The sequence below is a fragment of the Ruminococcus sp. genome (assembly GCF_019423705.1).
In the GTDB taxonomy this organism is placed as follows: Bacteria; Bacillota; Clostridia; order Oscillospirales; family Ruminococcaceae; genus Hominimerdicola.
This window is the reverse complement of the sequence record NZ_JAHZAX010000013.1, coordinates 1-57,022: the sequence shown is the minus strand read 5'-3', so window position 1 is coordinate 57,022 and position 57,022 is coordinate 1. Positions and strand designations below refer to the sequence as shown.

Annotated in this window: 56 protein-coding genes and 1 tRNA gene (1 of these 57 cut by a window edge); 28 read left to right on the top strand and 29 right to left on the bottom strand. The window is 46.2% G+C overall.

The window, feature by feature from the left end; all coding sequences use genetic code 11:
• The 3 genes in view from QZ371_RS10615 to QZ371_RS10605 are tightly spaced (at most 4 nt apart) and all read right to left on the bottom strand, a layout consistent with a single transcriptional unit that may run on beyond the window.
• Positions 1–753: the 5' portion of an ATP-binding protein gene (locus tag QZ371_RS10615; RefSeq protein WP_295212600.1), read on the bottom strand. 108 nt of this gene lie to the left of the window's left edge; 753 of the gene's 861 nt are visible here — the first part of the coding sequence; it begins with the start codon at positions 751–753; its stop codon lies beyond the left edge, outside the window.
• On the bottom strand, positions 746–1,294 hold the full coding sequence (locus QZ371_RS10610; RefSeq protein WP_295212593.1) for a CHC2 zinc finger domain-containing protein: 549 nt from the start codon (positions 1,292–1,294) through the stop codon (positions 746–748). Before QZ371_RS10610 ends, QZ371_RS10615 begins: the two co-directional genes overlap by 8 nt.
• A 4-nt stretch (positions 1,295–1,298) precedes the next feature.
• Complete coding sequence (locus QZ371_RS10605; RefSeq protein ID WP_295212583.1) at positions 1,299–2,120, bottom strand: hypothetical protein; 822 nt, start codon at positions 2,118–2,120, stop codon at positions 1,299–1,301.
• A 460-nt stretch (positions 2,121–2,580) separates the two neighbouring features.
• On the opposite strand from QZ371_RS10605, the gene QZ371_RS10600 reads away from it, so the two are divergent.
• The 14 genes from QZ371_RS10600 (at position 2,581) to cysK (ending at position 18,337) form a co-directional block, all read left to right on the top strand.
• Positions 2,581–3,330: a DeoR/GlpR family DNA-binding transcription regulator gene (locus QZ371_RS10600; protein ID WP_295212572.1), complete on the top strand. Its 750-nt coding sequence runs from the start codon at positions 2,581–2,583 to the stop codon at positions 3,328–3,330.
• A gap of 1 nt (position 3,331) precedes the next feature.
• The gene (pfkB, locus tag QZ371_RS10595; RefSeq protein ID WP_295212566.1) at positions 3,332–4,231 is read left to right on the top strand and encodes a 1-phosphofructokinase; all 900 of its coding nucleotides are present in this window, start codon (positions 3,332–3,334) and stop codon (positions 4,229–4,231) included.
• 46 nt (positions 4,232–4,277) lie between these two features.
• Positions 4,278–6,191 (top strand): fructose-specific PTS transporter subunit EIIC, encoded by a 1,914-nt coding sequence (locus tag QZ371_RS10590; protein WP_295212555.1) that lies wholly within the window; start codon positions 4,278–4,280, stop codon positions 6,189–6,191.
• Between the two features lie 79 nt (positions 6,192–6,270).
• On the top strand, positions 6,271–6,537 hold the full coding sequence (locus QZ371_RS10585) for an HPr family phosphocarrier protein (protein WP_295212546.1): 267 nt from the start codon (positions 6,271–6,273) through the stop codon (positions 6,535–6,537).
• A 168-nt stretch (positions 6,538–6,705) separates the two neighbouring features.
• A complete protein-coding gene (locus tag QZ371_RS10580) occupies positions 6,706–8,649 on the top strand; it encodes a fructose-1,6-bisphosphatase (protein ID WP_295212538.1) in 1,944 nt (647 codons plus the stop codon).
• A gap of 27 nt (positions 8,650–8,676) precedes the next feature.
• Complete coding sequence (locus tag QZ371_RS10575) at positions 8,677–9,666, top strand: Gfo/Idh/MocA family oxidoreductase (protein ID WP_295212532.1); 990 nt, start codon at positions 8,677–8,679, stop codon at positions 9,664–9,666.
• A 127-nt stretch (positions 9,667–9,793) separates the two neighbouring features.
• Complete coding sequence (locus QZ371_RS10570) at positions 9,794–10,261, top strand: low molecular weight protein-tyrosine-phosphatase (protein WP_295212524.1); 468 nt, start codon at positions 9,794–9,796, stop codon at positions 10,259–10,261.
• Between the two features lie 278 nt (positions 10,262–10,539).
• Positions 10,540–11,376: a PRD domain-containing protein gene (locus QZ371_RS10565; RefSeq protein ID WP_295212514.1), complete on the top strand. Its 837-nt coding sequence runs from the start codon at positions 10,540–10,542 to the stop codon at positions 11,374–11,376.
• A gap of 141 nt (positions 11,377–11,517) precedes the next feature.
• On the top strand, positions 11,518–13,674 hold the full coding sequence (locus QZ371_RS10560; protein ID WP_295212505.1) for a PTS transporter subunit IIABC: 2,157 nt from the start codon (positions 11,518–11,520) through the stop codon (positions 13,672–13,674).
• A 41-nt stretch (positions 13,675–13,715) separates the two neighbouring features.
• Complete coding sequence (locus QZ371_RS10555) at positions 13,716–13,973, top strand: HPr family phosphocarrier protein (protein WP_295212500.1); 258 nt, start codon at positions 13,716–13,718, stop codon at positions 13,971–13,973.
• A 153-nt stretch (positions 13,974–14,126) separates the two neighbouring features.
• On the top strand, positions 14,127–14,660 hold the full coding sequence (locus QZ371_RS10550) for an inorganic diphosphatase (RefSeq protein ID WP_295212489.1): 534 nt from the start codon (positions 14,127–14,129) through the stop codon (positions 14,658–14,660).
• Positions 14,661–14,704: 44 nt separating this feature from the next.
• Positions 14,705–16,339 (top strand): phosphoenolpyruvate--protein phosphotransferase, encoded by a 1,635-nt coding sequence (gene ptsP / locus QZ371_RS10545; protein ID WP_295212477.1) that lies wholly within the window; start codon positions 14,705–14,707, stop codon positions 16,337–16,339.
• A 139-nt stretch (positions 16,340–16,478) separates the two neighbouring features.
• The gene (locus tag QZ371_RS10540; protein WP_295212472.1) at positions 16,479–17,186 is read left to right on the top strand and encodes an acyl-ACP thioesterase domain-containing protein; all 708 of its coding nucleotides are present in this window, start codon (positions 16,479–16,481) and stop codon (positions 17,184–17,186) included.
• 218 nt (positions 17,187–17,404) lie between these two features.
• Entirely contained in the window at positions 17,405–18,337 is a 933-nt protein-coding gene (gene cysK, locus QZ371_RS10535) for a cysteine synthase A (RefSeq protein ID WP_295212449.1), read from the top strand.
• A 246-nt stretch (positions 18,338–18,583) separates the two neighbouring features.
• Here cysK and QZ371_RS10530 read toward each other — a convergent pair whose 3' ends face one another.
• Both QZ371_RS10530 and QZ371_RS10525 read right to left on the bottom strand, forming a co-directional pair.
• Positions 18,584–19,816, bottom strand: a complete 1,233-nt coding sequence (locus tag QZ371_RS10530; protein WP_295212437.1) for a transglutaminase domain-containing protein — start codon at positions 19,814–19,816, stop codon at positions 18,584–18,586.
• Positions 19,817–19,842: 26 nt separating this feature from the next.
• Entirely contained in the window at positions 19,843–20,376 is a 534-nt protein-coding gene (locus QZ371_RS10525) for a DUF4358 domain-containing protein (protein ID WP_295212416.1), read from the bottom strand.
• 279 nt (positions 20,377–20,655) lie between these two features.
• Between QZ371_RS10525 and QZ371_RS10520 the strand changes: the two genes are divergently transcribed.
• Genes QZ371_RS10520 through QZ371_RS10510 form a run of 3 tightly spaced genes read left to right on the top strand, consistent with a single transcriptional unit; the run spans position 20,656 to position 25,327 of the window.
• Positions 20,656–21,129 (top strand): MarR family transcriptional regulator, encoded by a 474-nt coding sequence (locus QZ371_RS10520; RefSeq protein WP_295212411.1) that lies wholly within the window; start codon positions 20,656–20,658, stop codon positions 21,127–21,129.
• 33 nt (positions 21,130–21,162) lie between these two features.
• Positions 21,163–23,487 carry an ABC transporter ATP-binding protein gene (locus QZ371_RS10515; RefSeq protein WP_295212394.1) on the top strand — a complete coding sequence of 775 codons (2,325 nt, stop codon included), beginning with the start codon at positions 21,163–21,165 and terminating at the stop codon, positions 23,485–23,487.
• A 1-nt stretch (position 23,488) separates the two neighbouring features.
• On the top strand, positions 23,489–25,327 hold the full coding sequence (locus QZ371_RS10510; protein WP_295212389.1) for an ABC transporter ATP-binding protein: 1,839 nt from the start codon (positions 23,489–23,491) through the stop codon (positions 25,325–25,327).
• 114 nt (positions 25,328–25,441) lie between these two features.
• Here the strand turns inward: QZ371_RS10510 and metE are convergent, their stop codons facing one another.
• From metE to QZ371_RS10435, 15 genes are all read right to left on the bottom strand, one after another.
• Entirely contained in the window at positions 25,442–27,703 is a 2,262-nt protein-coding gene (metE, locus tag QZ371_RS10505) for a 5-methyltetrahydropteroyltriglutamate--homocysteine S-methyltransferase (protein ID WP_295212385.1), read from the bottom strand.
• A 229-nt stretch (positions 27,704–27,932) separates the two neighbouring features.
• A complete protein-coding gene (locus QZ371_RS10500) occupies positions 27,933–28,844 on the bottom strand; it encodes a dihydroorotate dehydrogenase (RefSeq protein ID WP_295212381.1) in 912 nt (303 codons plus the stop codon).
• Complete coding sequence (locus QZ371_RS10495) at positions 28,837–29,610, bottom strand: dihydroorotate dehydrogenase electron transfer subunit (RefSeq protein ID WP_295212377.1); 774 nt, start codon at positions 29,608–29,610, stop codon at positions 28,837–28,839. Before QZ371_RS10495 ends, QZ371_RS10500 begins: the two co-directional genes overlap by 8 nt.
• Before the next feature lie 78 nt (positions 29,611–29,688).
• Positions 29,689–30,624, bottom strand: coding sequence for an orotidine-5'-phosphate decarboxylase (pyrF, locus tag QZ371_RS10490; protein ID WP_295212373.1), 936 nt, complete (start codon positions 30,622–30,624; stop codon positions 29,689–29,691).
• A 51-nt stretch (positions 30,625–30,675) separates the two neighbouring features.
• Positions 30,676–31,944 (bottom strand): dihydroorotase, encoded by a 1,269-nt coding sequence (locus QZ371_RS10485; RefSeq protein WP_295212368.1) that lies wholly within the window; start codon positions 31,942–31,944, stop codon positions 30,676–30,678.
• Positions 31,945–31,957: 13 nt separating this feature from the next.
• Positions 31,958–32,446, bottom strand: coding sequence for a hypothetical protein (locus QZ371_RS10480; RefSeq protein ID WP_295212362.1), 489 nt, complete (start codon positions 32,444–32,446; stop codon positions 31,958–31,960).
• A gap of 124 nt (positions 32,447–32,570) precedes the next feature.
• Positions 32,571–34,244, bottom strand: a complete 1,674-nt coding sequence (ilvD, locus tag QZ371_RS10475; protein ID WP_295212358.1) for a dihydroxy-acid dehydratase — start codon at positions 34,242–34,244, stop codon at positions 32,571–32,573.
• Positions 34,245–34,316: 72 nt separating this feature from the next.
• The gene (locus tag QZ371_RS10470; protein WP_295212356.1) at positions 34,317–34,928 is read right to left on the bottom strand and encodes a hypothetical protein; all 612 of its coding nucleotides are present in this window, start codon (positions 34,926–34,928) and stop codon (positions 34,317–34,319) included.
• Between the two features lie 13 nt (positions 34,929–34,941).
• Positions 34,942–35,745, bottom strand: coding sequence for a hypothetical protein (locus QZ371_RS10465; protein WP_295212349.1), 804 nt, complete (start codon positions 35,743–35,745; stop codon positions 34,942–34,944).
• Between the two features lie 40 nt (positions 35,746–35,785).
• Complete coding sequence (locus QZ371_RS10460; protein WP_295212347.1) at positions 35,786–36,745, bottom strand: ROK family protein; 960 nt, start codon at positions 36,743–36,745, stop codon at positions 35,786–35,788.
• Between the two features lie 28 nt (positions 36,746–36,773).
• Positions 36,774–37,019: a hypothetical protein gene (locus QZ371_RS10455; protein WP_295212344.1), complete on the bottom strand. Its 246-nt coding sequence runs from the start codon at positions 37,017–37,019 to the stop codon at positions 36,774–36,776.
• A gap of 11 nt (positions 37,020–37,030) precedes the next feature.
• On the bottom strand, positions 37,031–37,987 hold the full coding sequence (locus tag QZ371_RS10450; protein WP_295212343.1) for a type I phosphomannose isomerase catalytic subunit: 957 nt from the start codon (positions 37,985–37,987) through the stop codon (positions 37,031–37,033).
• A gap of 154 nt (positions 37,988–38,141) precedes the next feature.
• The gene (locus QZ371_RS10445; RefSeq protein ID WP_295212339.1) at positions 38,142–38,414 is read right to left on the bottom strand and encodes a type II toxin-antitoxin system YafQ family toxin; all 273 of its coding nucleotides are present in this window, start codon (positions 38,412–38,414) and stop codon (positions 38,142–38,144) included.
• Entirely contained in the window at positions 38,407–38,610 is a 204-nt protein-coding gene (locus tag QZ371_RS10440) for a hypothetical protein (RefSeq protein WP_295212333.1), read from the bottom strand. The genes QZ371_RS10445 and QZ371_RS10440 overlap by 8 nt, the downstream gene beginning before the upstream one ends.
• Before the next feature lie 157 nt (positions 38,611–38,767).
• Positions 38,768–39,556, bottom strand: a complete 789-nt coding sequence (locus tag QZ371_RS10435; RefSeq protein ID WP_295212327.1) for a hypothetical protein — start codon at positions 39,554–39,556, stop codon at positions 38,768–38,770.
• A 236-nt stretch (positions 39,557–39,792) separates the two neighbouring features.
• Here QZ371_RS10435 and ruvX point away from each other — a divergent pair, with 236 nt between their 5' ends.
• A complete protein-coding gene (ruvX, locus tag QZ371_RS10430; RefSeq protein WP_295212322.1) occupies positions 39,793–40,224 on the top strand; it encodes a Holliday junction resolvase RuvX in 432 nt (143 codons plus the stop codon).
• Positions 40,187–41,047, top strand: coding sequence for a metallophosphoesterase (locus QZ371_RS10425; RefSeq protein WP_295212320.1), 861 nt, complete (start codon positions 40,187–40,189; stop codon positions 41,045–41,047). Before ruvX ends, QZ371_RS10425 begins: the two co-directional genes overlap by 38 nt.
• Here the strand turns inward: QZ371_RS10425 and QZ371_RS10420 are convergent.
• The 7 genes from QZ371_RS10420 to ylxM form a co-directional block, all read right to left on the bottom strand.
• Positions 41,006–41,182, bottom strand: a complete 177-nt coding sequence (locus tag QZ371_RS10420) for a hypothetical protein (protein WP_295212315.1) — start codon at positions 41,180–41,182, stop codon at positions 41,006–41,008. The genes QZ371_RS10425 and QZ371_RS10420 overlap by 42 nt on opposite strands.
• Positions 41,158–41,385 carry a hypothetical protein gene (locus QZ371_RS10415; protein WP_295212311.1) on the bottom strand — a complete coding sequence of 76 codons (228 nt, stop codon included), beginning with the start codon at positions 41,383–41,385 and terminating at the stop codon, positions 41,158–41,160. Before QZ371_RS10415 ends, QZ371_RS10420 begins: the two co-directional genes overlap by 25 nt.
• Positions 41,386–41,391: 6 nt before the next feature.
• Complete coding sequence (locus tag QZ371_RS10410) at positions 41,392–41,775, bottom strand: sulfite exporter TauE/SafE family protein (protein ID WP_295212301.1); 384 nt, start codon at positions 41,773–41,775, stop codon at positions 41,392–41,394.
• 72 nt (positions 41,776–41,847) lie between these two features.
• Positions 41,848–42,081: a KH domain-containing protein gene (locus tag QZ371_RS10405; RefSeq protein ID WP_295212296.1), complete on the bottom strand. Its 234-nt coding sequence runs from the start codon at positions 42,079–42,081 to the stop codon at positions 41,848–41,850.
• Positions 42,082–42,203: 122 nt separating this feature from the next.
• Positions 42,204–42,446 (bottom strand): 30S ribosomal protein S16, encoded by a 243-nt coding sequence (gene rpsP, locus QZ371_RS10400; RefSeq protein ID WP_022286623.1) that lies wholly within the window; start codon positions 42,444–42,446, stop codon positions 42,204–42,206.
• Between the two features lie 67 nt (positions 42,447–42,513).
• Positions 42,514–43,881 (bottom strand): signal recognition particle protein, encoded by a 1,368-nt coding sequence (ffh, locus tag QZ371_RS10395; protein ID WP_295212288.1) that lies wholly within the window; start codon positions 43,879–43,881, stop codon positions 42,514–42,516.
• Positions 43,882–43,912: 31 nt separating this feature from the next.
• Positions 43,913–44,308, bottom strand: coding sequence for a YlxM family DNA-binding protein (ylxM, locus tag QZ371_RS10390; protein ID WP_295212287.1), 396 nt, complete (start codon positions 44,306–44,308; stop codon positions 43,913–43,915).
• Positions 44,309–44,571: 263 nt separating this feature from the next.
• On the opposite strand from ylxM, the gene QZ371_RS10385 reads away from it, so the two are divergent.
• Both QZ371_RS10385 and QZ371_RS10380 read left to right on the top strand, forming a co-directional pair.
• Positions 44,572–45,540 (top strand): aldo/keto reductase, encoded by a 969-nt coding sequence (locus tag QZ371_RS10385; RefSeq protein ID WP_295212284.1) that lies wholly within the window; start codon positions 44,572–44,574, stop codon positions 45,538–45,540.
• A gap of 1,609 nt (positions 45,541–47,149) precedes the next feature.
• On the top strand, positions 47,150–47,500 hold the full coding sequence (locus QZ371_RS10380) for a DUF1292 domain-containing protein (protein ID WP_295212280.1): 351 nt from the start codon (positions 47,150–47,152) through the stop codon (positions 47,498–47,500).
• A 591-nt stretch (positions 47,501–48,091) separates the two neighbouring features.
• On the opposite strand, the gene QZ371_RS10375 is transcribed toward QZ371_RS10380, so the two are convergent.
• Positions 48,092–48,889 carry a sporulation initiation factor Spo0A C-terminal domain-containing protein gene (locus QZ371_RS10375; RefSeq protein WP_295212275.1) on the bottom strand — a complete coding sequence of 266 codons (798 nt, stop codon included), beginning with the start codon at positions 48,887–48,889 and terminating at the stop codon, positions 48,092–48,094.
• Positions 48,890–49,528: 639 nt separating this feature from the next.
• Here QZ371_RS10375 and QZ371_RS10370 point away from each other — a divergent pair.
• The 6 genes from QZ371_RS10370 (at position 49,529) to QZ371_RS10345 (ending at position 55,559) form a co-directional block, all read left to right on the top strand.
• A complete protein-coding gene (locus QZ371_RS10370) occupies positions 49,529–49,945 on the top strand; it encodes a PH domain-containing protein (protein ID WP_295212271.1) in 417 nt (138 codons plus the stop codon).
• A gap of 112 nt (positions 49,946–50,057) precedes the next feature.
• On the top strand, positions 50,058–51,137 hold the full coding sequence (locus QZ371_RS10365) for an FkbM family methyltransferase (RefSeq protein ID WP_295212269.1): 1,080 nt from the start codon (positions 50,058–50,060) through the stop codon (positions 51,135–51,137).
• Between the two features lie 31 nt (positions 51,138–51,168).
• The gene (locus QZ371_RS10360) at positions 51,169–53,631 is read left to right on the top strand and encodes a glycoside hydrolase family 2 protein (protein ID WP_295212268.1); all 2,463 of its coding nucleotides are present in this window, start codon (positions 51,169–51,171) and stop codon (positions 53,629–53,631) included.
• Between the two features lie 51 nt (positions 53,632–53,682).
• The gene (locus QZ371_RS10355) at positions 53,683–53,946 is read left to right on the top strand and encodes a PqqD family protein (RefSeq protein ID WP_295212267.1); all 264 of its coding nucleotides are present in this window, start codon (positions 53,683–53,685) and stop codon (positions 53,944–53,946) included.
• The gene (locus QZ371_RS10350; protein ID WP_295212265.1) at positions 53,939–54,421 is read left to right on the top strand and encodes a S24/S26 family peptidase; all 483 of its coding nucleotides are present in this window, start codon (positions 53,939–53,941) and stop codon (positions 54,419–54,421) included. Before QZ371_RS10355 ends, QZ371_RS10350 begins: the two co-directional genes overlap by 8 nt.
• A 1-nt stretch (position 54,422) precedes the next feature.
• Positions 54,423–55,559: a nucleotidyltransferase family protein gene (locus QZ371_RS10345; protein WP_295212261.1), complete on the top strand. Its 1,137-nt coding sequence runs from the start codon at positions 54,423–54,425 to the stop codon at positions 55,557–55,559.
• Between the two features lie 71 nt (positions 55,560–55,630).
• On the opposite strand, the gene QZ371_RS10340 is transcribed toward QZ371_RS10345, so the two are convergent.
• Positions 55,631–56,701, bottom strand: a complete 1,071-nt coding sequence (locus QZ371_RS10340; protein WP_295212258.1) for a GGDEF domain-containing protein — start codon at positions 56,699–56,701, stop codon at positions 55,631–55,633.
• Positions 56,702–56,944: 243 nt separating this feature from the next.
• Between QZ371_RS10340 and QZ371_RS10335 the strand changes: the two genes are divergently transcribed.
• Positions 56,945–57,021: transfer RNA gene (locus QZ371_RS10335), tRNA-Pro, on the top strand.
• The last annotated feature ends 1 nt before the right edge of the window (position 57,022 follow it).

Genomic DNA, 57,022 nt, shown 5'->3' with positions numbered 1-57,022 from the left:
GAGAATACGGTCAAATGTGCGTTTCTTTTTCAGATCAGCACAATTGCCCATATCCGTAATGTCGATATTGGTGGTTACGATCATCGGTTTGTTGGCTGAGATGCGAGTATCCACAAGACTGTGAACACGTTCCAGTGCAAAATCTGTGCCACGTTCCGCTCCCAGATCATCGAGAATCAGCAAGTCGGGAGCAGTAATGCTTCGGGTATACTCAGCATATTCTGATTCGCTGTAGAAACAGCTGCGTTCCACAATTTGCATGGTAGTCAGCCATTTTACGCTTACGCCCTGATTCAGCAGAGCATTTGCAATGCAGGCTGCCAGATAGGTTTTACCTGTTCCCACGTCACCATAGAGGAGAAGTCCGATCCTGCCCAGTTTCTCGAAGTTTTTGATATAGTTCATACCGATTCTTTGGGCTTCTGAAGATTCCACCGCTGCAATGTCAGCTGACAGATAATGTTCGGGAATATCTGCGTTTTCTTTATTCTCTCTGATGACAGATGCAAGCTGTTGCTTTGCATTCTCCCGTTTTTCCTTTGCAGACTGACAGGCACAGCAGCAGCCGACAATTTCAGGCATTCCCATTTTCATAAATCGCTCAGGCAGTCGGAACTGCTTTGCTGTACCGCATTTTCCGCAGTGCCACAAACCGTCCTCAGCGAGATAGTCCTCAGCGTTTTTGTTCTTGATGAAGTTTTCTTCTGCATTTTCAGAGAGCGTCTGAAAAATGCTTTTCAGTGTATCATGCATTGTGTTTCCTTTCTACTGTCAGATACTCCATAATATGCTCAGGAGCAGCGTTCCAAAATTCCTTTGATATGCCGTATTTCATCTGCATGATGTTTTCCAGCGGGGCGGTATCCGGCTCCACTTTGCTGTATTTCAGACCGAGAAGATATTCCCTTGTCAGCTCCGAAGAATATTCCTGCAATATGCTGTCTGCTGCAATGTGATAATGCTCGCACAGAATCAGAAATCTGTCCCAGAAGCGAAAGATATTCTTCCGTTTCAGTTCTTCCAGGGTATAAATTCCCGATGATTTCGTCATTTTACGAACTGTTTTCGCAAACGAAAGATTTTCAATTTTACTGACAAATCCAAATACATCACCGCTTTCACCACAGTGAAAACAGGTATAGATCTCATCGTGAAAGAGATTCAGGGAATTGGTCTTGCTGTGGCATAATGGGCATTTACAGCAAGCATCTGTTATCACTTCGTATTTCCCGATAACAGAAGAAAGGGGATTTTTCAAGCGGATAAGCTCCAGTAATTCCGTATTGACAAACATTTTCTCACCTCACAAACTGGTCAAATGGATTGACGTTGACATCGTAAGCCGAACTTTGTGCAGGTGGTTTGTCCAGCTGAGGATAATCCTTGGAAACTCTTTCGATGACCCAGTTTAGAATGGTGTGATAATCTGACTTGTATCGTTTTCCGCTGGAAAGCTTGTAGTTGTTGAGAATCTCAATGCACTTATCTACGAATGCCTTGGAATGCTGTTCCGACAGCTTCTGATATTCTTCTTCCGTCATGGTGACAGCTTCTGCATATTTCTTCTTATCCGTCTTTTTCTTCGGCGAAGCAGAAGCCGTTCCATTTAATTCTTTCATATTTGATTCTTTCATACTTGATATGTAAGTATTTAATTGTCCCTGGTTTTCTACATCCTGATTTTCAAGATACAGGTTTTCTGCATCTTGTTTTTCTGTATTTGGGACATCTGCGTTTTGATTTGTTTCAGACTGCTTTTTGAGAAACAGTTCCGGACATTCCAGACCATCAGGAATATTCTCATATGGAATTTCATAGATGTGATAGACATATTCAAACCGTCCGCTTTTGGAGTAGTTCGGCGGAAGCTTCTCCAGATACACATACCGCTCGTCGATCAGTTCATGGAGGGCAGCACGAACTGCCGTTTCACCCTCTTTGCAGATCTTCACCAGTCCGGCAATGGAATAGTTCCAGTCACAGGGCAGACCCAGTATTTTGGACATCAGCCCGATTGCTTTCAGACTGAGTTTCTGATTTCTCAAATGATGATTGCTCATGATTGTGAAGTCGGTGTTCTTATGCACTCTGACAACCGATGAATTTGATTCATTTGCCATAATAACCTCCGAATAAATAGAAAAAGCGTTCCTCACTGATATATGAAGAACGCTTTTCGTTATCTATTCAATTTTCTTTGCAAATTTAAGCCTGTCTAAAATTTTTGTCCTTTAAGAATGTAAAATTTCTGTGAATCCAAGTTCCCTTGGCATATTACGATTGCTGCTTTTTTGCACAATTTTGCAAATTCTGAATAGCTTTCGGCGATACTGCAAATGCTATAATGTCACCACTTTATGACCGCATAATAAGCTTTGTGACTGAATCTGACCGATTATTGTTAAAATACACAAATGTGGCGGCTTTGATTTATAACATCAGCCAAAGTTTAAGGATTTTGAATGATTTTGATTGAAAATGTTTGACTTGTTGTGAATGGTATGGTATACTGATATCAGAAACGATCAATATCGTTCAATTGACGTCAAAAACAATATTGAAATTTGAAAAGGTGATAAAATGCTGACTGAGGAAAGATACTCTATCATATTGGAAAGGGTGAAGCAGAACAAGAGTGTAAAGCTCCCCGAGTTGTGCGAGCTTTTGAACGCTTCTGAGTCCACCGTCCGCCGTGATCTTACGGTGCTGGACGAAAGAGGGCTTTTGAAAAAAGTCCACGGCGGTGCGATATCTGCGGAAGAACATTCCTTTAATCCTGTTGAGCAGGACGTTGAGTCAAAGTCAAAGCTTTTTACTGATGAAAAGCTCGCTATTGCGAGGTTTGCGGCTTCGCTCGTTGACGACGGCGACTTTATTTTCATCGATGCAGGAACTACCACGGGCTATATGATAGACTTTCTGCCCGACAAGAAAATGACTTTCGTGACGAACGCTTTCGTTCATGCAAAAAAGCTTGCGCAGCGTGGGTTCACGGTTTATATCCCTGCCGGTGAGATAAAGCTTACGACTGAGGCGATCGTCGGCGCTGAATGCGTCAGCAGCCTGCAAAGCTACAACTTCACAAAAAGCTTTCTCGGCGCAAACGGCATTTCGCTTTCGGGGGGCATTACCACTCCCGACCGCAATGAAGCAAGCGTGAAGTCAACAGCGGTGCAAAACAGTCAGACCGCTTATATCCTTGCAGATCATTCCAAATTCGATCAGATATCTGCGGTGACATTTGCTCAGCTTGGTCGGGTAAAGATAATCACCGACAAGCTCCAGGATAAAAAATATATCACAAAGGCAAATATCAAGGAGGTAATGTAAAATGGTATATACAGTAACTTTCAACCCTGCTATCGACTATGTTGTCCACACAGGCGAAATGAAGCTCGGTGCGACAAACCGCTCGGAAAGAGAAGAAATGTATTTCGGCGGCAAGGGCATAAACGTTTCGATCGTCCTTAGAGAGCTGGGCGTCCAGTCAAAAGCACTTGGCTTCACAGCAGGCTTTACAGGCGAGGCTATCGAGAACGGACTTGCTGAAATGGGTATCGACACAGATTTTGTCCGCCTTGAAAAGGGCAATTCCCGTATCAATGTGAAGATAAAGTCCGCAGAGGAAACTGAGCTCAACGGACAGGGTCCCGACATTGACGACAAGGCCGTGAACAAACTCTTTGAAAAGCTTGACAAGCTTGAGGACGGCGACACGCTTATCCTTGCAGGAAGTATCCCCTCGTCGCTGCCTTCCGATATCTACGAAAGGATTCTTGAAAGACTTTCTAATAAGAATATCAGAACAGTAGTTGACGCCACAAAGGACTTGCTCCTCAACGTGCTCAAATACAAGCCTTTCCTTATCAAGCCAAATAATCACGAGCTCGGCGAAATGTTCGGCGTGACCCTTGTGACTGACGAGGATATTGAGAAGTATGCACGAAAGCTCAAAGATATGGGTGCTGTAAACGTGCTTATCTCAATGGCTGGGGACGGAGCAATGCTCATTGACGAAAAGGGCGAAATGCACCGCTGCGGCGTATGCAAGGGCAAGGTGAAAAATTCCGTTGGCGCAGGCGATTCAATGGTGGCAGGCTTTACAGCAGGAATCCAGCAGGGCGATTATGAATACGCTCTCAAGCTTGGCACAGCCGCAGGCGGCGCAACAGCTTTTTCAGACGGACTTGCACAGAAAGAAAAGATATCAGAGCTGCTTGAAACGCTTTGATAAAACAGATAAAACAAAAAGAAAATCAAGACAGGGAGGAAATATTATGCGAATAGTTGACTTATTGAAAAAAGACAGCATACAGCTTAACGCCTCACCAAAATCGAAGAGCGAAGCCATTGATATGCTGATAGACCTTCAGGTCAAGGGCGGCAATATCGCCGACAGAGAGGAATACAAAAAGGGCATTCTTGCCCGTGAGGATAAGGGTTCAACAGCCGTTGGCGAAGGCATTGCCATACCTCACGCAAAGAGCGAGGCTGTCAAAGCGCCATCACTTGCGGCAATGACAGTTCCAAAAGGCGTTGATTACGAAGCCCTTGACGACGAGCCTTCAAATCTGCTTTTTATGATCGCAGCGCCAAATGACGGCGACGTTCATCTTGAAGTGCTTTCAAGGCTTATGACTATCCTTATGGACGAGGATTTCCGTGAAAAGCTTCTTAATGCAAGCGATAACGACGAATTCCTCAAAGTCATCGACGATATGGAAAATGAGAAATATCCTGATGAGCCGAGAGCGGAAGTCAAGCCAACGGATGGCTACAAGGTTCTTGCAGTAACAGCCTGTCCGACAGGTATCGCCCACACTTATATGGCGGCGGAAGCCCTTGAAAAGGCAGGCAAGAAGCTTGGCATCACAATCAAGGTGGAGACCAACGGCTCGGGCGGAGCAAAGAATATCCTCACCGATGAAGAGATCGCAAACTGCGACGGAATTATCGTTGCGGCGGACAAGACCGTTGCAATGGCACGTTTTGACGGCAAAAAAGTTATAAGCACAAAGGTGTCGGACGGAATAAAGATACCAGAGGAACTTATCAACCGCATTGAAGCAGGTGACGCACCTGTTTATCATCACGAGGGTGGCGCAGACAGCAGCGCTTCATCATCGAGCGGCGACGAAAGCTTCGGCAGAAAACTTTACAAGCACCTTATGAACGGCGTTTCAAATATGCTTCCATTCACAGTTGCAGGCGGTATTTTTATCGCACTTGCATTCCTTATCGACTCTATCGGCGGCGCACCGCAGGACAGCGACTTCGGTACGCACCTTGCGGCGGCTGCTTGGTTCAAGACTATCGGCAATTACGCATTCCAGTTTATGATACCGATACTTGCAGGCTATATCGGCAAGAGCATTGCTGACAGACCAGGTCTGCTAGTCGGTATGGCAGGCGGCGCAATGGCAGTTTCAGGCGCAACATTTGCAGCCCCCGGCGGAGATGTTCCTTCTGGATTCCTCGGCGCATTGCTTGCAGGTTTCCTTGGCGGATTTGTTATGCTCCTCATCGAAAAGGCCTGCGACAAGCTTCCAAAGGCTCTTAACGGAATAAAGCCTGTTCTTATCTATCCTCTCGGCGGCCTTGCGGTAGTCGCACTTATGATGTGCGCTGTAAACCCTATTATGGGAGTACTCAACGAAGCACTTGCAAACTTCCTTACAAATATGGGCGGCACGAACAAGGTGCTCCTCGGCTGTATCCTCGGCGCAATGATGTCGATAGATATGGGCGGTCCATTCAACAAGGCAGCTTACGTTTTCGGCGTTGCAGCGATCTCATCGGGCAACTTCGATATTATGGCAGCCGTTATGATCGGCGGTATGGTCCCACCTATCGCTATCGCACTTGCAACAACATTCTTCAAGAACAAGTTTACTGAGGACGAGCGCAAGAACGGTCCTGTAAACTACATTATGGGTCTTAGCTTCATCACAGAGGGCGCAATCCCATATGCTGCCGCTGACCCGATGAGAGTTATTCCGGCTTGTATGATCGGCGCTGCTGCCGCAGGCGGACTTTCAATGGCATTCGGCTGTACGCTTCGTGCTCCTCACGGCGGAATCTTTGTATTCCCTGTTGTTGGCAATCCTGTTATGTACGTTGTTGCACTTGTGGTCGGTTCGATCATCGGAATGCTTCTTTTGGGACTTTTCAAAAAGAAAGTTACCGAATAGGCTTTACAAATTGGCAGGAATATAATATAATAATATTAACAATCATAAATAAATTAAAAAACGCAAAGGAGAGATCACTATGGTATCAAAGGTTGTAAAGGTAGTAAACGCAGAAGGACTTCATATGCGTCCGGCAGGTATCGTTGCAAAGGCTGCTAAGGAGCACCCAGAGTGCGAGATCATAATGAAGGCAAACGGCAAGGATATCAAGGCTAAGGCTGTTATGCAGATCATGGCGGCAGGTATCAAGAAGGATACAGACGTTGAGATAATCGTAACAGGCGAAAACGAGCAGGCTGTTCTTGACGAATTCGTGAAGATGTTCGAGGACGGTTTCGGCGAATAAGTCGCACCAGAATTTAAACGCAAAAAATATTCAGACAAGGCCGCAGCGGATACTGCGGTCTTTCTGAGTAATATTACGTTGTTAAATTATTGCAATTATAAGATAGTCTCGGGGTATGGGGATATTTGAGACTGACAAAAATAAGAATGCCAAAAGAGAGAAATACATATGGACAAAAAATACCTTTCACTTCTTGCACAGAAATTTCCGACCATAGACAGCGCCGCAAGCGAGATAGTTAATCTATCTGCCATACGCAGTATGCCAAAGGGCACAGAATACTTTTTCAGCGATATCCACGGCGAATATGAAGCCTTTTTGCATATGCTCAAAAGCGCTTCGGGTATGATAAAAAATAAGATAGACCTGACATTGGGCAAAACAGTTTCCTCGGCGGAACGTGAAGCCCTTGCCTATCTTATCTATTATCCCGACAAGCAGATAAAGCGTTTGCAGGATAAAAACCAGCTTTCGGACGAGTGGCGCAGGCTGACCATATACAGGCTCATACTTGTCTGCGAGGCTGTTTCGGCGAAATACACACGCTCTAGAGTGCGAAAGAGCATTCCGAAAGATATGGTCTATATCCTTGACGAGCTGCTCAATGTCACCGACGACGTTGTGAAGGAATATTACTATGACGAGATCATAAGCACGATTCTTGACACAGGCATTGCAGACCGCTTTATCAAGTCCCTTTGTCAGCTTATACAGTCCCTTGCTATCGACAAGCTGCATATCATCGGCGATATTTATGACAGAGGTCCTAGAGCGGATATCATTATGGACGAGCTTATGAAAATGCACGATGTTGATATCCAATGGGGCAATCACGATATTTCTTGGATGGGTGCGGCTTCGGGCAACCTTGCGCTTATCGCAAATGTTATCAGGATATCAATGAGATATAATAATTTCGACGTTCTCGAGGACGGCTACGGGCTTAATCTCCGTGCGCTGGCGGTCTTTGCAGGGGAGACTTACAAGAATGACGAGTGCGCAATTTTTATGCCACAGACCCTTGACGACAATATCTATGACCCTGTTGACGCAAAGCTTGTGGCAAAAATGCACAAGGCTATCACAGTTATCCAGCTGAAACTTGAGGGACAGCTTATGGAGCGCCATCCAGAGTGGGAACTTTCTCATCGTGACCTTTTCCGTATGGTGGATTTTGCTAACGGCACTATAACCATCGACGGACAGGTTCATAAGCTTCTTGACGGCAATTTCCCCACAGTTGACCCTTGCGACCCACTTGCGCTGACTGAGGGCGAAAACGAGCTTATGATCGTTCTTGCAAATTCATTTATGCACAGCGACAGGCTCAACGCACATATGCGATTTTTGTATTCAAAAGGCTCAATGTACAAGACCATAAACGGCAATCTGCTTTTCCACGGCTGTATACCTCTTGATGAAAAGGGCAGGCTTGTGAGCCTTTCCATAGCAGGGGAGCAGTATTCAGGCAAGGATATGCTTGACAAGCTCGACGAGATAGCGAACAAGGCGTACTTTTTGCAGCCTTGCGAGGAGAAAAGCTATGCGGCAGACTGCCTTTGGTATTTGTGGAGCGGAGCACGCTCGCCCCTTTACGGCAAGGACAAAATGGCGTTCTTTGAGCGGTATTTTCTTGCGGATAAAAAGCTTCACGAGGAAAATTACAACGCCTATTATCATTTCTCCGAGAAACCCGAGATATGCGGCAGGATACTTGAAATGTTCGGCCTTGACCCACAGCGTGGGCATATCATAAACGGCCACGTTCCTGTTAAGATCAAAAACGGCGAAAGCCCTGTCAAAGCGGACGGCAGGCTGTTTGTTATCGACGGCGGTATCTCAAAGGCTTATCAGAAAGCCACGGGCATTGCAGGATACACGCTGATATACGATTCTCACAGCCTTAATCTTGCGGAGCACAAGCCTTTTATCGCAGGGGAGAGCGAGCACACACCTGAGATACACCTTGTTGAGCGGCTCGACCGCCGTGCCAATATCTCCGACACAGACAAGGGCGAGGAGCTGCTTTTACAGATAAACGATCTCCGTGATCTGCTGAAAGCTTATCGTTCGGGCGACATAAAGGAAGGGTACAGTGAGAAGGATTTTTAGGATATTATTCTGAAAGGACTGAATGATATGGAAGATCAGAAGAATTTCAACTGGGCTGTTATCGGCTGCGGCGTTATTGCAAATGAAATGGCGCAGGGACTTGAAAAAATGGGCAGAAAGCTTTACGCCGTTGCAAACAGAACTCACGAAAAGGCGGTTGCCTTTGCGGAGAAATACGGCATTGAAAAGGTCTATGACAAGATAGATAATGTTTTTGCCGACCCGAATGTTGACATTATTTACATCACCACCCCACACAACACCCACTATCAGTATATGAAAAAGGCACTTGAGAGCGGCAAGCACATTTTTGTGGAAAAGTCGATAACTCTTAACAGCCGTGAGCTTGATGAAATGGTGGCTCTTGCAAAGCAAAATGGGCTTATGATCGGCGAGGCAATGACCATTTGGCATATGCCCATATACAAAAAGCTTTGGGATATCGTTGAAAGAGGCGAGCTTGGCAGGGTGCAGATAATAACTGTCAATTTCGGCAGCTTCAAGGAATACGATATGAAAAACCGCTTTTTTAATATGGAACTTGCAGGCGGCGCAATGCTTGATATCGGCGTATATGCGCTGTCCATAGTGCGCAGCTTTATGAGCGAAGCGCCGCAGGATACCATCAGCCAATGGAAACCGTCGCCAACAGGTTCGGACGAAATGGCGACAATGCTTTTGAAAAACAGCGCAGGTCAGCTTGCAACTGTTGCGCTGAGTATGCACTCCAAGCAGCCCAAGCGTGCGATGATAAGCTGCGAAAATGGCTATATCGAGATAATGGAATATCCGAGGGCGGACAAGGCGAAGATAGTTGACGCCGAGACAGGAGCGGTCAAAGAGATAACCGCAGGCGAGTCCGCAAATGCCCTTTATTACGAACTTGAGGATATGGAACAAGCCGTTCGGACTGGCGACAGCGGACTGCTTAAATTGCAGCAGTCCTGCGATGTTATGGATATAATGACAAAGCTTAGAAAGGACTGGGGTATGAAATATCCCGGGGAAGTTTGGTAGGCTTTGTGCGGATAAAAACGTATGCCGGCAGATTTGTCGGCGTGCGTTTTTTTGCTGTACAATTTGGCTTGAATGTGGTATAATACTTGTGATAATATAATTGATATAAACCGAAAGGAAAAGCGCAATGCAAAATCTAAATAAGCACAAAATATTATTTGTCTGCCACGGCAACATCTGCCGTTCGCCAATGGCTGAATTTGTTATGAAAGACCTTGTGAGAAAGGCTCATCGTGAGAACGATTTTTATATCGACTCCGCCGCAACAAGTACCGAGGAGATCGGCAACGGCGTGCATTATGGCACAAGGGCGAAGCTTGAACAGGTGGGCGTGCCGATTGGGGAGCACCAAGCAAGGCAGGTCACAATGCAGGACTATAAGGACTTCGATCTTATCTTGCTTATGGATCAGTATAACCGCCGCAATGTAAAGCGTATCCTGCCAAATGACCCAGAGGGCAAGATACAAATGCTGCTTGATTATACCGACAGAGCGGATAAAAATATCGCCGACCCTTGGTATACAGGCAACTTTGACGAGACCTATAAGGACGTTCTCGAGGGCTGCGAGGGGCTGCTTGCGGCGCTGAAATAAGCTTTTGTTGTTGAGTTTTCACAAAAGAATTGACGGAAGTTTGTTGAAAAAACAGAAATGCAAAGGCTTTTTAATGTACTCTATTGACAAATAAATGTGCATATGTTAAACTAATTATAGTGAAATTGATACATGAGATTTGTATTGGAGTGTTACCATTCATTTAATAGTTTGGGCATAACCAACTTTGTGCGAGCGTTAGCGTTGTTTAGTTGCTGGTTCGTATTAAGGTTGGTTTTTTTTATTATATAGGGCTTTATGGGGGAAATAATATAAAAATGAAGATAATTAAAGTTATAAATAACAACACCGTCTGCGTCCTTGACGACAAGGGCAGGGAACAGATAATATCGGGCAAAGGCATTGGCTTTGGCAAAAAGTACGGCGATCAGCCCGACGATTCTAAAATCCAAAAAATGTATCTCGTTACAGACTCGGCGCTGAGAAAACGGCTTATCGAGTGCCTTACTGAGATACCTTACGAGCATATAAAACTTACAGCCGATCTGGTGGACTATATCGAGGCGAACGTGCCATCAAAGCTCAACGAGTCGCTTATAATCACGCTTTCAGATCATATTTCTTTCGCAATAAAGCGTAAAGAGCAGGGCATTGAGTTTGAAAATCCACTTATGGACGCAATAAGCGACTGCTTTCCAAGCGAGCTTGCTCTCGGCAGGCATTGTGTTGATGAGATAAACAACAGGCTGGGAATAGACCTCAGCCCAGATGAAGCAGGCTTCATCGCAATGCACATCATAAACGCGCGGCTGGGCACGAAAATGGGGAAGATAACCGATATCACCAAAATGGTCAACGGCTGCGCAGATATCGCAGACAAGACCTTTGCAGGAAAGATCGACAAGACCACCGTGGCTTACGAGCGTTTTATGGTGCATTTGAAATTTCTCGCAAAGCGGCTGTTCAGCTCTCAGGAGCTTCCGAACGTTCTCAGCCGTGATGAAGATATAATGGCGCTTATCAAGGCGAAATTCAAAAAGCCTTACAGGTGCGCAAAGGCAATGCAGGATTATATTCTGAAAAATTATGCGAAAACTATATCGGAGGACGAAATGCTGACCCTTGCGATACATTTGAGAAAGATCAGCGTTTAAAATCACGCTTTATATTTTATATATAATATAGTATCTTATGCCGTATAAATATTAGACCGGTACCTAATAATATTTATTATGGCTCAAGGAAATATAGCCGCAGGATAGGCGGCGCAATACGACATTGGAGGATATATTATTATGAAGGATAAAATTTTCGGCGTGCTCCAGCGTGTCGGCAGATCGTTTATGCTGCCGATAGCTCTGCTGCCAGTGGCGGGTCTGCTTCTTGGAATAGGCAGCTCGTTCACCAACGCCACAACAATCGAAACTTATCACCTTGGCAAAGTCATCTACGAGGGCGGCGTGCTTTACACCATTCTCGATATTATGAGCAAGACGGGAAGCGCAGTTTTTGATAACTTGGCTCTCCTCTTTGCAATGGGCGTTGCTATCGGTATGGCGAAAAAGGAAAAAGAAGTCGCAGCGCTTTCGGGTGCTATCGCCTATATCGTAATGAACACCACTATCAGCGCACTCATCTCCGCAAAGGGCGGCGTTGAAGCAATGGCTGAGAACTCGACAACTTCCGTCCTTGGTATAACCACCCTGCAAATGGGCGTTTTCGGCGGTATTATCGTTGGGCTTGGCGTTGCGGCGCTTCACAATAAGTTCTATAAAACAGAGCTTCCGCAGGTGCTTTCATTTTTCGGCGGCACAAGATTTGTTCCTATCGTTTCAACGATCACATACCTTATCGTCGGTATCATAATGTTCTACCTTTGGCCTGTTGTACAGCTTGGCATTTCTAAGCTTGGCGTGCTGGTGCTCAATTCGGGTTATGCAGGCACTTGGATATACGGTATCCTCGAGCGTGCTCTTATCCCGTTCGGACTTCACCACGTTTTCTATATGCCATTCTGGCAGACAGAGCTTGGCGGCTCAATGATGATCGACGGCAATATGGTGGCAGGCGCACAGAACATTTTCTTTGCTGAGCTTGCTTCAAAGTCAACAGATGTTTTCTCAGTATCCGCAACAAGATTTATGTCGGGCAAGTTCCCGTTTATGATCTTCGGTCTCCCTGCTGCCGCACTTGCTATGTATAAGGCAGCTCGTCCCGAAAAGAAAAAGGTCGTTGGAAGCCTTCTGCTTTCCGCAGCCCTCACCTCGATGATAACAGGTATCACAGAACCTCTCGAGTTCACCTTCCTGTTTGTTGCACCCCTTATGTACGCTGTTCATTGCGTGCTGGCTGGACTTTCATATATGCTTATGCACATTTTGAACGTCGGCGTGGGAATGACATTCTCGGGCGGACTTATAGATATGACCCTCTTCGGCGTTTTGCAGGGCAACGCAAAGACCCATTGGATATGGATAGTCATTGTGGGACTTGTTTACGCAGTTGTTTATTACTTCGTTTTCTACTTTATGATAACAAAGTTGAATCTTAAAACACCTGGCCGTGAGCCTGACGATGTTGAGCCAAAGCTTTACCGCAGAAGCGACGTCAATGCAGCCAAAGCCGCAAAGGCAGAGGGCAAGGCTTCGATCAAGGAAGAAGATATGGTCAGCGCACTTATCTTAAAGGGTCTTGGCGGAAAGGACAACCTTTCGGACGTTGACTGCTGCGCAACTCGTCTCAGAGTTACAGTCAATGACGCAGGCAAGGTCGATGACGCAATGCTTAAATCAAGCGGCGCTTCGGGCGTTATCCACAAGGGCAACGGCGTTCAGGTCATTTATGGACCAAAGGTCTCTGTTATCAAGTCAAACCTTGAGGGCTTTATCGACTCACCGCTTTCTGATGATATCGACAGCATTATCGGTACAGAGCCACAGGCTGAGGAAACTCAGATCAAGGACGATAAGCCGCAGGCAAAGGCTGATGACAGCGCAGAAGCGAAGATCACCCTTTATTCCCATATGAACGGCAGTATCGTAAAGCTTGAGGACGTCGAGGACGAGGTGTTCTCACAGAAAATTCTCGGCGAGGGCGTTGCAGTCGAGCCAACAGAGGGCAAGCTTTTCGCTCCTTGCGACGGCAAGATAGACAGCGTTTTTGATACCAAGCACGCAGTCAATATGGTATCGTCAGAGGGCGCAGAGATTTTGCTTCACATCGGTATCGACACCGTTAAGCTTGGCGGAAAGTTCTTTGAAGCCCACGTTTCAGACGGACAGGAAGTCAAAAAGGGCGATCTGCTCATAAGCTTTGATATGGAAAACATCAAGGCGGCAGGCTATAAGGTGACAACACCGCTCATCATCGGCAATACAGACGATTATGCGGCTGTTGAACCAGTCGCAGAGGGCGCAGTCAGCGCAGGCGACAGGGTGCTCACCATTAGATAGAAATTTAAAAATCAAAATATTCAATACAGGAGGACATCATTATGAAAACATTTGACTACACGATCAAGGACGAGATCGGTATCCACGCAAGACCGGCAGGACTTCTTGCAAAGAAGGCAAAGGAATTTTCAAGCGAGATATCTATCGAAAAGGGCGGCAAGAAGGTAAACCTCACAAAGCTTATGGCTGTAATGGGTCTTGGCGTTAAGCACGGCGAGACTGTTACTATCACAGTTGACGGCGCTGACGAGGACGCAGCCGCAGAGGCTATCAAGGCTTTCTTTGAGGAAAATCTCTAAATCAATAATTTATCCGCCGCTCTCGTATAGGGGGCGGCTGGATATATCCGTTATCTTGGCGGGTCTTGTGCCTTTGAGGACAGAGGCATAAGACGCACAAAGATAAAAAATAAAATTTTATGAAAATTATATTTTGGAATTGGGGGCTAAGTTATGAATATCTGGCACGATATAGACGAAAAAAGAATTTACCCAACAGATTTTGTGTCGGTGATCGAGATATCAAAGGGCAGCAATATGAAATACGAGCTCGACAAAGAGACCGGTATGCTTTCCCTTGACAGAGTGCTTTTCACCGCCACTCATTATCCGATGAATTACGGCTTTATACCAAGGACTTATGGCGACGACAACGACCCGCTCGACGTGCTGCTTCTTTGCAGCGAGCCTATTATGCCGATGACTTTGGTGCGAAGCTATCCTATCGGCGTGATGATAATGGAGGACGGCGGAATGGGCGATGAAAAGATAATCGCAATCCCATACAGCGACCCTACATACAAGTGCTATACTGATATAAAGGAGCTTCCTGCGCACATTTTTGATGAGCTGAAACACTTTTTCTCAGTATACAAGCAGCTTGAGGGCAAGGAGACCGAGATCAAAGAGATCGGCGGCCCTATCGAAGCGGTAGGCGTTATCGAGCGTGCAATGGAAAATTATAAGCAAAAATTCTGCAACAAATAGACGATAAAAATATAAAATCAAAAATTATAAGGAGCTGATCGACAATGAGAACTTACATCGGAAAAGGCGTTTACGGAGCAGTAGCGATCGGAAAGATATCCATTTTCAAGAAGCAGGATACAACTATCAAGCGTGTCCGCACGGAGGACAGCGAGCACGAAAAGCAGAGAGTGGCAAAGGCAAAGGAAGCCGCTTCAAATCAGCTTCAGGCTATATATGAAAAGGCGCTGAAAGAGGTTGGCGAGACAAACGCACAGATCTTTGAGATCCATATGATGATGCTTGACGACGATGATTACAACGAGTCTATCGAGAATATAATCGACAGTCAGAAGGTCAACGCTGAGTACGCCGTTGCCATAACGGCCGACAACTTTGCGGAAATGTTCGCTTCAATGGACGACCCTTATATGCAGGCTCGTGCCGCCGACGTCAAGGACATTTCAAACAGGATAATCGCAAATCTTACAGGCAATGTTGCCGATGGTGCAGAGTCAAACGACAAGATGATAGTTTGCGCTGACGATCTTGCGCCAAGCGAGACTATCTCACTTGACAAGGACAAGGTGCTTGCTTTCGTGACGGCTCACGGCTCGTCAAATTCTCACACGGCCATCCTTGCGAGAAATATGAATATCCCTGCTGTTATCGGCGTTGGCGAACAGTTCCTTGCTGAGATAAAGGACGGCGACACGGCTATCGTTGACGGCTTTACAGGCGAAATTTTTGTTGACCCAGACGAGGAGACCACAGCAAAGCTCCAGCGCAAGCGTGACGAGGACGAGGAAAAAAAGCGCCTGCTGCAAGACCTCAAGGGCAAGGAAAATGTCACAAAGGACGGCAGAAAAATAAACATTTACGCAAATATCGGCAGCGTTGACAATATCGGTGCGGTGCTGTTCAATGACGCTGGCGGAATCGGCCTGTTCAGAAGCGAGTTCCTTTATCTTGAAAACACAGACTTCCCAACGGAGGAGCAGCAGTTCCACGCATACAAGCGTGTCCTCGAGAGTATGGCAGGCAAAAAAGTCATAATCCGTACCCTCGATATCGGCGCAGACAAGCAGGTGGATTATTTCGGACTGAAAAAGGAAGATAACCCAGCCCTCGGTTACAGGGCGATAAGAATTTGCCTTACACGCCCCGAGATATTCAAGACCCAGCTTAGAGCGCTGTTCAGGGCTTCCGTTTACGGCAATCTCGGCATTATGTTCCCGATGATTACAAGCGTTTCAGAGGTGCAGAAAGCCCTCGATATGTGCAACGAGGTAAAGGCGGAACTTGACGAGCAGGGCATTGAATACAGCAAGGACACGGAGCTTGGCATTATGATCGAGACCCCTGCCGCTGCCATAATAAGCGACAAGCTTGCGCCGATGGTGGACTTTTTCAGCGTTGGTACAAACGACCTAACACAGTACACCCTCGCTTGCGACAGACAGAACCCCGATATCGAGCAGTTCTGCGACACTCACCACGAGGCCATTCTTCGCCTTATCGAGATGTCCGCCGAGAACGCTCACAAGCACGGCGCTTGGATAGGCATTTGCGGCGAGCTTGCGGCCGACACTTCGCTGACCGAGACTTTCCTCAGAATGGGCATTGACGAGCTTTCAGTTTCGCCGACTTTCGTTCTCAAGGTAAGAGACGCCGTTAGAAATGTTGATCTCAGCAAATAAATATTGGATTTTTCAGTCCTGCGTATGCAAAATTGCGTGCGCAGGGCTTTTTTACTTTGGGCTGCTTGCAATTGATTTCGGCGTGGTGTATAATTGTATTATGATATAATCAAATGACATAGAGATCGGAGGCATAAAAATGTACCAAATGAAACGAACCGTCAATTGCAGCAATATCGGCAGAGACGGTGTTATAAAAAACAGCGCAATTGTGGACTTTTTGCAGGACTGCTCCATAATACACCTTGACACCCACCCCGTTATGGCGCCATTTTTCGAGGAGGAAAACTGCGTGATGTTCCTTGTGTCACGGCAGATAGACTTTTACCGCCGCCCCGAATATATGGAACAGCTCACCGTCAAGACTTGGACTTATGAGCTAAAGCGTATGTACGGCTTTCGTAACACCATAATTTTCGGCGGTGACGGCAAGCCTTGCATTGCGTCCATCGCTTCGGGAGCGTTTATGGATAACGCTACCCAGCGCCCAATAAAAGTACCGCAGGAGCTTGTTGACAGGGTGAAGCTTTACCCGAAATTTGATATGGAATATCTGCCGAGAAAAATCTCTCTGCCTGACAGCATTGAAACAGAGATACCAGATGTGCAGATATCAAAGTGCCATATAGATATGAACAAGCACGTCAACAATGCACGCTATCTTGATATCACAGACGAATTTGTTGATAATGAGACCGCAGTCAAGCGCATACGCATTGAATACAAGAAGCCCGTCAAGCGTGGCGAGCAGGTCAAGACGCTCATAAGCTCACAGGGCAACGCTTATTTTGTTCAGCTTTGTGATGAAAATGGCAAGGCTTATTGTATCACAGAGTATGATTTTTAGTGCAAATTGTATATTATAAGAGTGGAAAAATAAATTCTGTTGTGCAAAAGATAGAAAGCATATTATTCCCATTGACATAGTAGGAATAAAGTGATATATTATAATCATAGAAAATAACACAGCGTACAAAAAGTTGACGGCGCAAATTTTTATATCGGTATTTTGGTGTCGTGGCGAAAGCGCTGAAAATAAGTTTTTATATTTGGAGGTTGATCACAATGTCAAAGATCTACAAGGGCGTTTCGGAGCTTATCGGCAAAACTCCAATAATCGAAGCTGTTAATTTTGAAAAGGCTGTTGAGGCTGAGGCGACTATCCTAGCAAAGCTTGAATACTTCAACCCAGCAGGAAGCGTAAAGGACAGAGTTGCGCTTGCAATGATCGAAGAGGCTGAAAAGAAGGGCGTGCTCAAGAAGGGCGCAACTATCATCGAGCCAACTTCCGGCAATACAGGTATCGGTCTTGCGGCTGTCGGCGTATCAAAAGGTTACAAGGTTATCCTTACAATGCCAGAGACCATGAGTATCGAGAGAAGAAATCTTCTCAATGCATACGGTGCAGAGATCGTTCTTACAGAGGGCGCAAAGGGTATGACAGGCGCAATCAAGAAGGCTGACGAGCTCAAGGGCGAGATTGAGAACGCAGTTATCCTCGGTCAGTTCGTAAACCCAGCTAACCCGGCTGCTCACTTTGCAACAACAGGTCCTGAGATTTGGGACGACACAGACGGAAAGGTAGATATCTTCATCGCAGGCGTTGGCACAGGCGGAACTGTAACAGGCGTTGGTCAGTATCTCAAGTCCAAGAACCCTAACGTTAAGATCGTTGCTGTTGAGCCTGCAACTTCACCTGTACTTTCACAGGGCAAGGCTGGTCCGCACAAGATTCAGGGTATCGGCGCTGGCTTCGTTCCAGATGTTCTCGACACAAAGGTTTATGACGAGATCCTTCCTATCGAGAATGAGGACGCATTCAAGACAGGCAACAAGTTCGCAAAGACAGAGGGTATCCTCGTTGGTATCTCTTCCGGCGCTGCGCTCAAGGCTGCTGAAATTCTTTCCAAGAGACCAGAGAACAAGGGCAAGACTATCGTAGCTCTTCTCCCAGACACAGGTGAGAGATATCTCTCAACAGCACTCTTTGAGAGCTAATTATCACGCAACATAAAGAATTCAAGATATGATCGGAAAGGGGCAGCAAGTCAGTTTTCTGAATGGTGACTCCGAACGCAACAAACTTTACAAAGCTTTCTTCGATCAAATCCGATATAAAAAGTCATGGGACGAACAGTTTTATACTGCTCGTCCTTTGGCTTTATTAGACACAAAAAAGCGGCTGATAATTCAACCGCTTTTTCTTTATGTAATATGCAATTTTATTTCAGCCCAAGTTTACCATCAAAAATTGACCATACCATTTAACCCGCCAGCATTACCCACATAATTTGAGCCAAGCTGATCTTTCAGTTCGTCGGCAAGCTTACTGTAATCAATGCCGAGAACATTTTCATCATCATCGCTTATGTCGTAATCTGAATAGTCGGTGTAGGTCACGCCAAAGCAAGCCTTTTTGCCGTCCTCTGTGATGATAACTGACGACGTGCTGATGTTTGCAACGTTTGAGATAAGATTTTCCATAACGTCGGTGAGCTGCTCCGAAACGCTGCTTGTGTCAACGCCCTCGGGCACTTCGATGTAGTAATATGCCGAACCTTCGCCCTCAGAGATAAGCTTTTTCAGCTCGCCGGGCAATGCGTAAATGTCGGAAAGCTTCTTTGCATTTTCGCAGATAAGGCACTTGTCCGTTGAGGTGCAGGCAGGGAAATCGCTCTTGTTCCAAGGATAAGAACCGTCGTCCTTGACCGAGTCGGGCACGTTGAAATATGCGTAGTCGGGGGTCTCGTCGCCGCCATCAAAGGTCACGTCAACGTGATACCATTTGCCGTCTATCTGAACAACGTTCCAAGCGTGCTCGCCCTGTTCGGTGGAGTGGATTATCTTGCTGTCGATTCCAAGAACGTCAAGGAAAAGCTTGATCGTGGTGGCGTTGCCGACGCAGATAGTGCTGTGATCGTGGAAAAATCCGTAAGGCGTGTGGGAATACTTGTCGCTGTCCTCGTCAACGATAGCTGAAAGGGAATCGTCATTGAAATGCGTGCCGCTGAAAACATAATCGTAAACGGCCTTTTCCTTGTCGTAATCGCTCATTCCGTCCTTGATTATCTCGGAAACCGCCTTTTTGAGCTCTTTGAGGATATATTTGTCCTTGTCATCGGTGAGCTTTGAATCGTCCCCAGACTTGTAAGCCTCTACCACCGCCGTGTCGTCATAAATTTCGTGAACATCGCCGCTTATGTCTGTGATATCGCCGTCACCATTGAAAAGATCTTCGCCGAAAGTGTTTTGAAGCTGTGTTTTGAGATCATCCAGCTGTCCTTGAAGATCTTTCACCTGCTGGCTGAGATCAGAGCTGTCCGAATCGTCAGAGTCTTTCGCAGAGGTCGAAACGCTTTTTGAAGTTCCTTTGGTGTCAGTCTTTGAAGCCTTTGAGCAGCCTGCAAAGCTTGTTGAAAGGCAAGCCACGCAAAGTGCAAAAATTATAGCTTTCTTTTTTCCGTTGTTCTTGTTCATTTTTGTTGTCCTAGTCATTGCCAATTTTATTCACCTGCTAATGTCTTTATTTTGTCTGAAATATCCTGTGCATTGTCCGATATCACGAGCACCCAGTAATCGCCGGCCTGAAATATCTGGGCGGCTTCTATCTTTTTGGTTTCCTCGGGCTTGTAATTCTCGAACTGATTGAGCCTGTAATCAACTCGACTTGAAAGCGCAGATTGCGCGCTTGACCCGTCCGCCAACTTGATGATCGACACCTCGTCCGCAAGTCCACCATCAGCGGCGTAGATTATTCCGCCGTCCGCAATGTCATCGGCAGCAATGCCGTAAAGCTTTTCGGCATTTTTTGTGTATGTATCATCGCCATAATATGCCGAAGCGGTGAGGTTGTCGTCATTGATCTGCGAAAGGATATCCTTTGCAGAGCCGCTTTGAGCGTCAGAACCCGTCTGGGACTGCGCTTGCGCCTGTGAAACATCGCCCTCGGAGCTTTCATCTGTGTCAACGCTGCCGCAGCCAAACATTGTAAAAAATGTTATCACTGAGGTGGCAAGACACAAAAATCTCAACATCATGATCTCTTTTGTCCTCTCTTCTGTCTGTTTTGTTTTGAAATTTGAATTTGTACAAAGTCACCCTTTGTCGATTATTATTATAGCACGTTTTGAATCCCATTGCAATGAAGTTAAGAAATTTATAAGGTTTTCTTTATGACAATATCGCTAATGCCAGTAACAGTTCTTTGTGCATATTTGTGAAAAATATCGTTGACATAGCAGGGTGCGTGTGTTATAATTTTATTTAGTTTACCGAGTGAAATATTAACCGAGTGAAAATTAAAGGTGGTGAAATAAATGGCAGAAGAGCAGAGCATAGCGGAGCGGTTTATGTCTTTTCACGCACGGCTCAAAAATGTAAAGTTTTATAAAATGCAGAATGTTTTTAGCGACAGCGAATTTTTTGCTGTGTCAAGAATAATAATGATAACCGTGGGAATGGCCTGCAAGGAAAGCCCTGTGGGCAAAGGCGTGTCAATGAAATATATCTCCGCAGGAATGAACGTCTCGCCGGCAATGGCGACAAAAACTATCACGAGCCTTGAAAAGCGTGGCATAGTTACACGCTATACCGACGAGGGCGACAGGCGTGGCGTAAAGGTCTGCCTGACGGAAGAGGGCTTTGAGAAGTGGAAAGAGGCAATGCGTTCCTATAAGAAGTTCGTTGACAGAGTTTTTGAACGCTTCGGCGAGAAAAAAACAAAACAGTATCTCGACCTTGCAGAAGAGCTTGTTGAGATAGCGAAAGAGGAAAAGCAAAAGTTTGTTTGAAAAACAAACTGGAAAGGCTAGGTAAAATGAGTAATGGGTAAAATATTCAAGTACCTGAAAAAATATGCCGCCGGAGTTGCGGTCATATTTGTCCTGCTTATCGTGCAGGCCTATTGTGACCTTTCGCTGCCCGATTACACGGCGGACATACTCGATACTGGCATAATGCAAAGCGGTATCGACCGTGTGTGCCCGAAAGTTATAAGCGAAAGCTCATTGGAGGGCATAGAGCTTTTTATGAGCGATGATGAAAAGAAGCTTGTGGAGGATAGCTATAAGCTGCGTGACAGCATAAAGGATTGCGATGTCCCACTTGCTGACGGTACCCCCGAGGGAAAGGTCTATGAGCTTGACGTCAAGGATAAGCAGACACTTGACGATCTTGACGAAGCTTTCGGCGGCGCCGTGCTGACATATTCGGCAGCACTTCAAATGAAGCCCGAAGATATGGCGGCGCAGGCTCAGGGACAGGCGGACGCAGACAGCGCAAATGCTGAACATACGGCACAAGCCAGCGAAAACAGCGCAGATATTGATATGTCCGCAATGGCTGATATGACCGTCCTCGATATGATAAAGGCAGGCGCTATCGACGGCGTTGAAATGCGAAAGAGCGTTGAAGAAAAATACAGCGCAATGTCAGATACGATGATCGAACAGTCCGCAAAGGCGTTTTGGAAGAGCGAATATCCTGCAATGGGCGTTGATATCGACGGCGTGCAGAAAGCTTACCTCTTCAAAGAGGGCGGACTTATGCTGGCAATGGCTGCGGTGATAATGCTTTGCACTATCGCAATTTGCTACCTTGCCGCAAAGATAGGCGCAGGCGTTGGACTTGACCTGCGTGTAGGCGTGTTCAAAAAGGTAATAAGCTTCTCAAATGCCGAGATAGACAAGTTCTCGACTTCATCGCTGATAACACGTTCCACAAACGATATCCAGCAGATACAAATGGTGCTCACAATGATGCTCAGAATGGTGCTTTATGCGCCGATACTCTGCGTTGGCGGTATCATGAAGGTGCTCAGCACAAACACAAGTATGGTTTGGATAATCGGCGTGGCAATTATTGCGGTGCTGGCGGTGGTATTCGTGCTTATGAAAGTTGCGATGCCTAAGTTCAGGATTATGCAGACAAAGGTGGATAAGCTCAACCTCGTCACCCGTGAGATATTGACAGGTCTGCCTGTTATAAGAGCTTTCTCAAGAGAGAAATACGAGGAGCAGCGCTTTGACGACACCAATAAAGACCTTACCAAAACAATGCTCTTCACCAACCGTGTAATGACATTTATGATGCCTGTTATGATGCTTATTATGAACGCCATTTCCGTCCTTATCGTGTGGGTGGCTTCAAAGCAGATCGATATGGGCAACCTTCAGGTGGGCAGTATGATCGCATTCATCACATATTCGATGATGATAATAATGTCTTTCCTTATGCTTTCGATGATGTCCGTTATGCTGCCGAGAGCTTCCGTTGCTGCGCAGAGAGTTGACGAGATAATCACGACTGAGTCCTCAGTCGTTGACAGCGATGAAGCTTCTGACGACGTGAAAATCGAAAAGGGCGAGGTAAGATTTGAACACGTTGATTTCCATTATGACAACGCCGATAAGGACGTTCTCGAGGATATCGACTTTGTCGCAAAGCCCGGTCAGACCACGGCGATAATCGGTTCAACGGGCAGCGGTAAATCTACCCTTATCCACCTTATCCCACGTTTTTACGACGTTACAGGCGGAAAGATAACCATTGACGGCAGAGATATAAGAGACTATACTCAGCACAATCTCCGTGAAGCGATCGGCTTTGTGCCGCAAAAGGGCGTGCTTTTCTCGGGCGATGTTAAGTCGAACCTTTCCTTCGGATGCGAGGGCGCACCAATGGAACAGCTTGTTAAGGCGGCGCAGATCGCACAGGCTGATGAGTTCATCGAAGCAAAGCCCGACAAGTATGACAGCCCCATAGCACAGGGTGGTACCAACGTATCCGGCGGACAGAAGCAGCGCCTTTCTATCGCAAGAGCTATTGCGAAGAAGCCGAAGATATTGCTCTTTGATGACTCATTCTCAGCCCTTGACTTCAAGACGGACGTAACGCTTAGAAAAGCGCTGGGCGAGAATATCAAGGACTGCACCGTGCTTATCGTGGCGCAGAGGATCGTCACCATTATGAATGCGGACAACATCATCGTCCTCGATGAGGGCAAGATCGCAGGACAGGGCACCCATATGGAACTTATCAGGAATTGTCCTGTTTATACGCAGATAGTCAAGTCTCAGCTTTCTGAGGCTGAGTTCGAGGCACAGCTTGCGCAAGCTGCGCAGTTCGAGCAGGGAAAGGAGGTGCTGTAAAATGGCACAGGCTTCAAGACCAATGAGAAGGCGTGGCCCTATGGGAATGGGCGCAGGCGAGAAAGCAAAGGACTTCAAGGGCTCTGTTGGCAAGCTTATAAAGTATATGAAAAACTTTAAGTTTGCCGTCCTTGCGGTTATGATATTCGCCATTGGCAGCACGATATTCTCCATCGCAGGCCCGAAAGTCCTTGCAAAGGCGACGGACGCACTTTTTGACGGACTTGTCGACAAGATAGCAGGCACAGGCGGTATCGACTTCACAAAGATAGGCAAGATACTTCTTATCCTGCTGGGAATGTACCTTATTTCAGCGCTTTTCCAGTTCATTCAGGGCTTTATTATGACAAGCGTTTCGCAGAAAGTTTGTTACCAGCTCAGACGTGATATCTCAAAGAAGATAGACCGTATGCCGATGAATTATTTCGACAAGCGCACACACGGCGAGGTGCTTTCACACGTCACAAACGACGTCGACACCCTTGGTATGAGCCTTAACCAGTCCATTACGCAGTTCATCACCTCCGTGACGACTGTTATCGGAATACTGATCATGATGCTCACCATTAGCCCGATGCTCACACTTATCGCACTTGTTATCGTGCCCCTTTCGGGCGTTATCGTTGGCATTGTGGTAAAACATTCGCAGAAATATTTCCACGATCAGCAGGAATATCTCGGCCACGTCAACGGACAGGTTGAAGAGGTCTATGGCGGACACAACGTTGTAAAGGCTTTCAACCGTGAGCAGGCCGTTCTTGCAGATTTCGATAAGGCGAACAACGTGCTTTATACTTCTGCTTGGAAATCGCAGTTCATTTCGGGCATTATGATGCCTATTATGCAGTTTGTCGGCAACCTCGGCTATGTTGCCGTGGCAGTTTTCGGCGCATATCTTGCAATGGAAGGCAAGATAACCGTTGGCGATATCCAGTCATTTATCCAGTATGTAAAGAGCTTTACACAGCCTATCCAGCAGCTTGCACAGGTATCTTCAATGATACAGTCGACCGCTGCGGCAGCTGAGAGAATATTTGAATTTCTCGAAGAGGATGAAGAGCCTCAGGCCGCTGAAAACCACGCATCTGTATCTATTGGCGACGTAAAGGCAAACGTTGAGTTCGACCACGTTAAGTTCGGTTACAATGACGATAAGATCATTATCCACGACTTTTCAGCAAAGGTGAAAGAGGGTCAAAAGATAGCGATAGTCGGTCCGACAGGCGCAGGCAAGACCACAATGGTCAAGCTGCTTATGCGTTTTTATGATCTTAACGGCGGAAAGATAAGCATTGACGGCAATGATATCACAAGCTTTGACCGCAGCGAGCTTAGAGAAGCTTTCGGAATGGTGCTTCAAGATACTTGGCTATTCAACGGCACTATTATGGAGAATATCCGCTACGGCAGACTTGACGCAACGGACGAGGAAGTCATCGCAGCCGCAAAGGCAGCCCACGTTCACCACTTTATCGAGACCCTGCCGGGTGGATATAATATGGTGCTCAACGAGGAAGCTTCCAACGTTTCACAGGGTCAGAAGCAGCTTCTCACTATCGCCCGTGCTATCCTTGCGGACAACAAGATACTCATTCTCGACGAGGCGACTTCATCTGTCGATACCCGAACCGAGATTATGATACAAAAGGCAATGGACAATCTTATGAAGGGCAGAACAAGCTTTATCATCGCCCACAGACTTTCCACTATCCGTGACGCCGACCTTATCCTCGTGATGAAAGACGGCGATATCATCGAGCAGGGCAGCCACGATCAGCTTATGGCGCAGGGCGGCTTTTACAGCGAGCTTTATAATTCACAATTCGATCAGACGGCGTAAATTTTATTCTGAAATTTATATACACAACACAAAAGTGCTGCAACTTGAAATCGGTTGCAGCACTTTTGCTTTTTAGGTATGTAATTTAGTATGAAATTGTGTTGGCTAAGTTGGTTATATCTCGCTGCGGACTTTCTTTGCAGCGGCAACAAGATTTTCAAGGCTCGGGATAGTCTCCGCCTCGCCTCTTGTTTTAAGACCGCAGTCGGGGTTCACCCAAAGCTTTTCCTTTGGTATCCTGTCAAGCATTTTGTGCAGAGCGGTCACTATCTCGTCAGTTGAAGGCACTCTCGGCGAATGGATATCGTAAACGCCTGGGCCAACCTCTGTGCGGAAGTTGTTTTCCTTTAGTACGTCAAGAATAGTCAGATCGGAACGTGAAGCCTCGAAGGTGATAACGTCGGCGTCCATATCGTCGATATCCTTGATAATGTCGGCGAACTCGCTGTAACACATATGCGTGTGTATCTGTGTGTCAGCCTTTACGCCGCTGTGAACAAGGCGGAACGCAGGAATAGCCCAGTCAAGATACTCGCTGTGCCAATCGGATTTTCTAAGCGGAAGCTTCTCACGGAGAGCGGCCTCGTCCACCTGAATTATCTTAATGCCGTTTGCTTCAAGGTCAAGCACCTCGTCACGGATAGCAAGTGCGATCTGCATTGCGGACTCTTTGAGGGAGATATCCTCTCTCGGGAACGACCAGTTGAGGATCGTTACTGGGCCTGTGAGCATACCCTTGACAGGCTTGTCAGTAAGGCTCTGAGCAAATTTCGACCACTTGACAGTCATCGGCTTCGCTCTCGAGATATCGCCCCATACGACGGGGGGTTTTACGCAGCGTGTGCCATAGGACTGCACCCACGCCTTTTCTGTGAAGATATAGCCATCAAGGCACTCGCCGAAATATTCCACCATATCGTTGCGCTCGAATTCGCCGTGAACGAGCACGTCAATGCCTATCTTTTCCTGCAAGCGAATACAGTCTGTGATCTTTTCGCTGATGAACTTGTCGTAATCAGCCTCAGCAAGTTCGCCCTTGCGGAACTGAGCACGGTTCTTTCTGACCTCGGCGGTCTGTGGGAATGAGCCGATAGTCGTTGTCGGCAGCAGCGGCAGAGAAAACTCAGCCTTTTGTACCTTTTCACGCTCTGCGAATTCTGGAAGTCTAATAAAATCTTTGTCGGTGAGCTTTGCCACACGCTCTGTTACGGCCTTGTCAGCACCGCTTCTCGGCTGAGTGAACAGCTTTACATTTGCGTCAAGCTTGTCGCTCGCACCGCCTGCGATTATCTCCTTTAGCTCTGCAAGCTCGTCAAGCTTTTCCTCAGCATATGCGAAATAGCTCTTGTGCTCGGCGGAAAGCTTGCTTTCGTGACTGAGTGTATACGGAACGTGGAGCAGGGAACAGGAAGTGTTCAGCACGATCTCGCCGCAGTTTTTCTGAAGCTTTGCGATGATATCAAGCGTCTTAGAATAGTGGTTTTTCCAAATATTTTTGCCATTTACAAGGCCTGCGAAAAGAATTTTGCCCTTCGGGAAGCCCTTTTCATTAACAAGCTCAAGGGTCTTGATGCCCTCAACGAAGTCAAGGCCGATACCGTCAAAACTCAGTTTGCAAATGTCGTCATAGCAGTCACGAACGTCGCCGAAATATGTCTGCAAGAGCACCTTGACATTGCCCTTTACGCTGAGGATATTTTTGTATATCGAGGTGAAAAGCGCAATGTCCTCGGCGGCCATATCCTTCACAAGGCAAGGCTCGTCGAACTGTATCCACTTTGCGCCGAGGGCTGAAAGCTTTGCGATGATCTTTGCGTAGACCTTTGCGGCAGCGTCAGCGAAGTCAGCGGCGGACTTTTTGCTCGTGTATCTTGCCAACTTCAAGAAAGTGTAAGCGCCGATGATAACAGGCTTTGTTGTTACGCCCTGCTCAAGCGCCTCGGAGAAGAGGTCGAAAGGCTTTGTATCGGAAAGTTCAAGCTTTGTGTCGTCGCCGATCTCGGGAACCATATAATGATAGTTTGTGTTGAACCACTTTTTCATCGCCAGAGCCTTAACATCGCCCTTTTCGCCCTGATAGCCTCTCGCCATTGCAAAATAAGTGTCCAGCGGCGAAAGCCCCAGCTGCGCATAACGTGCAGGAACAGCTCCCAGCAGCACGGCGGTATCAAGCATACCGTCATAGTAAGAAAAGTCGTTCGACGGCACAAAGTCAAGTTCGCTCGCCTTCTGCGCCTCAAGGTTCTCCGTCCTCAGCGCCTTTGCAGTATTCACAAGCTCCTCAGCGCTGATCTCGTTTCTGAAATATTTCTCTTCCGCAAATTTAAGCTCTCTCAGCGAGCCGATTCTCGGATAGCCGATAATAGATGTTTTCATTTTGCTCCTCCTAAATTCTACTGTTTTGATAGGTCATATCGTTATGTTAGTATTATAAACTAATTTAGCCGAGTTGTAAAATACTTTATTTTGTTAGATGGGTATAGGTTTAGGCTATGGCGAGGAAATTTTGTATAGATTTTTATTCCGCTTTTGGCTAAATAAAAACAGCTCGTTGGTGACGTGTTATCATCAACGAGCTGCTCTTGTATACTTATGTGTTATCTGATCACCACGGCTTAACGCTGCCCACGATCTCAGAAATGTTTTTGATACCATTTTCCTCGCAGAACTTCTGCATACCCTCTGCGATCTTGACAGGAGCATATGGGTCTGCGAAAATAGCTGCGCCGACCTGAATTGCGCCTGCGCCTGCCATCATCATCTCGATTGCGTCCTCCCAAGTGGCGATTCCGCCCATTCCCATAACAGGGATATTTACGGCGTTTGCGACCTGCCATACCATTCTAACTGCAACAGGGAATACCGCAGGACCCGACAGTCCGCCAACGTTGTTTTTGAGGATTGGCCTGCGTGTCTTGATGTCAATGCGCATTCCGAGAAGTGTGTTTATGAGCGAAACTGCGTCCGCACCATTGGCTTCAACGGATTTCGCAATGTCAACAATGCTGGTGACATTCGGCGAAAGCTTTACCATAAGGGGCTTCTCAGTCACGTCCTTGACAGCCTTTGTTACTGCGCCTGCAACGTTGCAGTCCGTGCCGAATGCTGCGCCGCCCTGCTTTACGTTCGGGCAGGAAATGTTCAGCTCGATCATATCAACAGCCGTGCCGTTAAGCTTCTCCGCAAGCTCCGCACACTCTTCGATAGTCGAACCTGCGATGTTTGCGATTATCCTCGTGTCCTTTGTCACAAGGTTCGGCAGCTCGTAATTTATGAACTTGTCAACGCCGCCGTTTTGAAGTCCAACAGAGTTGAGCATTCCGCTTGGGGTCTCCGCAACTCTCGGACCAGGGTTGCCCTCACGTCTGTGAAGGGTCGTGCCCTTGACGGAAATTCCGCCCAGCTTTGAAAGAGGATAGAACTGTTCGTACTCTCTGCCATAGCCGAATGTTCCGCTGGCAGGAACAACAGGGTTCTTAAATTCAACACCGCAGAAATTTACATTTATCCTATTCATCGAACAATACCTCCTTGCTGTCGAATACAGGGCCGTCCTTGCAGACGTGGGAATTGAACTCCTGTCCGTCCTTGACCGTGCGGCATACGCATACAAGGCACGCACCTACGCCGCAAGCCATTCTCTGCTCGAGGGAAACCTGACAATAAATGCCGTTCTCTTCGCATATCTTCGTGATGTTTTTGAGCATTATCATCGGGCCGCAGGCATAAACGATGTCGGTTTTTTCCGTCTTGAGCACGTCAAGCAAAGCGTCTGTTACAAAGCCCTTTCTGCCTGCCGAGCCGTCATCTGTGCAAAGCTGAGCGTTGCAGCCCATTGCCTTGAAATCCTCCTGCAAAATGACCGCAGCAGCGTTTCTGAAACCGCTTATAACTGTGGCGTTCTCGCCGTATTCCTTCGCAATGCCGACCATTGGAGGCGTGCCGATACCGCCGCCGATACAGACAGCCTTTTTGCCCTTTTCAAGCACCTTGAAGCCGTTGCCCAGCGGTGCGATGATGTCGATAAGATCGCCATTGTTGAGCTCGCTTATCCTGTCTGTGCCGTGACCTCTTACCTCGAAAACAAGGCGGATAGTGCCCTTGTCCTTGTCGATATCGCAGATCGAGATAGGTCTGCGGAGGAAAAATCCCTCTGCCTGAACTTGTGCGAACTGTCCTGCCTTTGCGGCTTTTGCAATGTGTGGACAGTAGATCTCAATGTCAAAAATTCCTTTTGCAAGGGTCTTTTTTGAAACTATGGGGTATTTGCCCTGCTTGTACATTAAAAGTCCTCCTCGTAGATTTTCCTTTTTACTCAACAACAGGCGGAGTATATCCGCCTGCGTGATCGTATTATCAAATTATTCAAGTGTGATCTTTGGCAGATATGAAATGATATCCTCTTTCATTCTGATGACCTCACGTCTTGCAGCCTTTGCAAAATCGTGCTCGTCGCAGTTATCTTCTTTCTTGTATGCGCACATTACGCCACGGGAAGAGTTCACGATAGCGCCAAGTCCGTGATCGTCAAATGCCTTTGAAACGCCTTCTGCGCCGCCGCCCTGAGCGCCGTAACCGGGCACAAGGAAGAATGTGTGCGGCAGAGCCTTTCTCATTTCAGCAAGCTGTTCAGGATAAGTTGCGCCGACAACTGCGCCAACGCCACTGTAACCATACTTGCCCATAACGTTCTTGCCCCAGCGCTCGCACATATCGCCCATTGTGGCATAAACAGTCTTGTTGCCGATCATAAGATCTTGAAGCTCGCCGCTGGACTTGTTGGAAGTCTTTACAAGCACGAAAATGCCCTTGTCATACTTCTTACATTGCTCGAGAAGCGGGTCTATTCCGTCAGAGCCGAGATAGCCGTTTACTGTAAGAGCGTCTGCACCGAATGCCTCAACAAGCTCTCCGCCAATGTCTGTAAGGCCAAGGTGAGCCGTTGCATAAGCTTCCATCGTTGCGCCGATGTCGTTTCTCTTGCCGTCGGTCATAACGAACATACCCTTTTCCTTTGCGTACTGGATAGTCTTGTAAAGGGTCTTTACGCCCTCATAGCCGTACATTTCATAGTAAGCAGCCTGCGGCTTGATAGCAGGGCAGATGTCGTGTATCTCGTCGATTATGGTCTTGTTGAACTCCCAGATAGCCTTTGCTGCGCCCTTGAGGGTCTTGCCGTATTTCTTGAACTTCTTTTCCTTGATGTATTCGGGAACGTAGTCAAGCTTTGGGTCAAGTCCCACAACTGACGGGTTCTGCGTCTTTACGATATTTTCAATAAGTCTGTCAAATGCCATTTTTATCTTCCTTTCGGATATTTTATAATTGCTAAATTGTAACAATTGAAATTACAATTCAAAAACGATCTTTCCTCTGCAAATGGTATACATTACCTTGCCTTTGAGGGTAGAGCCTTTGAAAACGCTGTTTTTGCTCTTTGAATTGAGCTCAGCAGGGATAACTTCCCATTCAAGATCGGGGTCGAATATGCAAAGATCGCACCTTTCACCCTCGGCGATCTTGATAGGCTCAAGCCTCATAATCTTTCTCGGGTTCACGGACATGATCTCTGCGATCTTGTCAAGACCACATTCACCGCTGTGATAAAGCTTTGTAAGGGTCGCCGCAAGGGAAGTTTCAAGTCCCACAACGCCGTTTGGCGCTTTCTCAAAGTCAGCCTTTTCCTCGGCGGAGTGCGGAGCGTGGTCGGTGATAATGCAGTCGATAGTGCCGTCAAGGACAGCCTCTTCAACCGCCGCTCTGTCCTCCTCCGTTCTCAGCGGAGGCGACATTCTGAAATCAGCGTCACGAGCCAAAAGCTTTTCGTCCGTGAATGTGAAATAGTGCGGTGCAGTCTCGCAGGTGACTTTCACGCCGTCCTTTTTCGCCGCCCTGATAATGTTAACGGAGCCCTTTGTGGAAACGTGGCAGATATGCACTCTTGCGCCGCAGCTCATCGCAAGGCATATCTCACGGGCTGTGATGTAGTCCTCAGAAGCCCTGTCCATACCCTTGATGCCAAGCTTTTCTGAGACTTCGCCCTTATTGATGATACCGCCGTTTATGATCTTCAAGTCCTCGCAATGTGACGTCACGATAAGTCCATTTTCGTTGGAGGACTGGATTGCCTGTCTCATAAGCTCAGCATTTTCAACAGGTCTGCCGTCGTCTGATATCGCCGTAACTCCAGCAGCTTTCAATGCGTCATAGTCGCAAAGCTCTTCGCCTTTCATTCCCTTAGTCACGCAGGCGATAGGGAAAACGTCAATGCCTGTTTTCTTTGCCTTGTCGAAAACGTACTTCACGCCCTCGGGTGAATCTATCGGCGGCTTTGTGTTCGGCATACAGGCAACGCCCGTGAAACCGCCAGCCTTTGCGGCGTTTGCACCTGTGATGATATCCTCTTTGTAAGTCAGTCCAGGGTCACGGAAATGAACGTGCATATCGAACAGTCCCGGCAGAGCGCAAAGTCTGCCCTCGCCGTCGATAACTCTTGCGGCAGGCTCGTTTATCTCGCCGATCTTGACGATAACGCCGCCGTCAATGCCGATATCTGTGATCTTGTCAAGCCCAGTCTGCGGATCGCAGGCGTGGACGTTTTTAATAAGTATTTCCATTTGCTTTCACCGATCAATGCTTTCCATCGTAAAGGTCGCCGTCGCTGTCAGTTCTCTCGCAGGAATAAACGCTGTCAGCATTCTGGAAGATGAACTTGCAGGTCGCAGCGGTTTTCTCGTTGCTGTTTATCTCTTCCTCTGTTGGAATATCAAGGTTCTTGTATGACAGAGTTGAGAAGAATTTCAGCCTGAGACCGATATCGTAATTATCGTCTCTGTCAGTCGGTGAAACGAGAAGCTGTATCTTGCCTTCGTCCTCGTTGATCTTGAACCAGCCCTTTGCGATAAGCGTATCGTCGTCAGCCTGTGCGATCTTGAAATTGCCCTCTGAGTCAAAGGTGAATGAGACGTTCTCTTTCTTGTCTGTCCAAACTCCCGAAATAAGCTCCTTTGAGTCGCCCGAACGTGATGGCTGACTAAAGAGATATGTGCAAAGGAAAATTCCCACCACAAGTATAACGAGGAACAGAATGCCAAGCAAGCCCGAGATAAATTTTTTCATATATCTTCCGCCTTTCCTGTAATTAGTTATTGTTTTGAAAATGTGATACTATATTAGTATATAAAATTGTCTGCGGCAGAGCGTATCCGCCGCAGGCATAGAGACAATGCCTTAAAGTATTGTCTTAGTCTTTTATCTGAAGTATAGCGCCTCTGTTTGCAGAAGTTACCAAAGAAGCGTATCTTGCAAGATAGCCAGTTGTGACCTTTGGCTGTCTTGGCTTCCAGTTCTTTCTTCTTTCAGCAAGCTCTTCATCAGAAACTTTAAGTGTGATAGAGCAGTTGTCGATGTCGATTGCGATGATGTCGCCCTCTTCAACAAGTGCGATAGGGCCGCCGACAGCAGCCTCAGGTGAAACGTGTCCGATAGAAGCGCCTCTTGAAGCACCGCTGAAACGTCCGTCTGTGATAAGCGCAACAGTTGAGCCAAGACCCATTCCTGCGATAGCAGATGTAGGATTGAGCATTTCTCTCATTCCAGGGCCGCCCTTTGGTCCTTCGTAACGGATAACTACAACGTCGCCCTCAACGATCTTTCCGCCTCTGATAGCGGCGATAGCGTCCTCTTCGCAGTCGAATACTCTTGCTGGGCCTTCGTGAGCAAGCATTTCAGGCGCAACTGCTGAACGCTTTACAACGCAGGTGTCAGGTGCAAGGTTGCCTCTCAGAACAGCGATACCGCCAGTCTGTGAATATGGATTGTCGATAGGTCTGATAAGCTCAGGGTTCTTGTTTACAACGCCGCTGATGTTCTCGCCGACAATCTTTCCTGTGCAGGTGAGGCAGTCTGTGTTGATAAGGTTCTTCTTGTTGAGCTCGTTAAGAACAGCGTAAACGCCGCCAGCTTCGTTAAGGTCTTCCATATATGTATGACCTGCTGGAGCAAGATGACAGAGGTTCGGTGTTCTCTTTGAGATCTCGTTAACAAAGTCAAGGTCAAGCTCTACGCCGCACTCGTGAGCGATAGCAGGGAGGTGGAGCATTGAGTTTGTTGAGCAGCCAAGAGCCATATCAGCTGTGATAGCGTTGATGAAAGCGCCCTTTGTCATAATATCTCTTGGTCTGATATTTTTCTTGTAAAGCTCCATAACCTGCATACCTGCATGCTTTGCAAGCTTTATTCTCTCAGAATATACAGCAGGGATAGTGCCGTTGCCTCTAAGACCCATACCGAGAACTTCTGTCAGACAGTTCATTGAGTTAGCTGTATACATACCCGAGCAGCTTCCGCAGGTCGGACAGGCCTTGTTTTCAAATTCTTCAACGTCATCAAGTGTGAACTTGCCTGCGTTGTAAGTGCCGACAGCCTCGAACATACTTGAAAGGGAAGTCTTTTTGCCCTTAACGTGACCAGCCAGCATTGGACCGCCGGAAACGAAAATTGTTGGAACATTAACTCTTGCCGCAGCCATAAGCAGACCTGGAACGTTCTTGTCGCAGTTTGGTATCATAACAAGAGCGTCAAAGTGATGAGCAAGAGCCATGCACTCTGTTGAGTCAGCGATAAGGTCACGGGTAACGAGAGAATACTTCATACCCTTGTGACCCATTGCGATACCGTCGCAAACAGCGATAGCAGGGAATACGACAGGTGTTCCGCCTGCCATTGCAACGCCCATTTTAACGGCTTCAACGATCTTGTCGATGTTCATATGACCCGGAACGATCTCGTTATAAGATGAAACGATACCAACCAGCGGTCTTTCCATTTCTTCCTTTGTCATTCCGAGAGCGTTGAAAAGCGATCTCTGCGGAGCCTTGTCTACTCCGTCACAAAAATAATTACAATTGCTTGCCATTTCTGATTACCTCTTTTTTTATAAAGATTTAAAGATTAGTTATTTCCAGCTGATAAATACATCGGCTTGCGATCATTCATCAGCATTATCATTATTACCATCATTTTCGGTCTGAGCTTCTTCCTGCTCAGTCTGCTCAGTTTCAGCTTTTCCCTCAGCTGCCTTGTCAGTATCCTCGACTTCGTCCTCTTCGTTATCGTCATCATCGTTTGATACCGTAATGCCCTCACGGAGCTGCTTTCTTACAGTATAAGCCGCACAATATTCGCACACAAGGTCAAGTGCTGAGAATATAATGAGCATCATATTCAGCGTCAGCAGACCTGTCAGCAGGACGTATGCCCCAGGGATAATGAACAGGGGAATGCCTGTTTTGTACATATCCTCAAAGTGGTTGCCCTTTTTATATTGCGCCGCCCACATAAGCCAGTAAAATGCCACGGCTGCAATGCTGAGTATAATCCACAGCACGAAAAGCAGCTTGCTTGAAAATCCTACCTTGTAATCTCCGATAGCAAGGCACATATAGCCTATGCAGCCAAATCTGCCCACGCACTTTGCGATAAAAACGATAATGTTTTCCTCGGGCAGATCAGGTCTGTCAGCAGGCGTTTTGAAGCAGGCGAACACCACAGGCAGGATAAGCAGCAGCGTAGGGATAAATCCCATAACATTGAATTTCATTTGTTTGTCCTTTCTATCGGAACGGTCTATCCTCTATTTCTATTACTTCTTTTTGGATAGTGCGGACTGCTTCATCAACAGCCGCCATAAGCTTTTTCTCAAGTGGTGTGCCAAAAGAATCGCTGTTATAGCTTACGCCAAACTGACACTTGAGATCACAATGCTCGTAGAGCGGACAATAATAGAAATAAGTCGCCCTGCCTCTGTCCTCGACCTTTGCCTTGAAGCACACATATGGACCCATATCATTAACAGGCAGATACATCAATGCGTCATCAGGCACGCCGCCATTTTCCACCTTTTTGATAAGTTCATATATCTTGTTATCCGGTGCGTCAACAACGCCAAATAGCGGAGTGTTATCATCGGAATAGCCCGAATCATAATCATCATCGTTAATGTTCGGAAGGTAGGACGCTATATAGCAGATATCGCCGTCCGTGTCAAGAAAATCGCCGCTTAGATCAAATGTGACCTTCGTTCTTATCTCGCCATCCTCGCCGTCATATATCTCAAAATCCACTTTTCTTGAAGGCTTTGCAGGAACGTTTCCCGTGGCAAGCACTTCCGGTGAAGTGTGGTATGTCGGTCTTGTATAAGCGTAGTTGCTCCTCTTGCTTGAACTTGTGCTTGAAGTGGTCGCAGTGCTTGGCTTGCTTGAAGCAGTCGAACTCGATGAGCCGTTTATAGCCTCGTTCTTCTTGTCCATAGCTTGGTCAAACAGATCTTTAAGACCTGTCGGGCCGTTGCCGTTTTTTGCTGCTGCGTTGTCGATAGCGTCTACTGCGCCTTTCAAAAGCTTATCAAATAGTCCCATTATAGTTACCCCTTTTAATATATTTGTGTTTTTTGCTTTTTTATTTCTTGTGAGAAAGACCCAAGAACGCAGCGCCGATTATACCTGCGTCATTGCCAAGCTTTGCAATAACGATCTCTGTGTTCTTCTCAGAATTCTTTGTGTAAACTTCCTTTGCCACAAGCTCTTTTAGAGGCAGGAGCAGAGGGTCGCCCTCATTGCACACGCCGCCGCCGATACAGAGGATATCTGGCTGGAAAATATTGATCGTGTTTGTGATACCGCAAGCAAGATACTTTATGTACTTGTCAACGACTTCCTTGCCTGCCTTGTCGCCAGCTCTCATTGCATTGAAAGCAGTTCTTGCAGATACCTTGCCGTCCTCTTCGTTCATCTTCCACATAATAGAGTCCTTGTCCTCGAACATAGCCTCTTTTGTCATTCTTACAAGACCTGTTGCAGAGGAGAATACCTCAAAGCAGCCGTGTCTGCCGCAAGTGCATTGTGGGCCGTTAGGGTCGATGACTGTGTGACCGATCTCAGCGCCTGCAAAGTTGAAGCCCGAATATATCTTGCCGTCAACGATAACGCCTGCGCCAACGCCTGTGCCAAGTGTAATGCAAACAGCGTCGTTTGCGCCCTTTGCTGCGCCTGCAACATATTCACCGTATGCAGCGGCGTTTGCATCGTTCTCAACATAGCAAGGCTTGTCGATGAATTTTTTCATAAGTTCAACAACGTGGAAGTTGAGGAAGCCGAGATTGTTTGAATACTCGATAACGCCTGTTGCTGAATTAGCCGTACCTGGTGTGCCGATACCAACAGACTCTATCTGCGATATTTCCAGCCCTGCGTTTGCAACGGCTTCAAGGGCTACCTTTGCCATATCGGCGCATATCTCGTCAGCAGGCCTTGGAAGATTTGTCTTGCAGGTCGCTTTCGCAACGATCTCGAACTCCTCGTTCACAACGCCGGCCTTGATGTTTGTGCCGCCAAGATCTATGCCTATGTAATACTTCATAATAATTTCTCCCTTTTATTTACTGAGCTTACTGTGCGTCATTGTCCTCAGTATCGTCGTCATATTCGTGGAAGTTTATCTCTTCCTTGGCTTCCTTTGGCTTTGCGGCTTCCTTTTTCTTTGCAATCATATCATAGACCATCAGGTAGATAAATTCAAGCACCACAAAAACGATAAGTCCCACCCAGAATTTATGGGTCGCAAACGCCACGATAACTGCGATAACAAGTGCGCACAGCTCGCCGATCTCCTTTTTCAGATCAAGCTTCAGCATTTTTTATCTCCTTAGTCGATCTTTGTGAGCACGAATGTGCACTTGCCCTCGACTGTGTACTTGCCTGTGCCTGCTGAAACGAACACGCTTTCGCCCTTCTTAGCGGAAACTGTTTCGCCGCCGCTGATAACAGGCTCGCCCTCGAGAACGAGAATGCTGTTGAAGCTGTTTTCGTCAGCCTCAAGCTCTGCCTTTGTTTCAACGTTTACTCTGTAAGTTGTGAAATATTCGCACTTTGAGAGCAACTTGATGCTATAGCCATCCTTTTCCTCAACAGGAGTTTCAGGATACTGCTCAGCAGGAGCGAGCTTTGTAACGTCAAGAGCCTTGTCAACGTGAAGCTCTCTAGGCTTGCCGTCCTTGCCAACTCTGCCGTAATCGTAAATTCTGTATGTAGTGTTTGAATTTTGCTGTATCTCAGCGATAAGGATACCCTTGCCGATAGCGTGAAGCGTGCCAGACTTGATGAAGAAAACGTCGCCCTTCTTAACAGGAACAGCGTTTGCTACTTCGAGAAGAGTGTTGTCAGCAATTCTTCTTGCGAACTCTTCCTTTGTGATCTCGTGCTTGAAGCCGTAAAGCAGAGTTGCGCCCTCGTCGCAGTCAACGACATACCACATTTCAGTCTTGCCGTATTCGCCCTCAACTCTCATTGCATACTCGTTATCAGGGTGGACCTGTACGGAAAGATTGTCCTTAGCGTCGATGAGCTTGATAAGGATAGGGAAGTTTTCAAATCTCTCGCAGTTCTTGCCAAGAACGCTCTTGCCAGCCTTTTCGATGTACTCATTGAGCGTCAGACCCTTATACTCGCCGTCAGCAACAACGCTTGGACCGTCCTTATGGCAGGAAAGCTCCCAGCTCTCAGCGACCTTATCGAGATCGCACTTTTTGCCGTATTCGTCTCTGAGCCTTGTGCCGCCCCAGATATAGTCCTTAAATGCTGGTTCAAGTTTAAAAATTGACATAATATATAGCCTCCGTTTTGTTAAAAATACCTTTAAATATACCTTTTAATATGATACCATAATTCCGCCCATAAGTCAATATTTATGCACGAAAAAAAGCAGGGGAACGATTGCTCGTCCTCCTGCTGGGAAGTTATAAATCAACTTACAGCGGTCAAAACAGATCGCTATGAGTACCTGTTCTGTACAACAGCAGAATAAGTTCATCGGAACGTCTTTCATAGATAAGAAGCCAATCGGGTTCAACGTGACATTCAAGGAAGCCATTGTAATTTCCTGTCAGCGAATGTTCTCTGTATTTTGGCGGAAGCGGATTGCCTTCGGCAAGCATTGTGATGACCTCGTTAAGGTGTGCCATATTGAGCCCACGGCTTTTAGCCTTTTTGAAGTCCTTTTTAAATCTGTTATGATAAGTTATTTTAAGCATTTAGACTCTCCCAAAGCTCGTCTACCGAATCAAACGGACCTACAAGATTTTTGCCTTCTTTTGCATCGTCAAGGACTTTTCTTGTTTCCTCATTCGGCTCTTCTTTTTGAAGCCCCTGCAAGATAACTATAAGGGCATTGAGCTGTTCCTCTGTGAGATTGTCGATCATACTGTATGCAAGTTCTTTTGTGCTCATAGCTTTTCCTCCTTACATATCAAATCATTGTTTCTTGTGTTCTTACCTTAATTATATCACATTAAACCGTGTTGTCAAGCGGTTTTGCGGCGGATATTGTCGGAATAAAAAGGGCAGGAAAGCCGTGACTTTCCTGCCCTTGTATCATCATAAAAGTTTACTTTTTATCGTCGTCGCCGTCAAAAAGCTTCTTCTTGTCAACGAATTTGCCTGTGCTTACGTCAAAGGCTTCGCTTGACTTCTTGTTCATTATAACAACGACAACTACAACTGCGATCGCAACGCCTGCAACTATTCCTATGATAAGGAATATAGGGCTTGAGCTGTCCGAACTTTCAGACTTTGCTGTGGTGGCTGCTGTTGTGGCAGCGGTCGTTGCGGCTGTTGTCTCGGCTACTGACTCGTCCTTTGCGGCCTCTGTTGTTGTAGTGGTGGTCGTCTCTGGAGCTTTGTCGTTGCAGTCTGTGATAGTAAGGCTCGTGCATTTTACGCCGATATCAGAAGGTGCGATAACGTGAATGTAATCCACCTTGCTGAAATCCTTTGAAGTGTAAGCCTTTACGATATCCTCATAATAGAACGTTGCGCTGTTCTCATCGTATGTCTTAGGCGTTACCTCTGCCCATACGTTGCCGTCCTCGTCAGCAAGGGCGTTTTCTGAGTCGGTATAGCTCTGGATAGCAAGTCCGATAGGGGACTTTGTTACCTTTTCAGCTTCCTTTTTGTTCTTGTACTCAAATGTAACGATGAACTGGGTCTTGTCCGTTATCCTGCCAAGGTCAAAAGTATCCTTTGGGATAGAAAGGCTCTTGCCCCAGGTGCGTGCTTCCTTTGCGTCTTTGCAGTCGATCTTTACGTCAGATACGTCAGCCGATGCAGAAAGGCTGAAAAGTCCTGACAAAGCCACCGCTGCGCACATAATAATTGAAGTGATTATCTTTTTCATATGTACAACTCCGTAACTCTTAAAATTTTCTTGTTATTCTTTTATCTTGTTATTTTATTTACTAGACAAATTATAACATACGTTTATGACTTTTTCAATTAACATTTTGTTAAGCTATTACAAAAAAATATTAGAAAATATAGTGATTATGCACAGAGATTGACTTAGCCGCCGCCTTGTGATATAATATCTACAACAACTTTAACTTAAACAGGTTTTTGAATGAGGTGTGATAAATGAAGATTATGGCAGTAGATTACGGTGATGCAAGAACAGGCTTCGCAATTAGCGACAGAACGGAATTTCTCGCTTCGCCTATCGGCACGGTCAAGGAATACAACGCTCAGCGGCTTGCGCAGAAAGCCGCTGACACCGCAAAAGAATACGGCGCAGGTGAGATAATAGTCGGCTTGCCCATAAATATGAACGGCACAGAAGGTCCGAGAGCAGAGAAGTGCAGGGCATTTGCCGAGCTGCTCCGATCGCTGACAGATATTCCTGTAAAAATGTGGGATGAACGCTCGACAACTGTCACAGCTCACAATATCCTCAACGAGACAAATGTCAGGGGCAAGGCTAGAAAAGCCGTTGTCGATACCGTTGCAGCAACTATTATTTTGGAGGGATATCTTGAATACAGAAGAAAAAAAGCAAAGCAGGCTGATTAAAAAGCAGAAGCGGAATATCCTCATTGTGGTGATGATCCTTGCGGCGATGATAATAGCCGACTTTGTGTGGTCGAACACTTATATCGAGGTCAAGGAGCTTTCGGCGAAGTTTGAAAAACTGCCCGACGGCTTTGACAGTTGCAAGATAGTTCAGATATCTGATTTTCACAACGAGTGGGGAAGCGGCTATATCGACAGGCTGACGAATAAGGTGAAGGACTGCAATCCCGATTATATTTTCGTCACGGGGGACAGCGTTGACCAGCTTTTTCCCGATGTTGACCGCTCGCTGGAGCTTATGAAAAAGCTTCCCGATATCTGCCCTGTGTATCTCGTTTTGGGCAACCACGAATATGGCTTGTCGCAGGAGGACAGGGAGAAATTCATCGCAGGCTGTGAAAGCTATGGCATAAACGTGCTTTACAATGAGCACACCACACTTACACGCAATGGCGACAGCATAAGCTTGCTGGGCTTTGACGATATGCAGAATGAGAGCGAAGCGTTTTCGCAGGTCGCAGATGATTTTGTGATACTGTTAAATCATTATCCAGAGGACTGCGCACATTTCAGCAATATGGCGTTGCAGTCGGGCACGCATATTGACATCGACTTTACAGGCCACGCCCACGGCGGACTTATCAGACTGCCCCTTGTGAATGGTCTTTATGCCCCAGGGCAGGGCTTTTTCCCCGAATACACCGACGGGACTTACACCATTGATGACACAACGCTGGTCGTATCAAGGGGCGTGGGCAACAGCGGCCTCACCCAACGCTTTTCAGACCCCTTTGAGCTTGTTGTCTTTACTCTTGAAAAATAATTCTTTCAGCCCCATTAGTATCAAAAACACCGCAAAGGCTTTTGATAGCACCCCTTGCGGAAGCTTGTTTGCGATAATGCTGAATACTATTACGGAAGCCGTTCCCCATATCACCGTGGAATGGCTTTTTTCCATTCCACAAGGCCGTTTTTGCCGTGAAAAATAAGGCTCGCAACGGCTATGGGCACAAAGAACACAAGGTTTATCCCCTGTGCGGCTATCTGCGAAAAGCCTGCAAATGCCGTCAGATACACGATGAGAACCATTCCGCCGCCCAGCCCCATTGAAGCCATTATCCCTGTGAGAAATGCCACAAGGTTTATTGCCACCGCCGACATAAATTTTCACCCTTTCAGAAATATCCTCACCCCTGCGATTATCATAAGTGCGCCGAAAATGCGCTTTAGCAGGCTGTTTGAAAGCTTTTTCATTATAAGCGCACCCATCGCCGCTCCCACAAGACCAAGGGGGATAAATTTCACCGCCTGCTTTATATCAAGGCTTCCTCCGCCGAAATATATCATTCCGCTGATAATTGATAACGGCAGAGTGACGGCGATAGAAGTTGCGTGGGCTTTCTTTGGTTCGCAGCCGCTTGCTTCAAGCATTGGCACGGCGATCATTCCGCCGCCAGAGCCGAAAAGTCCGTTGCAAAGCCCCACTGCAAGCCCTGTCAATGCGCTGAAATGCTTCACCGCAAATGCCTTTATGTTAATTTTACTGCGCATAAAAAATCACCCCTTGCTATTATCTGCAAGAGGTGATGATTTATTCTCTGAAAATTATCAGCCGACTTGATCTTAGTCGATCTCGACCATTATCTTCTGATCTATACGGGAAGCACCGGCACGCATTACAACTCTAATTGCCTTTGCGATCCTGCCCTGCTTGCCGATAACTCTGCCCATATCGTCGGGAGCAACGTGCAGATGATATACAACAATGCCCTCATCGTTAGGCTCGTCAACAACGACTTCAACAGCGTCCTTGTTTTCTACAAGCTCAGAAACGATAGTCTCCAGTAATTCTTTCATAAAAATGTCCTCCATTCTCCCACGAAAATGCGGCAGGGAAGCGTTTTCCCCTGCCGAAAAACGGTAAGCGAAGTGGTGGGATAGGAAGCTTACCGCTCAGGTGATCCTTTCAGCTTGACTGATTAGATAGTGCCGTTCTTCTTGAGAAGAGCCTTAACTGTATCAGTTGGCTGTGCGCCGTTAGCGATCCAGGACTTAGCCTTTTCATCGTCTACCTTGAGTACGGAAGGCTCCTTAGTTGGGTCATAGTAGCCCAGCTCTTCGATGAAACGTCCGTCTCTTGGGTATCTTGAATCAGCAACTACGATTCTGTAGAAAGGTGCCTTCTTAGCGCCCATTCTTCTGAGTCTGATCTTTACTGCCATTGTTTTTTCACCTCCGAAAAATATCTTCATATATCAAATCAATCTTGTGATTGTTGATAGCAATTTGTTATTGAGGCATTCCGCCGCCGAGACCTTTGAGAAGCGCCGCTCTGTTTCTTCTGGACTTCTTTCCGTGAAGATTTCCGCCGATACCGAACTGCTTCATCATCTTCTGCATCTGATCAAACTGCTTGAGAAGCTGGTTCACGTCAGATACCTGCGTGCCGCTTCCGGCAGCGATACGTCTTTTTCTCTTCGGGTCGATGATGGCAGGCTTTTCTCTTTCAGCCCTTGTCATCGAATTTATCATAGCCTCTGTTTTTTTGAGCTGGACTTCACCCTGCTCGACCTGTTCGTCCGTTACCTTGTTTGCGCCCGGAAGCATTCTGATAATGGACTTCATCGAACCCATTTTCTGTATCTGCTTCATCTGCTCAAGCAAGTCGTTGAGGTCAAAGCCTTTCTCCTGCATTTTTTCTGCAAGCTTCTTGGCGTCCTTCTCGTCAACAGTCTGCGTTGCTTTTTCGATAAGGGTGAGCATATCGCCCATTCCCAAAATTCTTGAAGCCATTCGCTCAGGGTGGAAGACCTCGAACTCGTCGAGCTTTTCGCCCATACCAACGAACTTGATAGGCTTACCTGTTACAGCCAGCACGGAAAGCGCCGCACCGCCTCTTGTATCAGAATCAAGCTTTGTAAGGATAACGCTGTCGATTCCGAGGGCTTCGTCAAAGCTTGAAGCCACCTTAACTGCGTCCTGACCGATCATTGCGTCAACGACCAGCATGATCTCATTCGGCTCAGCGATCTTCTTGATGTCTTTAAGCTCGTTCATAAGCTCTTCATCAATGTGAAGTCGTCCCGCCGTATCTATGATAACAAGGTCGTTGCCGTAATCCTTTGCGTGCTTGATACCTTCTTTAACAATCTTTCTCGGGTCGATCTGTCCCATTTCAAAAACTGAGACCTCAGCCCTCTCGCCCACAACTTTCAACTGTTCGATAGCCGCTGGTCTGTAAACGTCGGCGGCAATGAGCAGAGGACGCTTGCCCTCTTTCTTGAACATCTTTGCAAGCTTTGCAGCGTGAGTAGTTTTACCCGAACCTTGGAGACCGCACATCATAATAACGCAAGGCGGCTTGTTAGGGAAGTTTATCTTTGAATTAGCTTCGCCCATAAGCTTTATGAGCTCGTCATTAACTATCTTGATGACCTGCTGACCTGGGGTAAGGCTCTTGAGCACTTCCTCGCCGACGCTTCTCTCAGTTACCTTTGCGATAAAGTCCTTTACCACCTTGTAGCTTACGTCAGCTTCCAGCAAAGCCATTTTTACCTCACGCATAGCCTCCTTAACGTCAGCCTCCGTGAGCTTACCTCTTGATTTAAGACGCTTGAACACGCCGTTAAGTTTTTCAGAAAGTCCTTCAAACGCCATAATCTATCCTCCGTATAATTTTTTTGTGTCTTTATTTCTCTTCTGTATATTCCGCCGTATCGAAATCATCGAGCTTTGAATCGAGATTTTCCAGCAGCACTATGACCTTTTCGGCGATATCTCTCGCATAATTGCGCTTTTTGCACTCATTGAAAACATCCATAGCCTGCGCCTTGAACTCTTTTAGCTGCTCAAGATAATCCTGCTGCTGTCTGTAAAGACCGAGCTTTTGCTCATAATCGGCAAGCGCTATCTCGCACTTCTTTACGGCGTCGTGAACGCCCTGCCTTGAAATATCAAGCTGCGCTGCGATCTCGCCCAGCGACAGATCGTCGTTATAATAAAGATCCATAATCTCATTCTGCTTATCTGTGAGCAGGCAGCCGTAAAGATCAAGCAAAACGCTGTTTTCAAGGTTCTTACTCATTATCCCCGCCGCTCTCCTCTCATAATCATCAAACAGAATTTTTCTGTAAAGTCATAAACCTTTACAATTATATATCAAGTTTGCCAACTTGTCAAGCCCTTTTTTAGAATTTTTTCTTTAAAAATAAAATTTTACAAAATCCTGTGGAAAAAGTCCTATTTATATAGTATAATTAATTACCATAAAACATAATGATGAAATATTGGGCATTGGCGGCAAGGACGAGCCGCCTAAAGAAATGATATGCCGAGGGGGAAGAGAATATGTTGAGCTATACGCTTAAAAACGAAAAATACGAGATAAAAATACCTGCGCTGACGTTCGGTGCGGCCGGCTTTGAGCGAAACGACTGTGATGAGGCTTATTTTGAGTTTCTCGACAAGTACGTTGAGCTGGGCGGCTGGTGTATCGACACCGCAAGAGTCTATTGCGACTGGCTCGAGAACGGTCACAACACCAGCGAGGGCGTTATTGGCAGGTGGCTGAAGGCAAGAAACTGCCGTGATAAAATCTGTATCGCCACAAAGGGCGGCCACCCTGCAATGGGTCATATGGATAAAAGCAGACTGAGCAGGGAAGAGCTCACGAAGGACTTGGAAGAGAGCCTTGCTGTGCTTGGCGTTGATTATATCGACGTTTATTTCCTGCACCGTGACGATCCGAAAGTGCCTGTTGAAGAGATAATGCCTGTGCTGAACGATTTTTACAACAGCGGCAAGATACGCTTTATCGGCGTTTCAAACTGGACGACTGAGAGGATCGAAGAAGCCAACAAGTTTGCCGAAGAAAATGGTATGGAGCCTGTTCGTATCAGTCAGATAAATTACAGCCTTGCCCACGCAAGCGTTGAGACTTTCGGCGATGACACGCTGGTTTGTATGGATACAAAGGAATTCCGCTGGTACAAGCAGCACAATTTCCCTGTTATGGCGTTCTCGCCGCAGGCAAAGGGCTTCTTTGCAAAGCTTGCAAAGGGCGACGCTGCAAACAATCTGCCTGAGGGACAGTACGCAGGACCTGCGAACCTTGCGAGACTTGCAAAGGTAAAGCAGCTCAGCGAACAGACAGGGGACACTCCTGCGAAGATAACGCTGGGTTATCTGAACAGTCAGCCGTTCTTTGTTTCCTCAGTTTTTGCGGTAACAAAGCTTTGGCAGCTCGATGAAGATATGGAAGCGCAGGACTTGACCTATGACGCAAAGACAGTTGCGTTCCTTGAAAATATGATATAAAAATATAAGCACTCTGCATTGATCGCAGGGTGCTTTTTATATTGCTATATCATTGTGGGCTGTCGGGGACGCCAGCCCCTACAAGTATTTTTTTGCAAACAAAAAATACTTAACTATGCAACATCTGAATACATCACATAGTTAAGTATGTACTTTCATATTGATTATGCCATTGGTATTACGCCCTTCTGAAAATTTTAGTCGTAAACTCAAACTCAATTGTACTTTGGACTCACGCCTTTCAGTAAAATTCTGTCCGCATAATATAAGTTATTCCATTGGATCTATTTCCTTTCGGTAAGAATAATAACTCTAAGAAAAATTACCTTTCCATTGGATCTATTTCCTTTCAAAATATTAAGTTATGCCTCAGTAGATCAAACTTAACGTGCCATTGGACTTAACACCTTTCGTAAAGATTTATTTTCAATGAAATAAATTACTTTTCCATTGGAATTATCGCCTTTCGCATAAATTCAAGATCTTCTGCTCGTCATATCAAACGAGCCTTGCTGAAGTAACTGGTGGGCTCACCTCCAAATATCAGATGTTCAAAAGCCTTGAGTGCATTTTCATAACGCACCACTCCTTCAGTATTTATATGATCTTTAGAAAATTCTCAGTCAGTAAATCAAATCGTTAAAGAGCATTTCGCTCGTAAATTTCTTGGCGGACTCACTCCCATCTATCTAATGTTCAAGATCCTTTTGTGCATTTTCATATGCACCACTCCTCGAAATTATATTTGATTTTTATAGCTCTGTGAGCTTTTTATTTCAGAAGTTATATTTTACATTGGACTCACTCTTTCAGTTTATTTTTCTACCTCTGAAAAGCTGAAATTGTGCATTGGAAACACTCCTGTCTAAATTTTATTTGCAAACCTCGTGAAATTGATCATAACGATCACTCCTTATATGTAAGTTGCAAATCATATTCAATTGTAAGTTTCCGAGTATCCGTACTTGCAGTAGCTGATTATTTAGTTTATCCGTCAGACCCTGCAATTTCTTCTGTGTAAGCCTTTATATAGTTTGGATTCTGTCAGCCCTTACGTCTGCGTCTCGATCCTGTGTTACTTTAAGAAACTGCCGAGCCTATGGATACTCGTCTGGATCTCTTCTGCGTCCATTGGACTCGCTCCTTTCATATCTCATTGAATATCCGAAGAGCCTGCCCGACTTGATAAGCCTTAGTGCACCGAATGTCGAGTATATGCTGTGTCCTTCAGTCTATCCGTGATATACAAGGAAGATTCAAGCTCTGCTTTTTCAACCTCCGCTCGCTCTAGTCAGAATCGTTACTGCGTTGTCCGAACCGTTATCCGTCTGATAAGAACCAAAGCCTTGATTTTTCTTGCTTTGCTCTTTTCTCTTTCCTTGACTATACTATACCACACTTTTTAGCACTTGTCAATAGTTTTTCTCAACTTTTTTGTACATTTTATATTTAATGTTACTTTTACAAAATGCGCTTGACTTTGATTTTGGGTTGTAGTATAATATAAGTGTTGCGGTGTTCGGAAGCGGTCATTTTATCTCGACTTTTCCAATATATCATACCAAAACGGCGTGATATACTGCACAAAATCACATTTAGGAGGAATATTATGGATAATGAGTTTCTGCCTGATCTTTATGAATTAGAGGATGAGAACGGCAACAAGCAGACCTTTGAGCTTCTTGACGCAATGGAATATGGTGACGAGAAGTATTATGCGCTCACACCTTATTATGAGAATGGCGACGAGGCTTTGGAAGATTCCGGCGATGTTGTGATCCTCAAGGCTGAGTATGATGAGAATAACGACGAGATACTTGCTTCTATCGAAGATGATGACGAGTACGAGAAGATCGGTCAGATCTTTATGGAGCGTATCGAGGAAATGTTCGAGTTTGACGATGATGAGGAAGAGGATGAGTGCGGTTGCTGCGGTCACGACCACGATCATCTTTCATAATTGTTCAGATAGCGAGAATTGTGAAAAAAGCATAGCAGATCGGCGTGTCAATATGTAAATTGTACAATTTTATGTACTGGGTTTTGCTGAAATTACCTATTGATATTTTGCAAATGCTGTGTTATACTATGTAACAGAAAAGCAAAATTCCTGCCTTGTGCGAACAAGCACAGTTATTATAAATCCAACACTTCTAAAAAGGGATTCAGGCTCTGGAAATGGATTGCAGACCTCCCGCCCGATACCGCATTTGCCGTATCGGATACGGACGAAGGGAGCGTGAGGGTTTCAGGCTGTTTTACCCACCCTGCTTTTATAGCGGGTTTATCGGCTGTGCGACGGCAAGGCGGCTTTTACTTAAAAGTTCAGCGTATCGGTTTTTATCGGTACGCTTTTCTTTATGCCTGTTCGTATTCACCAAATCGGCGTTGCGGCATAAAATGATGTAACGGTGGGGTCGGCATAATATTGTGCCTGCGGGTGACGCAAGTGCGTCCGCAGGGCAGCCCGCAGTTTAGTTATGCACGGTCACATTGTCTATATAAAATCTATATAAAAAGGGAGCGCTTCATACAAGTGCTCCCTTTCTTTTTAAATAGTTATCTCGCAATTGTCCTCGCCGCTGAGACACTTGCAGCTTATCCTGTCGGCAATGACAAAAACCAGCTCGCTGTTTGTTGGAACGAATTCGGGATCAAGGGCAAAGTTGCCGAAAAACTTGACCTTGTTCTGTTCCTCCACCTTCTGCCAGCAGCGCTTGATGGCGGTGCGTATGCTTCGCTCAACGCTTGCAGGGGTGACGTCGTGGCGCTGTGCGACTGTGGGGTAGATTATCTTCGACATACCCTTTGTGAGCTTGTCGCCCTCCAGCACGATCTTCACAGCCTCACGAATGTACTCATAGCCCGTGTAATTCGGCGTTATGCAGAGCAGTTTCAGCGCTTGGGTGATATCATTGTGTATCTGTTGGGCGGAAAGCTCCGTCTCGTCGCAAATGCGCTTGATGTTGATGTCGGGCTCGTTGGCTCTGACCTTTATTTGCGAAACCTCGATAACGGCGCTTTTGATATCCTCACAGCTCATAGGGCTTTTTATTATTTTGTCAACGTAATTTGCCTTGACGTCTCCGCTTACAGGGGAGTCCTTTTCTGCCAGCATTATAATGCGCAGATCGTGGTCAACGCTTTTGAGATTTTCGCAAAGCTCGTATGGATACTGGGTCATTTCCGCCATTATCAAAATGTCGGGATTGCTTTTGATGACCTCAAGCTGAATGGTCAGCGGACTTCTGTCCACCTGACAGGTGTTGTATCCGCAAATTTTCAGATAGTTTGTGACGTTTGTAGCGTTTGTGCTGAGACTGCCTACTAAGATGTTTGGATTGTTCATTGATAATTTCCTCCTCAAATTTTTTTACATTTTTTTGACCCTATTTGAGTATATCATCATTTGCTGACCTTTTCAATAGTTGCTTTCATATTTTCCGACTTTTCACAAATTCGTTAAGTTTGTGGTAATACTTAGTTAATATATTGTAAATATACGTCGCTGATTTTTACGATAGTAGTACATAAATAACCATAAAATCAGCTGATTTATTCGCAAAGTCTGAAAATAGGTGTAGCATAAATGTCTAATAAATGAACACGCAATTGTAAAATCGGGTTTTACACAGATTTTGCAAAGAATAATGCCGAAAATTACAGCAAATCAGTATATTCTCCCATTGATAAACGTATCAAAAAGGACAATAAATGTCGAAAAAAGTTGTCTATTTGGATGTTTGTACGTTAAATTTAGTGACGTATTAATTTAGCGTACACAAAGCTGGATCGTAAAATCAGTTTCATATATTTGCATTGTCAACCCGATTTTTGAACTTGTGGTATACAATCGAAAATAATAATTTATGACGATCCCACAAAGGTCACGAACTTCGTGCTTATGATCCCAAAGAGAGTTTTTCCTTGACAAAATAATATCGTTATGTTACAATTATATAAATTAATATAGTGGGAGGTCACGTCAATGAAAAAGGACGCTATCAATTATATATGGTCAGATAAGAAAAGAACGCTTTTCGGTCTGCCGCTGTCTTTCACAAGATATTTCCTCACAGAGGATAAGTTCATAACAAGAAAGGGCTTCCTTTCCATCGAGGAGGACGAGCTTGACCTCTATCGTGTCATTGATAAAAAGCTTGTGCTGCCGTTCGGACAGCGTATGTTTGGCTGCGGTACAATTATAATGAACGTCAAGGATGTTGATACCCCTGTCAAGGAGGTAAAGTCTGTCAAAGCGCCTAGAGACGTGCTTGCCCAGCTTGATAAGTATATCAATATCAACTGTGATAAGTACCGTGTTAGAGGCAGAGATATGGTGGGCTCTGACGGACATTTTCACGATCACGACGATTTTGACTTTGACGATGACGGAAGCTTCTGATATTTTGCAGAAGCTTGAAACAGCGTAAATAGGGGCTTTCGCAGTCTTTTCCTGCGGAAGCCTTTTTCTGAGAATGACCGCTTAGAACGATTTAGAACCGAGGATTGATAAAATGTTTTCAAGGGAATATTTCGAGAGCCTGCCTTCTTCTTGGGATAGGCTGAAAAACTGTCCCCACCCTGTCTATATATATGGTATGGGCGACGGTGCGCAGAAGCTTCTTGACGAGTTTGAAGCAAGGGGCATTTCCTGCGAAGGCTTTTTCGCCAGCGATGATTTCGTCAGGGGGCAGAGCTTTCAAGGCAAAAAAGTCCTAACCCTCGCACAGGCGGAAGAGCTTTCGGGGGAGATAACAGTCGCCCTTGGCTTTGGCACAAGCCTGCCCGAAATTATGGAGCGTATCGACAATATCTCGAAAAAGCACCTTCTTATCGCACCCGAAACTGCCGTTGCAGGTGAGGAGAATTTCTCCAAAGAGCGCTTCTTGGAGCTTTTTCCACAAGCAAAAAAAGCCTATGATCTGCTTTCAGACGAACTTTCAAAGCTCACCTTCGAGAAGCTCACAGCCTATAAAATAACGGGCGACCTCGCCTTTCTCCGTGAAATTTTCACAGATAAGGATAAGATAACCGAAATGCTTCCCCTTGACGATAACGAAATTTATTGCGACCTTGGTGCTTATACAGGGGATACCGCACTTGAATTCATCCGCCGCACAAAGGGGCAGTATGATAGAATTTACGCCCTTGAGCCAGAGCGGAAAAACTTTCAGAAGTGCGAGAAAAATATCCTCGCTTGCGGCTTCGATAATGTGGAGCTTCATAACGCCGCAGCTTGGTCAAAGGACTGTACGCTGAATTTTGCAGGCGGCGCAGGCCGACAGGGCAGAGTTGACGCCGCAGGCAAAGCCGTCCAGGCACGAAGCCTTGACAGCGTCCTCGGCGGCAGACCTTGTACATATGTTAAATATGACGTTGAGGGCGCAGACTTGGAAGCCCTTAAAGGCAGCCGTGAGACAATTTCACACTATGCGCCGAAAATATGCTGCGCACTTTATCATCGCCCTTATGACTATTTCACCCTGCCGCTGTATATAAACATCCTGCACAAAGGGTACAGATTTTTTATGCGGCAGGAAAGCTATTATCCCGCTTGGGAGACAAACCTTTTCTGTATCGCCGACAAGAATTAAATTATGAAATATCCCCGAAAGGAACAGACCAATGAGAATATCCCTTAACGAAAACTGGAAAATGACAAAAGCAGGCTCGTCCGAAAGCTTTGATTGCAAAGTGCCTTGCTCGGTATACAAGACCCTGCTTGACTATAAAAAAATTCCCGATCCTTACTATCGTGAGAACGAGTATATCTCGACACAGATATGCGACGATGATTATGATTTTGAGACCACTTTTACCGCCGACAACACCGCCGCAGACTGTCAGTTCACAGTCCTGCATTTTGACGGTATCGACACTATCGCCGAAGTTTACCTTAACGGCAAGCACCTTGGCAGAGTGAACAATATGCACAGAATGTGGGAATTTCCCGTTCACGGCATACTCAAAGCAGGTGAGAACACCCTCACAGTCAAGATAAAATCGCCTAATCAGTACATAAAGGAAATGGACGAAAAGCGCCACCTTTGGGGTGTTGATTCCACTATGACAGGCTATACTCACATCAGAAAAGCCCATTGTATGTTCGGCTGGGACTGGGGCCCAATGCTCCCAGATATGGGCATTTGGCGTGACGTTACCCTTGTTATCCCCGAAAAGGGTCGCATACTTGACGTTTATTACAGCCAGCTCCACGTTGATGGCAATGTCACGCTGAAAGCTGTTTTGCATATCGAAAACCACGGCTGTCAGAAGGCTTCCGTCACAGTTTTTGACCCACAGGGCAAGGCTGTTGCTGAAAGCGTTATATCACTCGATGATAAGAGCGAGTATTACGAGACCGCCCTTGATATCGCCGACCCTCAGCTTTGGTGGGTAAATGGTTACGGCAAGCAGCCGCTTTATAATGTGACGGTCAAGCTGCTGGATAATGACGTTGCCGCCGATGAGAATTCTCAGCGCATTGGCCTTAGAACGCTGACAGTTTCACAGGAAAAGGACGGGTGGGGCGAGGAATTCTGCTTTATAAACAACGGCGTGAAGATATTCGCAATGGGCGCAAATTATATCCCCGAAGATCAGATAGTAACACGCTGCAATGAGGAAAAGACACGAAAGCTTCTTGCCGACTGCAAAGCCGCCAACTATAATTTTATAAGAGTGTGGGGCGGCGGATATTATCCCGACCAGTATTTTTACGATTACTGCGATGAGAACGGCATTATAATATGGCAGGACTTTATGTTTGCTTGCTCCGCATATCTGCTGACGGAAGAGTTTGAAGAAACTGTCCGTGGGGAGATCCGTGACAATGTTATCCGCCTGCGCAATCACCCATCGTTAGGTCTTTGGTGCGGCAATAACGAGATAGAATCCGCTTGGGAATACTGGGGTCTCCCCGAGGATGAGGAAGCAAAGAGTGACTATCTCATCATATTCGAGGAGATAATACCGCAAGTTCTGAAAGAATTTGACCCTTGCGAAAACACATTCTATTGGCCGTCGTCACCTTCATCTGGCGGCGGATTTAAAGACGCTTCATCAAATCACGCCGGCGATATGCACTATTGGGACGTTTGGCACAACTTCAAGCCTATCGAGGCTTTCCGTGAATTCTATTACCGCTTCTGTTCGGAATACGGCTTTGAAAGCGTTCCGGATATTAATACCTGTCGTGAATTTGCGGACGAGGCAAAGGGCGATTTCGACCTCTGTTCACCTGTAATGGAAGCCCACCAAAAATGCGTTCAAGGCAACGAAAAGATTATGTATTACCTTGCGCAAATGGTTCGTTATCCATACGATTTCCGCCAGCTCATCTATTCATCTCAGCTTGTGCAGGCGGACTGCATACGTTCAAATGTTGAGCATATGAGAAGAGCAAGGGGCAGATGTATGGGCTCGGCATATTGGCAGGTCAATGATTCAAACCCTGTTATTTCTTGGTCGAGTATCGACTATTTCGGCAGGTGGAAAGGTCTCCATTACTATGCTAGAAAATTCTATGCGCCTTGCCTTATATCTTGCGACGACAGCGATATCAATAAGCCTGTCCTCAATATCTCCAACGAGCGTAGAAAGCCATTTGACGGCATTGTAAAATGGACGCTGCGCAACAACAAGGCTGAGATAATAACCAGCGGTGAAAAGCAGGTAAGCGTTGCGGCTTTGACCGCCGAAAACGTGCTGACGATCGACCTTGCGGACGAGCTTGAAAGCCGCACAGACCGCCGTGAGAAGTATCTTGAATATTCGATCATCGAAAACGGCGTTACACTCAGCGGCGGCACGACACTTTTCGTCCGCCCGAAGGAATTTACCTTCCTTGAGCCAAATATCACATTCGGCGTGTCCGAAAGCGAGGACAGCTTTGCGGTGACGCTCTGCGCAGAAAATTACGCAAAGAGCGTGTGTCTGAGCCTAAAAAATGCCGACTGCGTTTTCTCTGACAACTGGTTCGATATCCATGGCAAAGAGCCTGTTACAGTCGAGGTGAAGAAAGCCAATCTTTCCAAACCGCTGACCGCAGAGGAGTTTTCAGCAGAGCTTGAAATTATGCACAATTAAAATGACAAATATGCTAGACAATAACAAAAAGTAAAAAACAGGAGAATCATTATGAAGATCAAAGAGGGCTATATATTGAGAAAAGTTGGCACACAGAACGTTGTTGTGGCTGTTGGCGAGGCGAGCCGTGATTTCAACGGAATTATAAGGCTCAACGAAACAGGCCGTTTTCTGTGGGAATATCTTTCCGAGGACAAGACCGAGGAGCAGCTCACGACGGCGCTGCTTGAGCATTATGAAGTCAGCGAGGACAAGGCGAAAGCGGACGTTAAAGCTTTTGCCGACAAGCTGAGAGGAGCACAGCTTGTTGACTGATAAAATGCCGAAAAGCGAGAGCGAGTTTGCGCTTTCCGAGTATGACGACACCATACGCTTTGTGCTTGAAAGCGGCGGCGAATTTAGAATTTATCCAAAGGGTACAAGTATGCTGCCGCTGATAAAACAGGGGCGTGACAGCGTTTGCCTTGTGAAGCCAAAGAGCAGGCTTAAAGCGGGGGATATCGCCTTTTACCGCCGTGATAACGGGCATTATGTGCTCCACAGGGTCATAAAAACCACCGACGAGGGCTACATAATTTGCGGCGATAATCAGCTCAGCCTTGAAGGCGGAATAACGGACGATAACATCATCGCAAAGGTGTCGAAAATATACCGCAAGGGCAGGCTCATTACGGAGGAAAAGCTTTTGTACAGGGCGTATAAACGGCTTTGGAGCAGCTTTTTCATAAGGCGTGTTTATTTCAAGCTCCGCAGTATTGCCCATAAAATTTGCAGGACAGAAAGGCGTTAAAATGGCTGTATCGACAGATAATTTACATACAAAAAGTTTGAAAAAACAAAATTCGGAATTTGAATATCTGATAAAGCTGCTCAAAAGCGTGCTGGAAAGTTCTGCAACCGAGGAGAAGCCAGACGACGTCAGCTTTGAGAAGCTTTTTGCCCTTGCGAACAGCCACAGCGTTGCGAACACGGCTTTTTATGCTGTTGAGAAGCTTGAAAACAAGCCCCAGCCACAGCTTTACGCCAAGTGGCAGGAAGTTCGTGACAAGGCGCTGTTCAAAGATATCACCCAGCAAATGGAGTTTGAGAGCATTTCGGCTCAGCTTGAAGCGAACAAAATACGCTATCTGCCGCTGAAAGGCACTGTGCTCAAAGGAATTTATTCCCAGTCTGATATGCGGCTTATGTCGGATATTGACCTGCTTATCGACGGCAAAAACGCCCAAAAAGCGCAGGATATTATGCACACGCTGGGCTATTATACCGAGCATTTCGGCGCAGGCTGTCACGATGTTTATATGAAAAAGCCTGTGATGAACGTAGAGATACACCGCCAGCTTTTTGGTGCGGAGCATTTCGACCTTGAAGCCGTTTTCACCGAACCTTGGAAGATGTGCACAGACCCCAAGGGCTGCCGCTGGGATTTTGACAAGAGCCATTTTTTTGTTTACATAGTCTCCCACGCCGCAAAGCATTATTACGGTTCAGGCACAGGAATACGCACTTTTATGGATATTTACCTTTATAAAGAGCGCTATGGCGGCGAGCTTGATATGAGCCTTTTTGACCAAATGCTGTCAAAAAAAACTGCGCAGATGTGCAAAGACCTTGTGGGTCTTGCGGAGGTGCTTTTCGGCGGAGCAGAGCGGACTGACAAATACTCTCAGATGATAAAATATATGCTTGGCTGCGGAACATACGGCACGACGGCGAATAGCGTTGACAACGAGATAAAGCGCAGGGGCAAGGCAGGCTATCTGTTTTCACAACTTTTCCCAAGCCGCAGTTTGATGTGCTATTCCTATCCGATACTGGCAAAAGCGCCAATATTGCTGCCGTTTTGCTGGATAATAAGGCTTGTGACAAAGCCGTTCATCAGCCGCAAAAAGACGATGATAAAGCTTAAAAAGCTGTTTTCAAGGCAATAAATGCAACAAAAAAACGGATAATTTTCACGCAGATGTGAGAATTATCCGTTTTGCTATCTGTATTCGTATTTTTATTTATAAACAACGCAGTTTTTTCCCTGATTTTTACCCTTATAGAGCAGCTTATCAGCCGTTGAGATGCCAACGTCATAGTTCTCTTCGGGGCTGACGGAGTAAACGCCGAAAGTCATTGAAATGCGGAACTGTCCAGCACCTTCGTCAAAGACGGTGCTGTTTATGCGGCGGCATATCTCCTCTGCGATCTTCACGCCCTGTTCAGTACCGGCGGACGGCACAACGAAGAGAATTTCCTCGCCACCCCAACGACAGACATAGCCCTCGGTCGGGACAGTATTTGCGATGATCTCCGAAACAGTTTTCAGCACCTTGTCGCCGACATCGTGGCCGTAATTATCGTTGACGTGCTTGAAGTCATCGATATCGCCCAGGCAGAGCACATACTCACTGTTGACGTTTCTAGCGCTTTGCTGGATAATTTTGATATAGTCCATCATAGCACGGCGGTTGAAAAGCTGCGTCAGTGGGTCGATAGTCGCAAGCTTTTGCAGCGTTTCGTTCTTAGCGTCGGCCTCACGCCTGTTTTTCTCAACAGCGAAAATATAGATCGCCGAGACGTAGATGATGACAACGAAGCTGCAAATGGTATTATAGATATAGACGATGTTAGTCTTTACCATATCAAGCTGATAAGGGCTGGTTCGATTTATGATAAAAAGCCGCATAATAATGAATATTATAACATCAATAGTTGACAGCAGATATGGGATTTTCTTGTTATTCGGACTTAGATAGAACGGCATAGGGATAATGCAGAGCATTATTTGCGTAAAGCCCGTCATCCACCCGACGTAATAAGCGCCGAGGCAGGCGTGGATAATGATCTCCACCAAAGTGAGGTAGACGAAGCTCGGGACATTTTTTTTATTAGTTAGAGCGAATGCCATAAATGCATAAACGGCAATGCTGATGTAGTTATAGTGCACCATTTCGTGTATACCAAGATACCTAAAAAGCGCAAGATAAACAATGTGACCCACCAGCAGGATCAGGTCGCCAACGAAATAGATATCCCGTTCGGAGAAGAGGCCCTTTGCCACATTAAATTCTTTTTTCAATCTCATTTTACAATTTGCTCTTTCTTGTTTTAGTTAGCAGCCATAAACAAAATAAACATACTTTAATAAATACATTATATCGCATTTTTTCGCCATTTTCAATGCATAATATATACAAAATATATGAAGAATTTTTTTCTAATTCGCATAGAACTGGACTTTTTTTAATTCGCACTCTCTGTACTGCGAATTAAAAAGGGGGGGGTTGACAACGGAGGAGGAGTGTGGTATAATACTAAGGTGGTATTTCGAGGTGTGGCTCAGTTTGGTAGAGCGCTGCGTTCGGGACGCAGAGGCCGTGGGTTCAAGTCCCGTCACCTCGACCAG

What these genes read in the sequence shown, in the direction of transcription:
- QZ371_RS10610 (WP_295212593.1), bottom strand. Translation starts at nt 1,294, where the DNA reads ATGTTTGTCAATACGGAATTACTGGAGCTTATCCGCTTGAAAAATCCC.
- QZ371_RS10605 (WP_295212583.1), bottom strand. Translation starts at nt 2,120, where the DNA reads ATGGCAAATGAATCAAATTCATCGGTTGTCAGAGTGCATAAGAACACC.
- QZ371_RS10600 (WP_295212572.1), top strand. Translation starts at nt 2,581, where the DNA reads ATGCTGACTGAGGAAAGATACTCTATCATATTGGAAAGGGTGAAGCAG.
- pfkB (WP_295212566.1), top strand. Translation starts at nt 3,332, where the DNA reads ATGGTATATACAGTAACTTTCAACCCTGCTATCGACTATGTTGTCCAC.
- QZ371_RS10590 (WP_295212555.1), top strand. Translation starts at nt 4,278, where the DNA reads ATGCGAATAGTTGACTTATTGAAAAAAGACAGCATACAGCTTAACGCC.
- QZ371_RS10585 (WP_295212546.1), top strand. Translation starts at nt 6,271, where the DNA reads ATGGTATCAAAGGTTGTAAAGGTAGTAAACGCAGAAGGACTTCATATG.
- QZ371_RS10580 (WP_295212538.1), top strand. Translation starts at nt 6,706, where the DNA reads ATGGACAAAAAATACCTTTCACTTCTTGCACAGAAATTTCCGACCATA.
- QZ371_RS10575 (WP_295212532.1), top strand. Translation starts at nt 8,677, where the DNA reads ATGGAAGATCAGAAGAATTTCAACTGGGCTGTTATCGGCTGCGGCGTT.
- QZ371_RS10570 (WP_295212524.1), top strand. Translation starts at nt 9,794, where the DNA reads ATGCAAAATCTAAATAAGCACAAAATATTATTTGTCTGCCACGGCAAC.
- QZ371_RS10565 (WP_295212514.1), top strand. Translation starts at nt 10,540, where the DNA reads ATGAAGATAATTAAAGTTATAAATAACAACACCGTCTGCGTCCTTGAC.
- QZ371_RS10560 (WP_295212505.1), top strand. Translation starts at nt 11,518, where the DNA reads ATGAAGGATAAAATTTTCGGCGTGCTCCAGCGTGTCGGCAGATCGTTT.
- QZ371_RS10555 (WP_295212500.1), top strand. Translation starts at nt 13,716, where the DNA reads ATGAAAACATTTGACTACACGATCAAGGACGAGATCGGTATCCACGCA.
- QZ371_RS10550 (WP_295212489.1), top strand. Translation starts at nt 14,127, where the DNA reads ATGAATATCTGGCACGATATAGACGAAAAAAGAATTTACCCAACAGAT.
- ptsP (WP_295212477.1), top strand. Translation starts at nt 14,705, where the DNA reads ATGAGAACTTACATCGGAAAAGGCGTTTACGGAGCAGTAGCGATCGGA.
- QZ371_RS10540 (WP_295212472.1), top strand. Translation starts at nt 16,479, where the DNA reads ATGTACCAAATGAAACGAACCGTCAATTGCAGCAATATCGGCAGAGAC.
- cysK (WP_295212449.1), top strand. Translation starts at nt 17,405, where the DNA reads ATGTCAAAGATCTACAAGGGCGTTTCGGAGCTTATCGGCAAAACTCCA.
- QZ371_RS10530 (WP_295212437.1), bottom strand. Translation starts at nt 19,816, where the DNA reads ATGAACAAGAACAACGGAAAAAAGAAAGCTATAATTTTTGCACTTTGC.
- QZ371_RS10525 (WP_295212416.1), bottom strand. Translation starts at nt 20,376, where the DNA reads ATGATGTTGAGATTTTTGTGTCTTGCCACCTCAGTGATAACATTTTTT.
- QZ371_RS10520 (WP_295212411.1), top strand. Translation starts at nt 20,656, where the DNA reads ATGGCAGAAGAGCAGAGCATAGCGGAGCGGTTTATGTCTTTTCACGCA.
- QZ371_RS10515 (WP_295212394.1), top strand. Translation starts at nt 21,163, where the DNA reads ATGGGTAAAATATTCAAGTACCTGAAAAAATATGCCGCCGGAGTTGCG.
- QZ371_RS10510 (WP_295212389.1), top strand. Translation starts at nt 23,489, where the DNA reads ATGGCACAGGCTTCAAGACCAATGAGAAGGCGTGGCCCTATGGGAATG.
- metE (WP_295212385.1), bottom strand. Translation starts at nt 27,703, where the DNA reads ATGAAAACATCTATTATCGGCTATCCGAGAATCGGCTCGCTGAGAGAG.
- QZ371_RS10500 (WP_295212381.1), bottom strand. Translation starts at nt 28,844, where the DNA reads ATGAATAGGATAAATGTAAATTTCTGCGGTGTTGAATTTAAGAACCCT.
- QZ371_RS10495 (WP_295212377.1), bottom strand. Translation starts at nt 29,610, where the DNA reads ATGTACAAGCAGGGCAAATACCCCATAGTTTCAAAAAAGACCCTTGCA.
- pyrF (WP_295212373.1), bottom strand. Translation starts at nt 30,624, where the DNA reads ATGGCATTTGACAGACTTATTGAAAATATCGTAAAGACGCAGAACCCG.
- QZ371_RS10485 (WP_295212368.1), bottom strand. Translation starts at nt 31,944, where the DNA reads ATGGAAATACTTATTAAAAACGTCCACGCCTGCGATCCGCAGACTGGG.
- QZ371_RS10480 (WP_295212362.1), bottom strand. Translation starts at nt 32,446, where the DNA reads ATGAAAAAATTTATCTCGGGCTTGCTTGGCATTCTGTTCCTCGTTATA.
- ilvD (WP_295212358.1), bottom strand. Translation starts at nt 34,244, where the DNA reads ATGGCAAGCAATTGTAATTATTTTTGTGACGGAGTAGACAAGGCTCCG.
- QZ371_RS10470 (WP_295212356.1), bottom strand. Translation starts at nt 34,928, where the DNA reads ATGAAATTCAATGTTATGGGATTTATCCCTACGCTGCTGCTTATCCTG.
- QZ371_RS10465 (WP_295212349.1), bottom strand. Translation starts at nt 35,745, where the DNA reads ATGGGACTATTTGATAAGCTTTTGAAAGGCGCAGTAGACGCTATCGAC.
- QZ371_RS10460 (WP_295212347.1), bottom strand. Translation starts at nt 36,745, where the DNA reads ATGAAGTATTACATAGGCATAGATCTTGGCGGCACAAACATCAAGGCC.
- QZ371_RS10455 (WP_295212344.1), bottom strand. Translation starts at nt 37,019, where the DNA reads ATGCTGAAGCTTGATCTGAAAAAGGAGATCGGCGAGCTGTGCGCACTT.
- QZ371_RS10450 (WP_295212343.1), bottom strand. Translation starts at nt 37,987, where the DNA reads ATGTCAATTTTTAAACTTGAACCAGCATTTAAGGACTATATCTGGGGC.
- QZ371_RS10445 (WP_295212339.1), bottom strand. Translation starts at nt 38,414, where the DNA reads ATGCTTAAAATAACTTATCATAACAGATTTAAAAAGGACTTCAAAAAG.
- QZ371_RS10440 (WP_295212333.1), bottom strand. Translation starts at nt 38,610, where the DNA reads ATGAGCACAAAAGAACTTGCATACAGTATGATCGACAATCTCACAGAG.
- QZ371_RS10435 (WP_295212327.1), bottom strand. Translation starts at nt 39,556, where the DNA reads ATGAAAAAGATAATCACTTCAATTATTATGTGCGCAGCGGTGGCTTTG.
- ruvX (WP_295212322.1), top strand. Translation starts at nt 39,793, where the DNA reads ATGAAGATTATGGCAGTAGATTACGGTGATGCAAGAACAGGCTTCGCA.
- QZ371_RS10420 (WP_295212315.1), bottom strand. Translation starts at nt 41,182, where the DNA reads ATGGAAAAAAGCCATTCCACGGTGATATGGGGAACGGCTTCCGTAATA.
- QZ371_RS10415 (WP_295212311.1), bottom strand. Translation starts at nt 41,385, where the DNA reads ATGTCGGCGGTGGCAATAAACCTTGTGGCATTTCTCACAGGGATAATG.
- QZ371_RS10410 (WP_295212301.1), bottom strand. Translation starts at nt 41,775, where the DNA reads ATGCGCAGTAAAATTAACATAAAGGCATTTGCGGTGAAGCATTTCAGC.
- QZ371_RS10405 (WP_295212296.1), bottom strand. Translation starts at nt 42,081, where the DNA reads ATGAAAGAATTACTGGAGACTATCGTTTCTGAGCTTGTAGAAAACAAG.
- rpsP (WP_022286623.1), bottom strand. Translation starts at nt 42,446, where the DNA reads ATGGCAGTAAAGATCAGACTCAGAAGAATGGGCGCTAAGAAGGCACCT.
- ffh (WP_295212288.1), bottom strand. Translation starts at nt 43,881, where the DNA reads ATGGCGTTTGAAGGACTTTCTGAAAAACTTAACGGCGTGTTCAAGCGT.
- ylxM (WP_295212287.1), bottom strand. Translation starts at nt 44,308, where the DNA reads ATGAGTAAGAACCTTGAAAACAGCGTTTTGCTTGATCTTTACGGCTGC.
- QZ371_RS10385 (WP_295212284.1), top strand. Translation starts at nt 44,572, where the DNA reads ATGTTGAGCTATACGCTTAAAAACGAAAAATACGAGATAAAAATACCT.
- QZ371_RS10380 (WP_295212280.1), top strand. Translation starts at nt 47,150, where the DNA reads ATGGATAATGAGTTTCTGCCTGATCTTTATGAATTAGAGGATGAGAAC.
- QZ371_RS10375 (WP_295212275.1), bottom strand. Translation starts at nt 48,889, where the DNA reads ATGAACAATCCAAACATCTTAGTAGGCAGTCTCAGCACAAACGCTACA.
- QZ371_RS10370 (WP_295212271.1), top strand. Translation starts at nt 49,529, where the DNA reads ATGAAAAAGGACGCTATCAATTATATATGGTCAGATAAGAAAAGAACG.
- QZ371_RS10365 (WP_295212269.1), top strand. Translation starts at nt 50,058, where the DNA reads ATGTTTTCAAGGGAATATTTCGAGAGCCTGCCTTCTTCTTGGGATAGG.
- QZ371_RS10360 (WP_295212268.1), top strand. Translation starts at nt 51,169, where the DNA reads ATGAGAATATCCCTTAACGAAAACTGGAAAATGACAAAAGCAGGCTCG.
- QZ371_RS10355 (WP_295212267.1), top strand. Translation starts at nt 53,683, where the DNA reads ATGAAGATCAAAGAGGGCTATATATTGAGAAAAGTTGGCACACAGAAC.
- QZ371_RS10345 (WP_295212261.1), top strand. Translation starts at nt 54,423, where the DNA reads ATGGCTGTATCGACAGATAATTTACATACAAAAAGTTTGAAAAAACAA.
- QZ371_RS10340 (WP_295212258.1), bottom strand. Translation starts at nt 56,701, where the DNA reads ATGAGATTGAAAAAAGAATTTAATGTGGCAAAGGGCCTCTTCTCCGAA.